Raw genomic sequence first — 57671 nt, 5'->3', positions numbered from 1 at the left:
GGTTGCCTCCGGCACGTATCGTGAGTGCTTGCGGACGGTACGCATCCAGGTGTGGGCGGAACGGCACGCGAGGCGAACGGAATTGACCGATCCGGAGGGGCCGGGGGAGGCAACGTGGACGACTATGCGGGACGGGTACTCGCCGACCGCTACCGCCTGCCGCTGCCGCCCTCCGACGAGTACGAACTCACCGAGAGCCGGGCCTTCGACACCTACAGCGGGCAGGAAGTCCTGGTCCGGCAGGTGCCGTTGCCCGAGGTCGTCGAGGCGGAGGTGCTCGACGCGGAGGGTCTGCCCGACGGTTTCACCGCAAGGGACCCGCGGGAGCGGGGAGTTCGGGGTTCGGCCTCGCGGACGAGCACGCGGCGGCCCACCGAACCGGCGGTGCGACGGGCCGTGGAGGCCGCGCAGGCCGCCGCCCGGATACCCGACCATCCCCGGCTCGACCAGGTCTTCGACGTGTTCGCCGAGGGCGGGTCGCTGTGGGTCGTCAGCGAGCTGGTGGCCGCGCGGCCGCTGGCGGCGCTGCTCGCGGAGAAGCCGCTGACGCCGTACCGGGCGGCCGAGGTCGCCGCCGACGTCCTCATGGCCCTGCGGGTGCTGCACGCCCACGGCTGGGTCCACCGCAACATCACCGCCCGCACGGTCCTGGTCTGCGACGACGGCCGCGTCATGCTGACCGGCCTCGCGGTCGGGGCGGCGGAGGAGGCGCTGTGCGGATACGACCCGGTGCCGGCCGAGGACGGTGACGAGGGGTTCGCACACCGCCGTGGGACGGGCGGCACGGGGACTCTCGACGGACCGGGAAGCAGCGACGGACCCGGAGGCATGGGCGGACCCGGCGGTGTCGGCGGGCCCGGGAGCGCGGGTGGCCCCGGGAGTGCGGGCCCTCCCGGAGGTGCCGGTGCGCAGGCCGGCGGCGTCGATCCCGAGGCCGCGCGGCGGGCCGCCATCGAGGCGCGGGAGGCCGGTGGGCTGCCGGGACTCGGACTCGGCGAGGACGCCACGAACGGCACCGGCACGTCGGCCGCGGTCGCGCGCGGGGCCGTGGAGACCGGCGGTGACGTCCGGGCCGCGCGCGCCGGGGCGATCGCCGCCTATCGCGCGGGCGCCCGGGCCGCGGCCCGGGTCCAGGAGGCCCAGCAGCACGGCCGGGCGGCCCTGCCGGGAGCCCGGCCGACCCCCGAGGCCGACCCCGCCGGCCGGACCGAGGGCAGGGCCGGGGGCCCGACCCCGCCGTACGGTTCGGGCAGCGGTGTGCGGCAGGGGCCGTACGCCCTGGGCAACGGGGGCGAGGCGCCGCCGGGTTCCGCGCCCCTGAGCGGTGCGGTGCAGCCCGGCCGTGGTGAGCGGCCCGCCTCGGTGCCGCCGGGACAGATCGCCGAGCCCTACGGCGTACGGGCCGGTGCGGGGCGCCCGCCGGGCGGGCAGGAACGCACCGCCGCGCTGCCGCCCGTACCCGGCCCCGCCCCCACGCCCGGCCGGTGGGACGAGCTTGCCGCCGCGACCCCCGCTCCCCGCGGTCCCGCCACCGCGCTCGCCGCCGAGCGGGCGCGGCAGGCCAGGATGGCCGTGGTCGGGCCGGTCACCGAGCGATGGGCACCGGAGCAGGCCGGGCCGGTGCACGAGAACTGGCAGCTGGCCGCGCCGATCGGGCCCGCCACCGACCTGTGGGGGCTCGGGGCGCTGCTCTTCAGGGCCGTGCAGGGGCACGCGCCGTACCCGGAGGAGTCGACGGCCGAGCTGGTGCAGATGGTGTGCGCCGAGCCGCCCGCCTTCGCCGAGGAGTGCGGCCCGCTGCGTCCGGTGGTGGAGTCGCTGCTGCGTCAGGACCCCACCGAGCGGCTGGACTTCGAGGAGCTGCGGGGCTGGCTGCGCTCGCTGGTGCGGTCCGCGCCGGAGCCCGAGGCCGGCGCCCACGTCATCGCCGCTCCGCCGATCGACTCCACCCGGCTGCCCGTCGTACGGCGGCGGGGCGAGCTGGTGCGCCGACGGCGTGCCGGGCTGCCCGCGACCAGTGCGCACGGACGGCACAAGCGGGCCAGGCAGGAGACGGTGGGGTCACCGCGCCGACTCGGTCGTACGTTGCTGCTGCTGGTGCTGCTCCTGATGGCCGGGGCGATCGCGTACGCGATGCTGTTCATGCCCAAGTCCGGTGATTCGACGAACGGTTCGGGCGACACCGACCGGACCGGCACCGCCGGTGAGGTCAGTGAGGCACCCGCGAGCAGCGAGCCGCGGCCCGACCAGACCTCGCCGAATTCCGAGCCGACGCCGAAGCCGAAGGACAGCCCCTCGGGTTCCACCGAGACCCAGACCTCCGGCCCCGAGGTCGCCGACGGCTTCACGTTGCGTTCGGACCCCGCCGGGTTCCGGGTGGCCGTCGCGAGCGGCTGGGAGCACACCCCGGAGAACGGCCGCGGCCAGGTCGTGTACTCGCACGGCGACTTCGACCTGATCGTCGTGGCCGGGAGGGACAGCGCGGACGAGTATGGCGAGGACCCGATGGCGTACCAGCGGGAGGACGAGCGCGAGCTCCAGCCGTACCGCGACTCCAGCTGGGCCAGCGCCTCGGGGCTGAAGACGATCCAGGTGGGCGGACGGACCATGGCCGAGGGGCAGTTCACCTGGACCGACGACGCCGGGCGGGAGCTGTTCGTGCGCAACCTGGCGATGCTCGTCGCCGGCAAGTACCACGTGGTGCAGGTCCGCGGGCCCGAGGCCGAGCGGGACGAGGTGACGCGGCTGTTCGAGCAGGCGGCGGCGACCTACGCGGTCATCGGCTGACCCACGGCATCAGTAGCACGGGTCACGGCTCGGCACGGACGGGTGAGGGGGCGGTCCGACGGGTGGCGGCTCGGTCCGGTTCCCGGAGGGGAGAACTGTCACAACAGCGAAACCTTGGCACCCCCGTGGTTCCCAGCGTCCCGGACGGTCCCTAATCTGACCTTGTCAAGACCATTGCGGGGCAACGTGAATCAGATGCAGGGCCTGCTCCTCGCGGGCCGCTACCGGCTGGCCGACACCCTCGGCAGCGGCGGCATGGGGCGGGTGTGGCGTGCGCATGATGAGGTGCTGCACCGGGCCGTCGCCATCAAAGAGCTGACCGCCGCGCTCTACGTCTCCGAGAGCGACCAGGAGCGGCTGCTCCACCGCACCCGTGCCGAGGCCCGCGCGGCGGCCCGGATCAACCACTCCGCCGTCGTCACCGTGCACGACGTCCTCGACCACGACGCCCGTCCGTGGATCGTGATGGAGCTGGTCGAGGGCCGCTCGCTGGCCGACGCCGTCAAGGTGCAGGGGCGCGTCGAGCCCACCGAGGCCGCCCGGATCGGGCTGTGGGTGCTGCGCGCCCTGCGTGCCGCGCACTCCGCCGGCGTCCTGCACCGCGACGTGAAGCCCGGCAACGTCCTGATCTCCCACGACGGCCGGGTCCTGCTCACCGACTTCGGCATCGCCCAGATCGAGGGCGACACGACCATCACCCGCACCGGGGAGGTCGTCGGCTCCGTCGACTACCTCGCCCCCGAGCGGGTGCGCGGCCACGACCCGGGCCCGGCCTCCGACCTGTGGGCGCTCGGCGCGACGCTGTACACGGCGGTGGAGGGCCGTTCGCCGTTCCGCCGCACCTCACCGATCGGCACCATGCAGGCGGTCGTCGAGGAGGACCCCGCCGAGCCCGTCCACGCCGGTGTGCTGAAGCCCGTCCTGGCCGCGCTGCTGCGCAAGGATCCGGCCGAGCGGCCGAGCGCGGCGGAGGCCGAGCGGATGCTCGCCGAGGCGGCGGAGGGGCGGCTGCCGACCCAGGCGCGGCCGTACGCGCCGACGGGGCGGCACGGGGCGACGGGACAGTCCGGGCAGCCGGGCCGACCGGGACAGCCGGGGTACGACACCGTGGGCACCGGCACAGGGACCCGCGCGCAGACGGCCCCCGCCGCGCCGTATCCGCCGGTGGCGGCCGGGCCCGCGTTCGTGTCCGCGCCCGCTGCGCCGAAGCGGCATCGCCTGCGTACGTTCGCCCTGGTCGTCGCCCTCGCGGCGATCGTCGGCGGGGGCGCGGCGGCGGTGTGGCAGCAGTTCGGCACGGGCAGCCCTGACGCCGCCGCCTCGCAGTCCCCGAGCGGTACGCCCACCGACCGGGGGAACGGCGGCCAGGCGCCCGCGAGTTGGGAGAAGCGCGTCGACCCCTTCGGCTTCACCATCTATCTGCCCAAGGGGTGGCAGCGGACCGTCTCCATCGACGCGGACGGCCTGCGGCAGGTCGACTACTCGCCCGACAACGGCAAGCACCTCGTGCGCGTCGCCGTCGACACGGCGCCGGACTTCGACAGCTCCTACCAGCACATGCGCGATCTGGAGGGGCAGATCTCCCCGTCACTGGTGGCCTACGAGCGGCTGAGCATGAAGCAGGAGCCTTACCGAGACCTGCCGAGCACCCGCTGGGAGTACACCTGGACGGCGCTGGCGAAGGACGGGCCGCACTTCACCGCGGGCCCGTACCGGGCGATCGACGTCGGCTACATCGCGCGGGACGGCGTCGAGTACGCCCTCTACTCCGCCTCGCCGGTCGAGGACTGGGCCACCACGCGTGCGCGGTTCAGCCGGATCCTGCAGAGCTGGCAGCCGAAAACCCGCTGACAACTTGGCCGGTCAGTGCCCCGGAAGGGGTCCGTCCGGCGCGGCATCATGGGGCGCATGGGGACCCCGGGGGACAACTTCCGTGTCATAGCGGGTCGTTATCGCCTGGAGGTGCGGCTCGGGCGGGGCGGTATGGGGGTCGTGTGGCAGGCGACCGACCTGTTGCTGGGGCGGCGGGTGGCGGTCAAGGAACTGCCCCTCGACGAGCCGCTGTCCGAGGCCGGGGACCGGCGGCGGCGTGACCGCGTGCTGCGTGAGGCGCGGGCGGTCTCGCAGTTGCGGCATCCGCACATCGTCGTCGTCCATGACGTCGTGGAGCACGACGAACGGCCCTATCTGGTGCTGGAGTTGATCGACGGCAGCTCCCTCGCCGACCGGATCGCCGAGCACGGGCCGGTGGTGCCCGCCGAGGCCGCGCGGATCGGTGTGGCCCTGCTCGGCGCGCTGCGGGCCGCGCACGCCGCCGGGGTCCTGCACCGCGACATCAAGCCCGCGAACGTCCTGCTGGAGACCGGTACCGGCCGGGTCGTCCTCACCGACTTCGGCGTCGCCCAGGTCGCGGGCACCCCCACGCTCACCGAGCTGGACTCCTTCGTCGGCTCGCCCGAGTACACCGCGCCGGAGCGGATGTCCGGGCTGCCGACCGGACCGGCCTCCGACCTGTGGTCGCTGGGCGTGCTGCTGTGCACGGCGGTGAGCGGCGCATCCCCGTTCCGGCGCGACTCGTTGAGCGGTGTCCTGCACGCCGTCCTCGCCGCGGAGATACGCCCGCCCGCGCAGGCCGCGCCGATCCTGCCCGTCGTACGGGGGCTGCTGGAGCGCGACCCGGAGCGGCGGCTGGACGGGGAGCGGGCGGAGTGGATGCTGCGGGCGTACCTGGAGACGGGCCGGATGCCGGACCGGGAGCCGCGGCGCTCCAGGCGAGGGGTGCTTGTCGCGGTGCTGCTGGTCGCCGCGATGGCCGGGGCGGGGGTGTCGGGGGCGGCGCTGATCATGCATCAGGAGGGGGGTGGGGGGACTCCGTCGCCGTCACCGCCGTCCGTCAGCGGGTCGGTGAGTGGGTCGGTGAGCGTCCCGACCGACGCCTCGACCCGTGCCTCCACCGGCGGGCCCACCAGTGCCTCCACCGGCGCTTCCGTGAGCTCCTCGATGAGCGCAAGCTCCCCGGCGAAGCCCGCCCCGACCCCCACGGGGCGCCCAAACGGGAGATAAGCGACCTCCTCGGTCACGGGTCTGTGACCGCGGCGCCTTCTGGGTGGATCCGGACGCGCCTGGCGCGATAGGAACGGACCCATGAGCAGCAACGGGGGAGCCCCTCATGGGTCCGACGAGCCCACCAGTTTTGGACTGCAACCGCCGAACCCGCCTGCGGCCGTGCCGCACCCCGGCAACCCGTACGCGGCGCCCACCCAGGTCGTGCCGCATCAGGCGGCGCCCGCGCAGGACCCTGGCACGGGTCGTCTGATCGCGGGTCGTTACCGACTGCTGGCCAAGCTCGGGCACGGCGGCATGGGCACGGTGTGGCGCGCCAAGGACGAGACGGTGGACCGCGAGGTCGCAGTCAAGGAGCCCCGCGTACCGGACCACCTTCCCGAACGTGAACGTGCCAACGCCTTCGAGCGCATGCGTCGCGAGGCCCGGGCCGCGGCCCGGCTGGATCACCCCTCGGTCGTCAACGTGCACGACGTCGCGGTCGTCGACGGCCAGCCCTGGATCGTCATGGAGCTGGTGCACGGCCGTTCGCTGGGCGACGCCCTTCAGGAGGGCACCCTCGGGGCGCGCGAGGCGGCCAGGATCGGCCTGGAGGTGCTCGGCGCGCTGGAGGCCGCGCACGCGGCGGGCATCCTGCACCGAGACGTCAAGCCGGACAACGTGCTGCTCGGCCGCCACGACCGGGTCGTCCTCACCGACTTCGGGATCGCCCAGATCGAGGGCGAGACCAGTCTGACCGACACCGGCGGCTTCGTCGGCTCGCCCGAGTACATCGCGCCGGAGCGGGTGCTGGGGCAGCGCCCAGGACCGGCGTCGGACCTGTGGTCGCTGGGCGTGGTGCTCTACGCGGCGACCGAGGGCGTCTCGCCGTTCCGCCGCAGCAACACCCCGGCCACGCTCCAGTCGGTCCTCAACGCCGCGCCCGCCCCACCGGCCTCCGCCTCCGGTCCGCTGGCCGAGGTCATCACCGGTCTGCTGCACAAGGACCCCGCGAGCCGCCCGAACGCGGCCCGGGTGCGTGCCCTGCTGGAGGCGGCCGCGCACCCGCCGACGCCGGTGCCGACGCAGGTCGTGCACCGCGACGAGGGCGCCCCGAAGAGCGGCGTACGGCTGGGCCGCAGGACCCTGCTCGGCGTCGGTGCCGCCGTCGTCGCGGCCGCGGTGGCGGCGTACCTGGTGATCGCGGACCCGTTCGCGGGCCCGCTCCCGGACGGCTGGACGACGAAGAAGGTGGACGACGTCGCCGCGTCCCTGGCGGTGCCCGGCCACTACAAGCAGCGGGCGCCCGACCGGGAGACGGACGAGGGGCACTGGGTCACGTACACCGACCCCAGCGGCGCGATCTGGATCGGGCTGCGGCTCGACAGGAAGGCCGAGGACCCGGGCAACACCATCGCCAGTTCGGCCGCCGCGGAGATGTACGAGGACAACAAGACGTTCGAGGAGAGCGGCAAGTACGACTACGACATGCCGGAGAACCCGAGGACGAAGACCGAGGACGAGACGACCTACCAGGGCGAGCCGGCCGCCAGGAACACGATCGTCTACAACACCGACGACACCGAGAACCCCCTCCCGCGCGAGATGCAGATCTTCTACTACAAGACCTCCAAGGGGGACATGTACAAGCTCACCGTCAGCTATCCGGGCGAGGGCGACTTCACGCACAGGGGGCGCGAGGTCGCCGAGACGGCGATCGCGAACCTCGACGTCGATGTGCTCTGACCCGCGTCGACAAGCGAGGCTCCCGCACGGTACTGATGGGACATGAGCAACGACGGGGACGGCGCCGGCCCCAAAGGACGGCTGATAGGCGGCCGTTACCGGCTGACCGAGCGCATCGGGTCGGGCGGCATGGGCACCGTCTGGCGAGCGCACGACGAACGCGTGGACCGCGAAGTCGCCGTGAAGCAGCCGCGGTTGCCCGGCGACCCGGAGGACGAGGTCCATCAGCGCGCCTCGCACCGGCTCTACCGCGAGGCGCGTGCCGCGGCCCGGGTCGACCATCCCGCCGCAGTCTCCATCCATGACGTGGTCGTCGAGGACGGACTGCCCTGGATCGTCATGGAGTTGGTGCGCGGGGAGTCCCTGCACGAGCTGCTCCGGCGCGGTCCCGTGGCCCCCGCCGAGACCGCACGGATCGGCCTCGCCGTCCTCGGCGCGCTGCGCGCCGCGCACGCCGTGGGGATCGTGCACCGCGATGTGAAGCCCGCCAACGTGCTGCTCGGCCCGCACGGCCGGGTCGTCCTCACGGACTTCGGCATCGCCCATGTCCAGGGCGAGGAATCCCTCACCGTCAGCGGCGAGTTCGTCGGCTCCATCGAGTTCGTCGCCCCCGAGCGGATGTCGGGACGCGGCGCGGGCCCGGCCTCCGACCTGTGGTCCCTGGGCGTGCTGCTGTACGCCGCCGTGGAGGGCGAACCGCCCTTTCGCCGTACGACGTTGGAGTCCACCCTCGCCGCGATCCTGTCCTTCGACCCGCCCGAGCCCCGCCGGGCCGGACCCCTCACTCCCCTGATCACCGGGCTGTTGGGGAAGGACCCCGACCTGCGTCCGGGCGCCGAGGAGGCCGCCAAGGTCCTGGAGGCGGCGGCGGAGGGGTGGCCGGTGCCCCCGCTGTCCGAGACACCGACCCCGCAGACCCCCGACCGCCTCAGCGAGTGGGAGGAGGACTCCGGCACCGTACGCCTGCGGGACAGCGGGCCCGCGCCCGTGCCGGAGGCGCACACCACCGTCGTACCGACGTCGAGGCCGAGGCCCCAGCTCCTGCGCCGGCCGCTGCCCGCCGCCGTGCTCGGGGTCGTCCTCGCCAGCGGTGCGTGGCTCGGGGCGTCGTACGCCCTCGCCGAGCCCGAGGCGACCGGGGTCGCCCCACCGCGGGTGACCTCGGTCCCCGCCGTCTCCGCCACGGACATCGCCGACGAGTCCTGGGAGACGCACGAGGAGAAGGCCCTGAAGGCCACGCTGGCCGCCCCGAGCCGGTACCGGGAGACCCACCGGCAGGGCAGCGCCACCGACCAGCCGCGGATGGTGAGCTACGGAGACGGCGGCATCGATGTGCGCCTGAGCCTGTGGGACCGGACCACCGAGACCCCCCTGGGCCGGGCGTACCAGCAGAAGAAGGCCTGGGCGACCCACGGGGAGGCCGACACCCAGCTCACGCAGACCAGCCTCGGGGGTGACTACGCCGTCCAGGCCGACACCGCCTACGACGGCAAGGGCGCCGCCCCGGCCCGGGTCGTGCAATTGTTCGTCAGGACCGACGACGGCCGTCTCTACGAACTCCGTGTCGACATGCCGAAGGGGACGGCCGCGGAGAAGGAGGGCATGGGCCTGTTCAAGGCGGCGCGTGACCGGCTCGTGATCGGAAAAGAGTGAGCGGTGGGTGATCGTCCCCGCACAACGCGCTGATCAGCGGCTTTAGCGCCAGTGATCGCTGGCAGTGTGTGAGTACTCGGTGAATCACTATTACCGACGGGTACCCAAAGTCTCCGCCCCGGCATACTCTGCGCGTCATGACGGACACGAAGGCTTCGGAGCAGGCCACCAACCCCCTCGCCCCCGCGCCGGAAGGCGCGCGTACCGCCGCCGACGTGGTCACCCCGGAGCTGGTCGCCCAGCTCACCAAGGGCGTGGTCGGTTCCGGTCGTACCGCCAACCACACGCCGTTCACCGGCGAGAAGCTGGCCGACCTGCCCGAGTCGACGCCCGAGGACGTCGAGAAGGCCTTCCAGGCGGCCCGCAAGGCGCAGACGGTGTGGGAGCGCACGCCCGTACGGCAGCGCGCCGCCGTCCTGCTCCGCTTCCACGACCTCGTCCTCGAACGCCAGGCCGAGGTCCTCGACCTCATCCAGCTGGAGACCGGCAAGGCCCGCCTGCACGCCCACGAGGAGGTGCAGGCCGTCGCGGTCGCCGCCCGCCACTACGGCCGCAAGGCCCCCTCCTATCTGCGGCCCAAGCGGCACGCGGGCGCCGTGCCGGCCCTCACCAAGGTGACCGAACTGCGCCACCCGCGCGGTGTCGTCGGCCAGATCGCCCCCTGGAACTACCCGCTCGAACTGTCCGTCGGCGACGCGCTGCCCGCCTTCGTCGCGGGCAACGCCGTGGTGATGAAGCCCGACACCGAGACCTGCCTCACCGCCCTGTGGGCGCGTGACCTGCTCGTGGAGGCCGGCCTGCCCGCCGACGTCTTCCAGGTCGTCCTCGGCGAAGGCCCCGTCGTCGGCCCCGAGGTCGTCCGGCACGCCGACTACGTCTCCTTCACCGGCTCCACCCGCACCGGCCGCGAGGTCGCCCAGGGTGCCGCCGCCCGCCTGGTCGGGGTGTCCCTCGAACTCGGCGGCAAGAACGCCATGGTGGTCCTGGAGGACGCCGACATCGAGAAGGCGGCCGCCGGCGCGGTCCGCGCCTGCTTCTCCTCCGCCGGTCAACTCTGCATCTCCATCGAGCGGTTGTACGTCCACGAGTCGATAGCCGACGCCTTCCTGGAGCGCTTCGCCACCCGCACCAAGGCCATGCGGCTCGGCACGTCCCTCGCCTACGGCGCCGACATGGGCTCCCTGGTCGGCGAACGCCAGCTGGAGACCGTCACCCGGCACGTGGAGGAGGCCGTCGCCAAGGGCGCCACGGTCGTCGCCGGCGGTGTCGCGCGCCCGGACATCGGCCCGTACTTCTTCGAGCCCACCATCCTCGACGGCGTCACCGAGCCCATGGCGATCTGCGCCGAGGAGACCTTCGGCCCGGTCGTCTCCGTCTACCGCTTCACGACCGACGACGAGGCCGTCGCGCAGGTCAACTCCACCCCGTACGGCCTCAATTCCTCGGTCTGGACGAAGGACGGCAGGCGCGGACGGGAGATCGCCGCCCGGCTGCGCACCGGCACGGTCAACATCAACGAGGGCTACGCGCCCGCCTACGGCAGCGTCCAGTCCCCGATGGGCGGCATGAAGGACTCGGGCCTCGGCCGCCGGCACGGCTCCGAGGGCATCCTCAAGTACACCGAGGCCCAGACCGTCGCCCAGCAGCGGCTGCTGCCGATGGCGCCGTCGCTGGGGATGAGCGACGAGGCGTACGCCCAGTTCATGAGCCGCAGCCTGCGGCTGATGAAGGCGTTCCGGTTCCGGTAGGGAGAGCGCACGTGCCACAGGACGACTACGACTACGACGTCATCGTCGTGGGTTCCGGATTCGGCGGCTCGGTCAGCGCCCTTCGCCTCACGGAGAAGGGCTATCGCGTGGGTGTCCTGGAGGCGGGCCGCCGCTTCACCAGGCAGACCCTCCCGAAGAACTCCTGGGACATCAAGAACTACCTCTGGGCCCCCCGGCTCGGCATGTACGGCCTCCAGCGCATCCATCTGCTGGGCAACGTCATGGTCCTGGCCGGCGCGGGCGTCGGCGGCGGTTCGCTGAACTACGCCAACACCCTCTACGTACCGCCGACCCCGTTCTTCCAGGACCCGCAGTGGCGTGACATCACGGACTGGGAGGAGGAGTTGAAGCCGTACTACGACCAGGCCCAGCGCATGCTCGGCGTCCGGCTCAACCCGACGATGACCCCGTCCGACGTCCATCTGAAGGCCGCCGCCCAGCGGATGGGCGTGGGTGACACCTTCCACATGGCCCCGGTCGGCGTGTTCTTCGGCGACGGCAAGGACGCCGACGGGACGACGAGGGCGAAGCCCGGCGAGACGGCCGACGACCCCTACTTCGGTGGCGCCGGCCCCGCCCGCACGGCGTGCAGCGAGTGCGGCGAGTGCATGACTGGCTGCCGGCACGGCGCGAAGAACACGCTCAACGAGAACTACCTCTACCTCGCCGAGAAGGCGGGCGCGGTGGTGCACCCCCTGACGACGGTGGTGTCGGTCACCGACGACTCGCAGGGCGGGTACGCGGTCACCACCCTCCCCACGGACCAGCGGCGCAGGGCCAAGGGGCGGACCTTCAAGGCCCGCCGGGTCGTCCTCGCCGCCGGCACCTACGGCACCCAGACCCTGCTGCACCGGATGAAGGCCGGCGGCCAACTGCCGTACCTGTCGGACCGGCTGGGCGAGCTGACCCGCACCAACTCCGAGGCGCTGGTCGGCGCGCAGACCGACAACCGGCGCTATCGCAAGGCGACGGGGGAGAAGCGGGTCGACTTCACGCGCGGGGTCGCCATCACGTCCTCCATCCACCCGGACCCCAACACCCATATCGAGCCGGTCCGTTACGGCAAGGGCTCCAACTCGATGGGCAGCCTGTCCATCCTCCAGGTCCCCTACGCCGAGGGCTCCTCGCGCGTCCTCGGCTGGATGGCGAACGCGGCCCGGCACCCGGTGCAGGTCCTGCGGTCCCTGTCCAACCGGCGCTGGTCGGAGCGGACCATCATCGGCCTGGTGATGCAGTCGCTGGACAACTCCCTGACGACGTACCTGAAACCGGACGGCGTCGGCAAGGGCCTGCTCACCGCCCGGCAGGGCCACGGCAGCCCCAACCCCAAGCAGATCAGGGCCGCTTCGGAGGGCGCCGCCGCGATCGCGGCCGAGATCAACGGCTTCGCGGGCTCCAACGTCGGCGAGTTGATGGGCACCCCGCTCACCGCGCACTTCCTCGGCGGCTGCCCCATCGGCGCCGACGCCGAGGAGGGCGTGATCGACCCGTACCACCGCCTCTACGGCCACCCCGGCATCTCGGTCGTCGACGGCGCCGCGGTCTCGGCGAACCTCGGAGTGAACCCGTCCCTGACCATCACCGCGCAGGCCGAGCGGGCGATGTCGTTCTGGCCCAACAAGGGCGAGGCCGACCCGCGTCCGGCGCAGGGAGCGGCGTACGAGCGCCTGAAGCCGGTCGAGCCGCAGGCGCCGGTGGTCCCGGCGGAGGCGTTCGGCGCGCTGCGGCTGCCGTTCCTCGGGATACCGGCCGTACCGCCGAAGAAGTAGCGCCCGCCCGCACGAGCGCGACATCGCGCGCACAAAGGAAAGAAGGACCTGCGTCCCCCTCCGAACGCAGGTCCTTCTCTCTGTCTTGCGGCAGGCTCCGGCGCGGGGCCTCAGCCCTGCGCACCGACCTTGCGGCGGCGCATCGCGAACACGGCACCGGCGCCGGCGACGATCGCGACACCGCCGACGAGACCGATGGTCGGCAGCGCCGAGCTGGAGCCGGTGTCGGCGAGGTTGCCCGTCGGCAGCTCGGAGACGTCACCCTGCGGCTTCTTCACCGAGTCCTTGGGGCCGTTGTCGCTCGGGTCGGCGTCGCCCGGGTTCGGGTTGGGCGTACCGGCCTTGAGGACCGTGAAGTCGTACTGGGCCCAGCCCTCGGCGATGCAGTCCTGGCCGTCGACGTTGTCCAGGTAGGCGCCGGAGCCGAAGGAGTAGGCGTCACCGGCCGGGGCCTTGGCGTCGATGCTGACGCGCAGGGCGACCGACTTGCTCTTGCCGGCCTTGAGCGCGTCGACGTAGAAGAAGTAGTCACCGGCGTAGGTCTCGTCGCCGATGCGGTCCCAGGTGCCCGTCTCGGGGTTCTTGAACTCCAGGTCGACGTAGCGGCTGAGCCACTTCGACTCGTCGATCTCGTAGTTCTCGACCTCGGCGTAGAACGCGACGCCGTCGACCGTGGTGCCGGAGTCGTTGGTGACGGTCAGGTTGAAGTTGTGGAAGCCGTCACCCGCGACGATCTTGCCCGGCAGGCCCTTGATGTCCGCGGACACCTTGGGGTCCGCGTGCTCGCCGTCGAGCTCGTCGCAGTACGGGACGTCCGGGTCGGTCGGCTCCTCGCTCGGCTCGGCGGAGTCGGTGGGCTCGGGGTTCTCCGGGTCGCTCGCCGTGGCGGTGGGCGAGCCGGTGTCGGTCGCCGTGGCGGTGGCCGTCGCCGTGTCGGTCGGGAGCGCGGTGTCCGTGGGCAGCGCGGTGTCGGTCGGCAGCGCGGTGTCCGTCGGGGTCGGCTCGGCCGTGTCGGTCGGCGTGCTGGTGACCGTGTCGGTGGGAGCCGGAGTCGTCTCGTCCGCGAACGCGACAGGCGCGGACAGCAGCGCGAGAGGGGCTATGACAGCCGACGCGGCCGCTGCGGCCATGGCACGGCGAAGCTTCATGAAAGACCTCAGGAAGTCCGGTGTGCTGCTGCGCAGCACGCGAGTGGGGCGGGTTCCGCCCCGCGTGTGGGGCGCGGGTGTGGCCCTTGGTTCGCCTGGTTTGATTCGTGAAGCCTGTGAATGGTTGCCCCTGCATTCACACAAAACTTATATGGCCTGAGTCACACCTTGATTGCGCTTGTGAAAGAGCTTTCTCTGCCCATAGAACTGCCGTCGTGTCTGACAAGCCCTCCGAGGACTCCTCCTCGTCACCCGACGCCCCCGACGACATCTGGGCCCAGTTCGCCCGCGCCAACGAGAAGGACGCCCCGAAGGAACCCTCCGCCCGCGCCCGCATGGTGACCGAACGGCTCCGGCAGCAGGAGGCCCGGGGCGACGCGCCCGAGGGCTGGCGCACGGGCCCACCGGTGCTGGAGAGGAGGCGCGGCCGGGCCGTCTGGAAGATCCTCGGCGTCCTCCTCGCCATAGCCGTGGCCGTCGTGGCGCTCAAGCCGTCCCTGATACCGGGCGACCCCTTCGGCAGTGGCGACCCCGGCTCCGGCTCGCCGCTCCCCGACGAGACCGCGGCCCCGACCGCCCCGCCCGCCACCGGGGCGCCCGCGACCCCCACCCTGGACGACCCCTTCGCCGGGTCCCCGGCCAAGCGCTGGGCCGACGGGCGGGCCGGCATCCTCGCGCCGAAGGCGGAGGCGGTCGGCGGCCGGTCGAAGGCGGAGGTCGCCGAGGCCCTGCGGATGACCCGCGAACTGCTGATCGACGCGAACCTGGACCCCGCGACCCTGCGCGGCGGGCGCCCCGAGAAGGCGCTGGCCGTCCTCGACCCGAAGCAGCCGGACGTCCTCTCCGGACTGACGGCCGGTCTGAGCGAGCCGACCGAGAAGCACGACCCGCTGGCGATGTTCACCCGCTTCGACCCGGACGAGGTCCGCACCGTGGGCGACGTCGTGAAGACCCGCGGCCGGATCACCTTCGAGGCGGGCCGGGGCCGGGCCGTCGCCGTCCACGCCGACTACACCTTCGTCTACCCGGTGGTCCGCACCGACGGCTCGACCGAGGTGACCCGCATCATCGTCCGCCGCGTCCTCGACCTCGAACTGTCCGACCCGGCCACGTACGACGTCACCCCCGGAAAGCTCACCGTCGTGCGCTACGACCGGGACGCCGGCAACTCGGCCTGCGACGTCCACGACGGCTGGTTCCACCCGCGGTTCCCCTCGGAGTCCGGCCCGAGCGCGCCGCCGTCCGGCCCGACCAGCGACCCGTACGACCGCAGCAAGGACATCCGCCGGGACCAGGACTGCGGGACGGTCACCCGCGTCTGACCGCGACCGTCCGGCACGCCGGGCGCGCGGGGGAAGGGCCCCGCGTGCCGGCACCCTGGGCGTACGGCGAAGGGCCCCGCGGGACGGATCCGCGGGGCCCTTCTGTCGTCGGCACCGGCGTCAGGGCAGCGCCGGTGCCTCGGGGGAGCGGCGCCGGGGGTCGCGCCGCCTGCCTCGCATGCCCGGGGTCGGTGGCCCGGCGCGGCCGGGGCGCACGGCTGGTACCGACCTCCGGCAGTGCGGGGGGACAAAGGCAATGAGGGCGTCCACAAGGGGACTTGGGCTGCCGGGCAGCGTGCTGTACGGGTCCGGCCACCGCAACCGTTTCGCCCGGCCTGGCAGGTGTTGCTGTACTTTGCCCGGTAGCTGTTGTGCAGGTTCCGTCGGCCGGCCCCGGGCGTCCCCGGAGCCGACCGTTCTCTTGGGTGACCGGGCTGCTGTCCCCTGCCGTCCGGTCACTTGTCTGGAGCGAGGTCCCACGACGCACGGCGATCCGTACGTCTCATCGCTCCAGCGAGCCACGCGTGGTTCTCTCGGGCCCGCCCCTGGCTGGCGCGGACACCCCACCAACGAAGCGGTTCCCGTCCCGGTCACGCGCCGTACGGGTGAGACGGGGGCCGAACTCAGATGCGACCCCGGCACAGTTCGAGCAGCGTCATCGCGAGGGACGTGCCCGGCCTGCCCAGCGCGTCGCTGTAGTGCCCGAGGACCTGCATCTCGCGGGAGAGGTTCACCCGCCGGCCGCCGGAGGTGATCCGGGCCTCCTGGACGACGGCGGACACGGCCATCCGTTCCTGGATCAGACCGATGATCCGGTCGTCGAGCGCGTCGATGCGTTCACGGGCGCCGGCGATCACCTCGGCGGCCTCGGGGGTACGGGCGCCGGTCACGTCGATGGCGGTCATGGAGGGCTCCTTCGTCGGATCTGGTGTCGGGCGCAGGAGCCCCGGAGCGGCAAGATCCGGAAGGAGACGACAGACGCCCCGGACCTTGTCGGCCCGGGGCGCCTGGGAAGTCGCTTGTCAGTAGCTCAAGCAGCACGACCATGGCAGCCGGCGGGCCGGGTGCCATAGGTAAACAGGAAGGTCGGGTGCGTGAGCATGGCAGCAGTATGCCGCGCCTCCCGGGGGCGTCCAACCCGGTTCGCATCCTGAGACGAGGGTCGCGCGGGATCGCCCCGGGTACGGCGCCGCCGGGCCCGGTAGACTCGGCCTCACACACCCCTCGCTCACCGCCGGAAGGCAACCCGTGTCATCAGCGAACCCCGCCGCCGCTCCCGACACCGTCCTGGTCGTCGACTTCGGCGCGCAGTACGCCCAGCTCATCGCCCGTCGCGTCCGCGAGGCGCGGGTCTACAGCGAGATCGTGCCGAGCACCATGCCGGTCGCGGAGATGCTCGCCAAGAACCCGGCGGCGATCATCCTCTCCGGCGGCCCCTCGTCGGTGTACGCGGAGGGCGCCCCGCGCCTGGACCGCGAGATCTTCGAGGCCGGCGTCCCCGTCTTCGGCATGTGCTACGGCTTCCAGCTCATGGCCACCACCCTCGGCGGCACCGTCGACAACACCGGCGCCCGCGAGTACGGCCGTACGCCCCTGCACGTGTCGAAGTCCGGCTCGACCCTCTTCGAGGGCACCCCGGACGAGCAGTCGGTGTGGATGTCCCACGGCGACGCCTGCTCCGCCGCCCCCGAGGGCTTCACCGTGACCGCGTCCACGGACGTCGTCCCGGTCGCCGCCTTCGAGAACGACGACAAGAAGCTCTACGGCGTCCAGTACCACCCCGAGGTCATGCACTCCACGCACGGCCAGCAGGTCCTGGAGCACTTCCTGTACCGGGGCGCCGGTCTGAAGCCGGACTGGACCACGGGCAACGTCATCGACGAGCAGGTCGCCGCGATCCGCGAGCAGGTCGGCGACAAGCGGGCCATCTGCGGTCTGTCCGGCGGCGTCGACTCGGCGGTGGCCGCGGCCCTCGTCGCGCGCGCCATCGGTGACCAGCTGACCTGCGTGTACGTCGACCACGGTCTGATGCGCAAGGGCGAGACCGAGCAGGTCGAGAAGGACTTCGTCGCCGCGACCGGCGTCAAGCTGGTCGTCGTCGATGCCGAGGAGCGCTTCCTCACCGCGCTCAAGGGTGTCTCGGACCCCGAGGAGAAGCGGAAGATCATCGGCCGGGAGTTCATCCGGGTCTTCGAGCAGGCCCAGGCCGAGATCATCGCGGACGAGGGCCCGGCGGTGGAGTTCCTCGTCCAGGGCACCCTCTACCCGGACGTGGTCGAGTCCGGTGGCGGCACCGGCACCGCCAACATCAAGTCCCACCACAACGTGGGCGGCCTGCCGGAGGACCTCGAGTTCCAGCTGATCGAGCCGCTGCGCAAGCTGTTCAAGGACGAGGTCCGGATGGTCGGTCAGGAGCTCGGCCTGCCGGAGGAGATCGTCCAGCGCCAGCCGTTCCCCGGCCCCGGCCTCGGCATCCGGATCGTCGGCGAGGTCACCAAGGAGCGGCTCGACCTCCTGCGCGACGCCGACGCCATCGCCCGCGAGGAGCTCACCGCGGCCGGCCTCGACCGGGACATCTGGCAGTGCCCGGTGGTCCTCCTCGCGGACGTCCGCAGCGTCGGCGTCCAGGGTGACGGCCGCACCTACGGCCACCCGATCGTGCTGCGCCCGGTGTCCTCCGAGGACGCCATGACCGCCGACTGGTCGCGCCTGCCGTACGAGGTGCTGGCGAAGATCTCGACGCGGATCACCAACGAGGTGGCCGACGTGAACCGGGTCGTGCTCGACGTGACGTCGAAGCCGCCGGGCACCATCGAGTGGGAGTAGGCCTCGTCCGAGGCACACCGGCTCAGGTGCGCTTGATCACGCGCACCGGCTCACCGGGCTTCCAGACCTGGACGACCAGGTACGTGTCGTCCTCGACGTAGGTCCGCACGACCTCCGTCAGCTCGGTGCGGAAGAGGTGGAACGGCTCCGGCGGTTCCACCTCTTCGCCGTACCTGGCCTTCGTCGCGGCGTCATGGACCTCGATCGCCCGCCCGCTGATCCGCACATCGCCGCCGCCCATCCCCTGCCCCTCCCCGGGGTTCGCCTGCAAGGCGAAACGCGCGTCCCGGGCCAGGTCGAGCACCTTGAGGGAGCCCGGCATCATGCCGAGCCACAGCTCGCCCTTCAGGAAGCGGACCTCCAGGCCGCTCGTGCGGGGGGAGCCGTCCTTGCGGAGCGTCGCGAGGACATGGTGCGTGAAGGCGCCGAAGCGCTCCTCGACGCGCTGGGCGAGCTCGGGCTCGGCGTCGGTGAAGGTCGACCAGTTCGCTGTCATACGACGAGTGTGGCGCCGATACCCGACAGCCGCTGTCCGCTATTGCGCGGGGTTCGGCACCGGACGCACATACCGCTCCCGGCCCAGGTCGTCCCGCACCTGCGCGCACCCGGCCGCCGTCAGCTGCGCGGCGAGCTTCGCGCGGCGGACCGTGTTCACGCGCAGCGCGCCGAGCAGGAACGCCGGCGTCAGCACCGCGAGCGGGAGCAGCACGGCGTACACGCCGGTCAGCAGCGCCAGCAGCAGGAACAGGACACCGGAACCCCAGCCGATGGTCAGCAACTGCCTGCGGTTGCCGGCCTCCACCAGGGCGTCGTACTTGATGATCGCCACGATCAGATCGACGTCCGCCTGCGCCTCGGGCACCGGGGTGAGCGAGTTCAGGTACATACCCGGCACCGGCCCGCCCGCTCCCACCTGCGGGAACGCGGCGATGTTCGCCGCGGCGCGCTGCTGGGCCCAGGGCTCGGGGGAGCGCACGAGGTGGACGTGCAGGATCTTGTGGCGGCCGACGAGGCGGACCCCGGCGTAGCGGAAGCCGAAGCACTCGGCGACGTACACGAGCGCGCCGAAGGTCTTGTGCTCCGCGAAGGGATGGACCAGCTCGACATGGTCCTGGGTCGCGAGCTGCCGCATGAGAGAGCTGAGGTGACGTTCGACGAGACTCAAGGAGAACTCCGGGATGGCTGAAAACAGGTGCTGAACTTCTCGTTCCGCACCACAGACCCCTGAGCACCGGGAACGGTTGTGCACGGCATCGTTACCTCACACGCCTGTTCTCCCGCCCTGACCGACGGTAACTTCCGCCCCGTAGAGCAACCGCAGTGCTGGAGGACAGATGCACGGGACGTACGGGCCCAAACCGCCGACACCCCTGCCCACCGACCGCCTCCAGTTCGCCATGCCGCCGATGCACGAATCGGTCGAGGACGAACGCCGGCACCGCAGGGAGCGGCTCGCCGGCGCGCTGCGGATCTTCGGGCGGATGGGCTTCGAGGACGGCGTGTCCGGGCACATCACCGCACGCGACCCGGAGTTCAGCGACTGCTTCTGGGTCAACCCGTTCGGTATCCCCTTCAAGCACGTGACGGTCAGCGACCTGGTCCTCGCCAACGCCGAGGGACAGGTGATCGAGGGCCGCTATCACGTCAACCAGGCCGCCTTCACCGTCCACGCCCAGGTCCACGCCGCCCGGCCCGACGTCGTCGCCGTCGCCCACTGTCACTCGGTGCACGGCCGCGCGCTCGCCGCGCTCGGCGACCTCCTGGACCCGATCACCCAGGAGAGCTGCGCCTTCTACGAGGACCACGCCCTCTACGACGCCTACACCGGGGTGGCCGTCGACGCCGCCGAGGGCCGCCGGATCGCCGCCGCCCTCGACTGCCGCAAGGCCCTCATCCTGCGCAACCACGGCCTGCTGACCGTCGGGGACTCGGTCGACGCCGCCGCCTGGTGGTTCCTGTCCATGGAACGCTCCTCGCAGGTCCAGCTGACCGCCCGGGCGGCGGGACGGCCGGTGCTGATCGAGCACAAGGCCGCCGTGGCCACCCGGGAACAGGCGGGCGGGGACCTGGTGGCGTGGATCAACTACCAGCCGCTGTGGCAGGACATCAGCCGGAGCGAACCGGACCTGCTGAGCTAGCGAGCCGCGTCAGCCCTCAGAAGCCGCGCAGCACCGCCGCCTTGGTCCTCGCGAACTCCTCGTCCGTGAGCACGCCGTCGCGATGCAGCTCGCCCAACTCGCGCAATCTGCGCAGGAGTACGTCGTGATGGTCGGGCCGGTCGGACCGGTCGGTCTGCGAGGCCCGCGCGGCCTGGGGCGGGACGGCCGCCGGGAGGTGGCGGGGGGACTCCTCCCCGGCGTTCCCGGTACGGGTCGAGGGGTGGGGGAGACGGGCGGTGACCGCGGTGGCGACCAGCGCCGTGAGCAGGTCGCGGCGGGCGCTGCCCCACAGGTCGAGGGCGTAGGGGTCCTTCTCCGGCGGCAGCTTGGAGAACACCGTCTCGCGGGTCACGAACCGCAGGAAGCCGTCCTCGTAACCGGAGTTGGGCAGCCACTCGACACCCACGAGGTCGTCCACCGCGATGATCCGCGGCCCCGTCGCCCGCTTGACCCGCTCCGAGGTGTCCGACCAGTCGATACGGACCGTCAGACCGTCGAAGGAGACCGTCCCGTCGGAGGACCGCACCGAGACCGGGACGGGTGGACCGGCCAGCAGGTACGCCCGCGTCGGCTCCTTGGGGACCCCGTCCAGCAGCAGCGCCCGGCGGATCTCCTCCGCCATGTACTCGGCCACCCCGGACCGGTCGATGTCCACCAGCAGCCGATACGGATCCGCCGCGTCCGGCAACCGCCCGCCCGTCGCCTGGAGCAACGGGTCCGCGCCCTCGCGCAGCCGCATCCGCAGCCGCCCCCGCTTGCGCTCGGGTTCGTAGACGACGCTCGAGACGGCCTCCAGAGGCACCGTGATCTCGCCGTACGTCTGCCGGAACAGCGGCACGGAACGATGGAGTCCCGGCGTGATCCTGACCGTCGTGCCGTCGAAGGCCCAGGTCCCGTCGCGCTGGATGATCTCGGCCATAGGGAAATTCTCGCAGCCGGGTCAACACGGCGGCCCGGGCTTCACCCGCCCTGACCAGACCTGCCGGACCGGCGCCCAGTGGCGTAGGGCACAATTCGCTGTCATCGCACGGGAGTTGCCGGGCGGCCGCCGAGGGCTCGGCAGAGGCCGCGACACATGGAGATCGCGGGGAAGGCGGGCGTCGGAGGTGGCGGTGCAGGAGGCGAGACAGAGCGCGGAGACAGGCGCGCACGGAGGCGGCTGCACCTGCGGGGACTGCCCGCACGGAGCGCGGGAGGGCCATCGGCGGGCCGTCGCCGCATTCCTCCTGAAGCGGGACGAGTTCGCCGCCGGACAGGGCCTCCCCGCCGCCGTGGCCCACTCCGCCTCCGCCTCGCGGCAGTGGGTCTCGGAGGAGCTGACCCAGTCCGCGGAGGCCGTCGCCGCACGCGGCCGCGCCGAGGGCGAGGCCTGGCTGGCCCGCCTGTGGCGCCGCACCGCGTACACCGTGTGGGCCGGCGTGGTCCTCCTGCTGCTCGTCCAGGCGCTGACGGCCATCGGCACGGGCTGGAGCACCGCCCGCACGGCCGGACTGCTGGCCGGGCTGGTGACGGCCGGCGCGCTGACGGCCGCCTCCTGGTTCCACCGGGCCCGCGGCGGCGCGCTCGCGCCCGTGATCGGCGAGGACAACCGCCTCTCCACCTCGCGCGCGGTCGCCGTGTCCTGGGTGCTGTTCGTCGCCTACGCCGTGCTGGTCCTGGCCGGCCGCCTCGCCGCCGCCTCCTCGCCGAAGGAACGCGACGCGCTGATCTCCGGGCTCGACCTCACGCGCGGCGCCGGCGTGGTGACCGTCCTCGCCGTGGTGTGCGCGATCGCGGTCCTGGTACGGCGCGTGATCGGCCTGCGCGTCCTGGGCCAACGGCTCCAGAAGGTGCGCGCCGACCGGCCGCGCGCCGCGGACCTGCTGACGGACGACGCCGGCCGCGGCACCTTCGCCGACATCCAGTACGTCGTCATCAGCGCCGTCGCCCTGCTGTTCGCCGCGGTCCGGCTGGCCCGCCGCCCCGACCAGCTCCCCGATCTGCCCTGGGGCCTGGCCGTCGTCGTCCTGGTCTCCGCGGCGACCTACGTCGCCGGGAAGTACGCCGAGGGCGGCCGACCGGTCATCCTCTCCGTCGTCCGCGCCCGTGAGGCCGGCGACCTCGACGGCCCCATCCGCACCGGCGACGACATCGAGATCCGCGGCGCCGGTTTCGTACCCCCGGGCGCCCAGAGCGCCGACCGCCTCTCCCGCATGACGGTCCGCGTCGGCACCGTCCACGTCCACGTCCCGCTCGTCCCGGTCCCCGGCGGCTTCAGCAACCCGACGGACGCCGTCCTGACCGTGCCGGTCCCGGCCGACGTGGAACCGGGGCGCGTGGAGGTGCAGGTGATCACGGCCGCCGGGGTGGAGACGAACCGGTACGCGATCGATGTGACGGACTGAGGGGCGCGGGCACCGAGCACGCCAGATCCGGGCCCCCGCCCGACCCCGCGCCCGGCCCGGGTAAAACGGTCGCGCCGGCATTGAGCGGCCCTCCCCACTCGTGCGTATCGTCTGTCGAGGGGCCACGGCACGCTGGGTTGAGAGGCGGCTCGGAGCGATGACGCACAGCTTCCGTACGGACACGCACACCCCCGACCACGACGGCGACCGCAGCCGACGGGACACCGCCGGCCGGTACGCCCTGCTCCCCCTGCGACTCTTCCTCGGCGTCACCTTCATCTACGCCGGCCTGGACAAGATCACCGACAGCGCCTTCATGAAGTCCTCCGGCGCGGGCTCCATCGGCGAACAGATGCGCAACGTCCGGGACTCCGCGGCGATCCCCGAGATGATCGACATGGCCCTGAAGAGCCCGGTCGGCTTCGGTTACGCCATCGCCCTCGGTGAACTCGCCGTCGGCATCGGCACCCTCCTCGGCCTCCTCACCCGCCTGGCCGCCCTCGGCGGAGCCCTGATCTCCCTGAGCCTGTGGCTGACGATGAGCTGGGCGGCGGACCCGTACTACTACGGGAACGACCTCATCTACCTCATGGCCTGGCTCCCCCTGGTCCTGGCGGGCGCGCCCTACCTCTCCGTGGACGCGGCGCTGAGAGCCCGGCGGCGAGAACGGGCAGTGGGGTACTAGAGACCCGGCGCGTCCGACCGCCGGGTGCCTGGTCCGGGTGGGCGTCTGGTCCGCTCGATACGACTGGTCCGCTCGATGCGACAAGACCGGCGCCGTCTGCCTTGCCGGACTCCACATCACCGCCCCTCGACTGGTCGGCGAGGCGATCCGAAACGGACGTTCCCGTGCTGTCAGTGGCCGTTGATAACGTGCTCCGTCCAGTCGTGGAGTTCATGAAGGGGCGGGGTACGTGCGCAATGTGACATGCCATCAGGTCGGCGAGAAGCGGTTGGCCGAGGCGCTCGACGACATCCGCGGGCGGGCCTTCGCGCGATGGCACTGGCTGCGGTACGGCAGCATCTCGCCGGCGCTGATCCGGGACATGGCGGACGAACTGCTCGACCATGTCGCCGCGCGCACGGTGACGGAGCCGGGGCTCGACGCCGCGGCCGGCACGGTAGCCGTCACCGCCGCGGAGTGTGTGCACGGCGTGCTCAGCATCATGTGCTACCCGGGCGGGGACCAGGAACTCCGGTTCCCCCTCCTCGGCAAGCGGATCAGCACGGACCCGGACGACGACGAGTTCGGGGACGGGGGCATCACCTTCCAGGACGTCGTCAAGGAGGCGCCCACCGCGCGGACCTGGCTCGACACGTTCGAGATGTGCGTCGTCAGCGGGCACGTGTGGGACTGGGAGCGGGTCACCGGGCTGCTGCTGCGCGGTGACTACGCGTCCGCCATCCGGGACGGCGTGCCCTACAACAAGTACACCTCCGTCTCCGACCCCGCCGACCTCGCCGCCATGGACGCCCTGTGCCTCTACCTCACCGAGGCGGCCGGGCATCTTCCCCGCGACTGGCCCAAGGTTCCGCTGCGCAAGCCGGACGCCGGGGAGCTCACGGAGGCCGCCCGGCGGCTCGACGAGGTCGGCGACGCGTTGAGCGCGGACCAGCGGCTGCTCCGCGTACTCCTGGACGACGACCAACAGGCCTTCGAGGACGCCCTCGTCGCCCGGCTGGTCGCGTACCGGGAGAGTGTCGAGGCCGAGGCCGGTGATCCCGCGCCCCGGTCCCTGCTCCCCCTCGGCGCCCTCTCCCTGGCCTGTCTCGCCGTCCAGGTCCACGGGTGGGAACTCGGTGTCCGGTCCGGGTATCTGCCGCACGGCCTGCTGGGATCACCGCACGCCCTGCGCCGGGCGGCGGAGGGGCACCGGAACGGCTTGGGCTGCTGGGGCGCCGAGTAGGTCGGGTCGCCTGGGGTGCGGGCGGGGGTTTGGCCCGACAGTCAGGACATCGGCGCGGGATGGACCCGTCCCCGGGGTCGGGCCTGGCGGGTCCCGGGCCGGGTGTGGCCTTGCGGGGTGGCGGGGTGGCGTGGTGGCGGGGTCGCGGGAGGTTCGTCGGGTGAGGTTGGCCGGGTGAGCAGGGTGTGTGGGCCGCTCCCTGGCGGTGGCTCGCTGGAGACGGTCGGTCGCGAGCCCCCTGCCGGCCTGGCCCAGGAGGGCTGAACAACCGGGCGGCGGCGGTGCTCGCGATCGCCCGGCTCCGCTTGCCCCACCAGGGCCGAACTGCTCCCTCGAACAGCGCCGACCGTCTGGCTCAGCTCGGTATCTCCGTCTCGCCCCCCGCTGCCGTGCCCGGAGTCGGCGGAGTGCGTCGGCGGATGGCGCGGGTCAGGAGGCCTGCGGTGGCCGCCAGGAAGAGGCCGCCCGTGACCAGGGGGATGACCGCGAACCACGGTGTCTCCCAGGCGCCACCCGCGTCACCGGCGTAGAGGATGCCGGCCAGGGTGAGGGAGAGGCCGGCGAGCAGTGTGCCGGGGCGGAACTCATGACGTAGCACGGCTCACCTCCGCCTGGCCGACGCCGACCTGGAGGTCGAGGTCGAAGGTGCCGGAGGACTTGGTGCCCTTGGGCGGTGTCAGGGTGACCTCCTTGTACTTGCCCGGTGCCACGTCCACGTCCTCCTGGTTGTCGCCCGGGAGCTGGATGTCGCCCACCCCGACGTCGATGGTGACCTTCACCGTCGCGTCGCGCGGCACGACCACCTTGAGCTTGCCCACACCCACCTCGGCCCTCGCGCTCAGGGTCTGTCCCCGGGTGACGTCCAGCTTGGTCAGGTCCAGGGTCCCGACGCCGGTGCCGAGGTCGTACTTCTGCCGCACGTCAGCCACCGCGACCGGCCGCCAGGTCTCCTCGACCCAGTGCGTGCCGATGTCCTTGGGCAGCGCGGCCGAGCCGGCGAGCAGCCCTGCCGTGAGCACCGCCAGGAAGATCGACCCCGCTCCCGTGCGCCCGAGGAACGAGCTGAGCGCTATGCCGAGGCCGATGACCATGAGGGCACAGGCCAGGCCGGTCTGGAGGCTGGTGCCGAGCGGGTGCCCGTCCCACGTCAGGCCGGTGCCGAGACCGCCCGCGAGGAGGGCGAACAGGAACACCCAGCCGCCGATCCAGCGAGGGCCGCGGTTCCTGGGCGGCTGGGGGTGCGTGACGCGGGTGGGGACGCGGCCCTCGGTGTACGTGCCGCGCGCGATGTTGACCGCTGCCATGACGTCCCGGTCGCGGGAGTCGCGGGGCCCCCACAGATAGCCGGTGCCGCCCTCGTGTGTGCCGTCCTTGACGATGGGGTCGCGCCACCAGGAGGGGTATCCGGCGGGGACGGGCGGCGCCTTGGCCTCCGGCGGGGCGTCCGCGGCGGCCTGCGCGGCCAGCGGGTCGGTGTCGGGGGCGCCGCGGCGGCGCGACCAGTACCCGGCGCCGGCCAGCAGGAGGGAGAGGACGACGGCGAAGGTGAGGACCCCGCCGTTGTTCAGCAGGGTCAGGAACACCCCGCAGCCGACCAGCGCGAACAGCACGGCGGTCAGGGCCTGGCCGTCGACGCGGCCGGTCAGCAGCTTGCGGACCTCGTTCTCCTCCTCGTCGTCGTAGGGCACGAACAGCCAGGCGAAGCCGTAGAAGATGAGGCCGATGCCGCCGGTCGCGGAGAGCACGGCGAGCGTGATGCGGAAGATCACCGGGTCCATGTCGTACTGCCGCCCGAGCCCCGCGCACACCCCGGCGAGCACCTTGAACCGCCGGTCACGCCGGAACCTCTCGGGAGGCGCGGGGGCTCCGGCCGGAACGGGTCCCTCGGCACCCGCGTCGGACGGGGTGCCGGGGCCAGCGCCGGCCAGGGTGCCAGAGGTGGCAGAGGGGTCTGGGGTGCCGGACGCCGTGGCGGTCCAGCCGCCCCTCCCCGTCCCCGTTTCCGCCCCCGTGCCCGCCCGCGCACCCGCCCGCTCGTGCGCGCGCGGTTCCTCACCTGCGCCGGTCGCGGTGGGCACGGCGGACGAGGCACCCTCGTCGGGTGCCGGGTCCGCGGCGTGCTGGTGATCTGTCATGTGTCCATGGTGACGGGCGAGCCGCTCCGATGGGAGTCGGAGCGACCCTGGCCGGACCCTGATATCGCCCCTGAGCCGGCGCCGGGGAAGCGTTCGACGGCCCGACGTTTCTGCACGTGTCGAAGATCAGGGGCGTCTAGGGGACGGACCCTGATGCCCCGGCATCCGCGCCGTGTGACCATCGATGGCATGCCGGAAGCCGCAGCAGCGCCACTCGTCGAACCGCGGCCGCCGCGCAAGCTCTACCGCAGCAGTGACGGACGCTGGCTCGGTGGTGTGGCGCGGGGGCTCGCCGGGCATCTCGGGCTGCCGGTGATCTGGGTGCGGCTCGTCTTCGTGGGCCTGTTCATGGCGGACGGGCTCGGGGCCCTGCTGTACGCCGCGTTCTGGTTCTTCGTGCCGCTCGGGATCGGCGGGGTCGGGGTCGGTGGGGAGAAGCCGCCCTCCCTCGTCACCGCGGAGACCTCGCCGGACGGCCGCCGCAGACTCGTCGCGCGCCGGCCCGACAAGGGCCAGATGGTCGCCCTGCTGCTGATGGTCGTCGTGGCCATGGTCTTCGTGGGCAACGTCAATCTGGACGCCGGTGCCAAGGCCTACCTCTGGCCCGCAGTGCTCGTCGGCGCCGGTGTGGCCCTGGTCTGGCGGCAGGCCGACAACGCCCGCCGGGCCCGTTGGGTCGAGGTCGGCCGCCGCAGGCGCACCCTCAGCCTGTTGCGCGCCGCGGGTGGTGTCCTGCTGGTCACGGCCGGGGTCTCCGGCATCTTCGTCCTTCAGGGCTCCGCAGCCCACCTCGGCTCGGTCCTCCAGGCGGCCCTCGCGGTCCTGGTCGGCATAACGCTCCTCGCCGGCCCCTACCTCGTGCGCATGACCCAGGACCTCTCCGAGGAGCGCCTGATGCGTATCCGCGCCCAGGAGCGCGCCGAGGTCGCCGCCCATGTGCACGACTCCGTGCTGCACACCCTGACCCTGATACAGCGCAACGCGGAGAACGCGAGCGAGGTGCGCCGCCTGGCCCGGGCCCAGGAGCGCGACCTGCGGACCTGGCTCTACAAACCGGAGGGCACCGGCAAGGACGAGGCCGACGAACCCACCACCCTCGCCGAGGCGGTGCGGCGCAACGCCGCGGAGGTGGAGGACAAGCACGGCGTGCCCATAGAGGTCGTCATCGTCGGTGACTGCCCGCTCGACGAGAAGATCGGTCCGCAGATGCAGGCCGCGCGCGAGGCGATGGTGAACGCCGCCAAGTACGGTGGCGAGGGCGGCGCGGTTCAGGTCTTCGCCGAAGTCGAGGGGCGGACGGTCTTCGTGTCGGTCCGGGACCGCGGGCCCGGCTTCGACCTCGACTCGATACCCGGCGACCGCATGGGTGTCAGAGAATCGATCATCGGCCGCATGGAGCGCAACGGCGGTACGGCCCGGTTGCGGGCGGTGCCGGACGGCGGCACGGAGGTCGAGCTGGAGATGGAGAGGGCGGAGAAGACGTCATGAGCGACGAGGCGAACGACACGGCGGAGGCCACCGACAGCGCGGGCGGGCGCAGGGTGCGCGTGGTCCTCGTCGACGACCACCGGATGTTCCGTACGGGCGTGCAGGCCGAGATCGGCCGGACGGAGGAGACCGGTGTCGAAGTCGTCGGCGAGGCGGCGGACGTCGACCAGGCGGTCACGGTCATCACCGCGACCCGGCCCGAGGTGGTCCTTCTCGACGTCCATCTCCCGGGCGGCGGTGGCGTCGAAGTCCTGCGCCGCTGCGCTCCGTTGATGGCCGACGCCGAGCAGCCGGTCCGCTTCCTCGCCCTGTCCGTCTCGGACGCGGCGGAGGACGTGATCGGCGTGATCCGCGGCGGTGCGCGGGGATACGTCACCAAGACGATCACCGGCAAGGACCTGGTCGACTCCGTCTTCCGGGTCCAGGACGGGGACGCGGTGTTCTCGCCGAGGCTGGCCGGCTTCGTGCTGGACGCGTTCGCCTCGACGGACGCCCCGCCGGTGGACGAGGACCTCGACCGGCTCACCCAGCGCGAGCGGGAGGTGCTGCGGCTGATCGCCCGTGGCTATGCCTACAAGGAGATCGCCAAGCAGCTGTTCATCTCGGTGAAGACGGTCGAGTCCCATGTCTCGGCGGTGCTGCGGAAGTTGCAGCTGTCGAACCGTCATGAGCTGACCCGGTGGGCCACGGCACGACGGCTGGTGTGAGGCGCGCGGGTCCGGTCACGGAGGCGGCCGTTCCCGCTCGCTGAGGACACAGAGTGATCTCGTGGCAGTGGAAAGGACCGTTCCGTCCCTGTCGGGGTTCTCGAGTGAGCGGCCTCACCGCTGCGGCGCATCGGGTCACACCACCCGGGTCGCCCCCGCGAACGGCATCTCGTCGAGCGGTGCGACGCGTACCGGTGCCGAGGGGTTCGGGGCGTGGACCATCTGGCCGTTGCCGACGTAGATGCCGACGTGGCTGATGGCGGAGTAGAAGAACACCAGGTCGCCCGGCTGGAGTTCGGATCGGGAGACGCGGCGGCCGGCGCCGATCTGGGCGTAGGTGGTGCGGGGCAGGGAGATACCGGCGGAGCGGTAGGCGGCCTGGACGAGGCCGGAGCAGTCGAAGGCGTCGGGGCCGGTGGCACCCCAGACATAGGGGCTGCCGAGCTTGGAGTAGGCGTAGGAAACGGCGGCCGCGGCGCGGGAGTTGGGGGCCTGGACGCCACTGGCGGCGCCTCCGGCCACGGCTCCGGCCGCGGTGAGTCCGTCCCGCGTTCCGGTCCCCGCGCGGGACGCGTGCCGTACGTCGGTCGTCCGGTCCTCCTCCGGCAGCCGGGAGAGCAGTTGCCGTGCCGCGTCCAGCTTTCCGGTGATCGTCTTCTTGTGCCGCTTCAGCTCCGCCTGCCGTGACTTGAGCGAAGACAGTTCGACATGGGCGGCGCCGCGCAGTTGCTCGATCTCCCGCAGCTGCCTGCGCACGCTGGTGACGGAGGCCGCCTGCCGGGTGCCCGCCCGCTCGACGAACTCGGCGCCGTCGAGGTAGCGGTCGGGGTCGGCGGAGAGCGCCAGTTGCAGCGCGGGGTCGAGACCGCCGTCGCGGTACTGTGCCGCCGCCATCGAACCCAGCGCGTCCCGCTCCGAGTTGAGCCTGTCCGTCTTGCGTGCCGCCTCGTCCCGCAGCGACTTCAGCCGCGTCTCGGCCGCGTCCGCCTTCTCCTTCGCGCCGTTGTACTTCTCGGTGGCGACCTCCGCCTCCTGGTACAGCTTGTCCACCTTCGCCTTGACCTGCGCCGGGGTCAGGTTCGGCTCGGCGTGTCCGGTCCCGTCGAAACCGGTCGCGGTCGCCGCGCCCGCGAGGGCGATCGTCGCCGCGGTACGGGCCGTGGTGCCGCCGGCCGAGCGCTGCCTGGGCTTGCGGTGCGCTGCCACGTGGACTTGCACGTCCTTTCGTACGACCGCCTGGTTCGGGTGGGACCGCCCCGGACGTGCTGTGGGCCGTACGGGCGCCAGGGGAGCGGACGCACGGCCCGCCCGGGGCGGTTCACGCGTCCGGCGGCGGCCCGCACAGGGGGAGCGGGCCGCCGCCGGATTTTCTCGGCGGTGGTGTCCGACTGCCGCCCCTGGCCCGGGCGGCGGTGGGGAGCCGGTCACCTGGGGAAGGACGCTAAACCTGACGGTGTCGCCGCGGTAACGGGATGCGCGGAAGTGGTCCGAGGGGACCGCCGGGTGACCGCATGCGACCGTGATTCCGTTCTCGTGCCGTCGACTTCACGCAGGGTGATGACCGAAGTGCGGATTCCGGGACGGGTGGGGGTGCCGGAGTGCTATGGGGCGCATATATGCAAGAGCGTGACGGCAGCGACAGCGACAGGTAGCAGCGGCAGCGGCAGGGCGGTGTAGGGCGGCTCAAGCGTCTCTGGCTAGGCTCCGGCCCCATGGACGTACTCATCCATCTCTTCGTGGGCCTGCACATCATCGGCATCGCCTCGCTGCTCGGCGGCTTCCTCACCCAGATGAAGGCCATGGGTCAGGGCACCGCCCGCTTCGTTCCGGCGATGCTGCACGGCGCGCTCACCATGCTGGTCACCGGTGTGATCCTGGTCGGCCTGAACCAGGCGGACGACCAGTCCGTCAACAACGTGAAGATCGGCATCAAGCTGGCCCTGCTGGTGGTGATCCTCGGCCTCGTCTATGTGAAGCGGGACGACGAGAAGGTGGAGAAGGGGCTGTTCGGGCTGGTGGGCGCGCTGACCATCGCGGACATCTTCATCGCGGTGCTCTGGACGTGAGTCCTCGCGGGACTCTGGACCTGGTCGGAGCAGCGGCGCGGATCTGAGTAGTTGCGCTCATGACACCCGGCCCCCCGTCCCGCGAGACTCTGCCCATGCCCTTCGGAAGACCAGCCACAGCTGCCCCAGCCGTCACGGCCGCCGTAGTCGCCGCCCTCCTCGCGCTCACGGTGACCGCGTGCGGAAGCCAGAAGGGTGGTGTGGGGGCGCAGTCGAGCCCCGGCGCGCGCTCGGGCAGCGCCTCGCCCTCCTATCCGCCCCCGCCCCGGTGCGCCCAGGCCGCGAAGACGCCAGTGGCGGTGCCCTCTTCGCCGAGCCCCCGTGCCGACACCGCCACGCCGGAGGAGAACATCGATCAGCCCCCGAACTACGCCGACAACCACGCGTACCGCATGCGGGCCTCACTCAGCGCGGAGCAGCAGGCCAGCGGTCAGGCGTCGGCGGAACTCATCCTCGCGGAGCTGGCGAAGGTCAGGAAGGAGGGCGGTTCGGGGGAGTACGGGAGCTTCGGCGACGAGCGCGTCGAGGCGGCGCTGGCGCGCCTCGGCTGCGGCGAGGAGCACGGGGTCTCCGTCGGGAACGGCTACTACGCCGTCTACACGGGCGTCGTGTGCGTGTCGGGACGGGTGACGAAGGACGAGCTGACCGGCGAGGTGCACGGCGTCTACGCCGAGCCGCAGCCCGGCGAGGGGCCCTGTGTCGAGAACCGGGGAGGTCACTGACCCAGGGCCGTGTACCGCGTCAAGCCGGCCGCACCACGCTGTGGATCGCCGACTCACCGTCGTAGAAGAGGGACTCCTCGCGCACGTACGCCCCCGGCTTCGGCGCGTGGATCATCTTGCCGTTGCCGATGTAGATGCCGACGTGGGTGACGTCGTCGTAGAAGAAGACGAGGTCGCCGGGCCGGGCGTTGGCGAGGGAGACCGTGGTGCCGGCGTTCACCTGGTCGTAGGTGGTGCGCGGCAGGGAGATGCCGGCGGCGTTCCAGGCGGCCTGGGTGAGGCCGGAGCAGTCGTAGGAGTCGGGGCCGGTGGCGCCCCAGACGTACGGCTTGCCGATCTGTGAGCGGGCGTACGCGAGCGCCTTCTCGGCCTTGGTGGCGTACGAGGGGTCCGTGGTCTGCGAGGAGTCCGGGCTCTGCGAGGGGGAGGAGGACGACGAACCGCCCGTCGACTCCTTCTCCGCCGCCTCCTTCTCCGCCGCCTTCTGCTCGGCCGCCTGCTGCTTCGCCAGCTCCGCGGCCTTGCGGGCGGCCTCCTGCTGCTTCTCCTTCTCGATCGCCGCGAGCCGCGCCTTCTCCTCGGCGGTCAGCCGCGACAGCAGCTCGCGCGCGTCGGAGAGCTTCTTCTGGACGGTCGCCTTGGCGGTCTTGAGGTCGCTCTGTGTGTCGGTGAGCGTCTTGAGGCTCTGGGTGGCCTCCTGACGCTTCTTCATCGTCGCGGCCTGCTCGGTGACGTAGTCGTCGACCGCGCCCTTCTGGCGGGACGTCATACGGCCCATCAGCTGCGTCTGGTCGAAGTAGTCCTGCGGGGAGTCCGCGAGCAGGAAGGTCGCCGTGTCCGGCGCGGAGGCGCCGGTGCGGTACTGGGCCGCGGCGAAGGTGCCGAGCTCCTCGCGGGCCTCGTTGAGCTTCTGGGTGCGCTCGGCGACGTCGTCGAGGAGGGTGTCGACCTCCTTGCGCTGCTTGGCGGTCTTCTCCTTGGTCGCGTTGTACTTCTCGGTCGCCGACTCCGCCTGGCGGTAGAGGTCGTCGACCTTCTTCTCGACCTCCTCGATGCTCGGCTTGTCGTCGGTCGAGGGGGCGGCGGTGGCCGTCTGGGAGAGCAGCGCCACGGAGGTGAGGGCGGCGGTGGCGAGAGCGGGGGTGCGTATGCCTGCCACGCGCGTACCCGCGGCGGACGGCTTGCGGTGCGACGCCAAGGTCGGCGACTCCTTCCATGCTCCGCCTACCGAGTTAGCTGTCGGGTTCGGGCGGGTGCTTCGGAAGGTGTGCCCTACGGCCGTCCCCGGAGGGGAGTGGGGCCGATTCACCCCGGATCGGTGTGGGTCCCCGGCTCCGGCTGCCTGGACAGGCGCACCGGACTCGGCGGAGGCCGCGCGGCCCGGCGACGTTCGCCGGTGGGGGTCGTACGGCCTGCCCGGCACGGTAGCCAACTCGCGTGGCCCCTGTGAAGGTTGATGGTCGATATGCCCGATACATTTTCGTGACCTTGGGGCGGGACGCGGCAGGGTCCGGTCAGTGCGGGCCGATCTGGCAGAGCTTGGTCGTCTTTCTGGCGAAGTGGCCGCGTCGCGTCCGCCTGCCGGGGCGGGGCTTCCTGTCGAGCCGCGGTCGCCCGGACAGCGCGAGCGGTGGCTGTGGCCGCTTGCAGCGAGCTGTGGTGCGTACGCCGTTCCTGTCTTCCGGTCCGACGGCGGCAAGGTCTACGTGGCGGCCTGACTCTTTGCTGCTGAATGGTCGCGGAGAGTGAGCAGGCCTTGGGTGGTTCCGGGCGGGCCCGCAGGCCCTCTTTCCCCCGACTTCTCGGGGTGGCGGCGGGGTGTCAGTGGGGAGCCCTAGACTCGGAGAGCGATGAGCAGCCTCTTTGATGACAGCTTCCTGGCGGACCTCCAGGCCCCTAAGGGCCGCGAGGAGGAGCCCCCGCCGCCGCCCGAGGACGAGCACGGACCGGAACCCGTTCCGGACGATCTGTTCGGCGGGAAGTTCGACGTGCCGCCGGACCGGGACGGCTACTACCGCGACGGCGCCGCCCGCCCGGTCCTGGACGCGGCCGCGCTGATCGAAGGGCTCAACGAGAACCAGCGTGCCGCCGTCGTGCACTCCGGCACCCCGCTGCTCATCGTGGCCGGCGCCGGTTCCGGCAAGACCCGTGTGCTCACGCACCGCATCGCGTACCTGCTGGCCGAGCGGGGCGTCCACCCGGGCCAGATCCTCGCGATCACCTTCACCAACAAGGCCGCGGGCGAGATGAAGGAGCGCGTGGAGCAGCTCGTCGGCCCGCGCGCGAACGCGATGTGGGTGATGACCTTCCACAGCGCGTGCGTGCGCATCCTGCGCCGGGAGAGCAAGAAGCTCGGCTTCACGTCGTCGTTCTCGATCTACGACGCCGCCGACAGCAAGCGGCTGATGGCCCTGGTCTGCCGTGACCTGGATCTCGACCCCAAGCGGTACCCGCCCAAGTCCTTCAGCGCCAAGATCAGCAACCTCAAGAACGAGCTGATCGACGAGGAGGACTTCGCCGCCCAGGCCACCGACGGCTTCGAGAAGACCCTCGCCCAGGCCTACGCCCTGTACCAGTCGCGGCTGCGCGAGGCCAACGCCCTCGACTTCGACGACCTGATCATGACGACGGTCAACCTGCTGCGTGCCTTCCCGGACGTCGCCGAGCACTACCGCCGCCGCTTCCGGCACGTCCTGGTCGACGAGTACCAGGACACCAACCACGCTCAGTACGCGCTGGTCAGGGAGCTGGTCGGCACCTCCGAGCACCCCGTCGACGTACCGCCCGCCGAGTTCGACCTGCCGCCCGCCGAGCTGTGTGTCGTCGGTGACGCCGACCAGTCGATCTACGCCTTCCGCGGCGCGACCATCCGCAACATCCTCCAGTTCGAGGAGGACTACCCGCAGGCGACCACGATCCTGCTGGAGCAGAACTACCGCTCCACCCAGACGATCCTGTCCGCCGCCAACGCGGTCATCGAGCGCAACGAGTCCCGCCGCCCCAAGAACCTGTGGACCAACGCGGGCTCGGGCGCCCGCATCACCGGCTATGTCGCCGACACCGAGCACGACGAGGCGCAGTTCGTCGCCGACGAGATAGACCGACTGACGGACGCGGGCGAGGCGAAGGCCGGCGACGTCGCCGTCTTCTACCGGACCAACGCGCAGTCCCGGGTCTTCGAAGAGATCTTCATCCGCGTCGGCCTGCCCTACAAGGTCGTCGGCGGCGTCCGCTTCTACGAGCGCAAGGAGGTCCGGGACGTCCTTGCCTACCTGCGCGTGCTGGCCAACCCCGAGGACTCGGTGCCGCTGCGCCGGATCCTCAACGTCCCCAAGCGCGGCATCGGCGAGCGCGCCGAGGCGATGATCGACGCCCTGTCCCAGCGCGAGAAGATCAGCTTCCCGCAGGCGCTGAAGCGGGTCGACGAGGCGTACGGCATGGCCGCGCGGTCGACGAACGCCGTGAAGCGGTTCAACGTGCTGATGGAGGAGCTCCGTACCATCGTCGAGTCCGGCGCGGGCCCCGCGACCGTCCTGGAGGCGGTGCTCGAACGCACCGGCTACCTCGCCGAGTTGCAGGCCTCCACCGACCCGCAGGACGAGACCCGGATCGAGAACCTCCAGGAACTCGCCGCGGTGGCCCTGGAGTTCGAGCAGGAGACGGGCGAGGGTGAGGAGTCCGCCTCGCTCTCCGAGTTCCTGGAGCGGGTCGCGCTCGTCGCCGACTCCGACCAGATCCCCGACGAGGACGAGGACGGCTCCGGCGTCATCACCCTCATGACCCTGCACACCGCCAAGGGTCTGGAGTTCCCGGTCGTCTTCCTGACCGGCATGGAGGACGGCGTCTTCCCGCACATGCGCGCCCTCGGCCAGACCAAGGAGCTGGAGGAGGAGCGGCGCCTGGCGTACGTCGGCATCACGCGCGCGCGGGAGCGGCTGTACCTCACGCGCTCCTCGCTGCGCAGTGCCTGGGGGCAGCCGTCGTACAACCCGCCCTCGCGCTTCCTGTCGGAGATCCCGGAGCAGCACGTGGAGTGGAAGCGCACCGGCGCCGTCTCCGCCCCGGCGGGCCCGACCTCCGGGATCGCCGCCTCGCTGTCGTCCTCCCGGTCCCGCTCCTCGGCGTCCGGCGCCTCCGGCTTCGCCACCCGCCGTGCCTCGGAGAAGCCGGTGGTCTCGCTGGCGGTCGGCGACCGGGTCACGCACGACCAGTTCGGGCTCGGCACCGTGACGGCGGTGAAGGGCACGGGCGCGAACGCGGAGGCGACGATCGACTTCGGCGAGGCCAAGCCGAAGCGGCTGCTGCTGCGCTACGCGCCGGTGGAGAAGCTGTAGCGGGACTGGCCCGGGGCCGTCGCACGACCGAGCCCCCGTCGCTGTGAAGCGCGGGGGCTCGCAAGGCGGTTGAGGCCTACGTCGGGTCGAGTCCGTGGCTGCGCAGCCACGGCAGCGGGTCGATCGCCGAGCCACCCGCCGGACGCACCTCGAAGTGCAGGTGCGGGCCGGTGGAGTTGCCGGAGTTCCCGGAGTACGCGATCGGGTCGCCGGCCTTCACGGTCGTACCGGAGGCGACGCGGTACGTGGAGAGGTGGCAGTACCACGTCTCCGTGCCGTCCTTCGCCGTCACGATCATCATGTTGCCGTAGGCGCTGTTCCACTGCGTGCGCACCGTGCCGTCGGTCGCGGCCATCACGGTGGTGCCGTACGACACGGGGAAGTCGATGCCGGTGTGCACGGACATCCAGTTCACGCCGGCCTGGCCGTAGTAGGCGCTGAGTCCGTGCTGCGCGACCGGGAGGGCGAACTTGGGGCGCAGCCGCTCCTTGCGGGCCGCCTCCTCCGCCGCCTTCTTCTGCTCCGCCACCTGCTGGGCCTTGAGGTCGATGCGCTCCTGCGTACGGCTGGCCCGGTCGGCGAAGTCATCGGCGCCCGCGGAGAGGCTCTCGAGCTGGGTGTCCAGCGTGTTGTTCGCGGCGGACGGCTGGACGGACTTGGTCGCCACGTCGGCCGCCGCCGCTGAGGTGGTCTGGTCGTCGCTCAGGCCCCCGACGGAGGCGGCGGCGATCCCGGTCACGCCCATGACACACGCGGACGGCACGGCGATCTTCATCAGCGCGGAGCGCTTGGGGGGCGTACGACGGCGGGAACGGCCGGCGTTGCGGGCGGCCATGCGCGAGCCAGGCGCCGGGGCGAAGTCCTCCTGGCCGTCGAGGAGCGGGGCGTCGTCCCCGGCGAAGGTGTCGTCGGCGAAGGCGTCATCGGAGAGGGCCGGCAGCTCGCCGGTGGCGCTCAACTCAGTGTCGTGCGAGGCGGGTTCGTCGTAGTCGACCTGCTCGAAGACCGCTGTCGACCGGTGGTCGACGGCCTCCTGGTGGACCGGCACGGCACCGTCGGAGTTCCACTGCGTGGCGTCGTAGGTGCCGGTGTCGAAGGTCTGCGTGCCCCATTCCCAGTGCTGGGTCTGGTCGGCGGCGTTGCCGCGCTGGTCGGGCTGGAGCCAGGCGTTCGCGTCCCAGTGACCGCTGACGTCGGCCGCGCCGGCCTGCGGTGGGATCGCGGAGAGCTGATGGTGCTCGCCGGTCCAGTTCGTCGTGTCGTACGCGCCGGTGTCATGGGCGGCGTGGTGCTGGGCCGCGTAGGCGTCGTAGTTCAGGGTCTGGTGGTTGCCCGTGGACCACTGACCGGCGTCGTACGACCCGGTGTTCTCGCCGGGGAGACTGCCGAAGAGGGGGTCCGTCTCGAAGTGCGTGGTGGTGTGGGCGCCCGTGTCGTAGCCGTAGTCGGCGGAGTCTCCGTACTGAGCTTCCAGGGAGCCGTAGGACGGGTGGTGCGTCGAGGCATCGGAAGCAGGGGTCGGGGTGGTCATGGTCCCCGACGGGTACGGGTCGTTCACCAACTTCTCTTTCGCCTCGACAACAGGGGCTGCCAGAGCAGTGCGGTGACTGTACCCGGCGGTACGCGGGCGCGACAATCTTCGGCAGGTTTCAGCACTTCAGGAAACGGGCATCCGGGCGTGTTTCGGGGGACTGCGGGCGCGACCTTGGCTTTGTGTTCGAAGATTGTTCGATGCCCAACGGCTGTGGATCGCCTGTGAAGCGGGGATCGCCTGTCAAGCCAATTCCTGTCGCGTCACGCCACGGTCAGGCCCCCGGCGCTCGCGCCGGCCGCGGTCCCGGTGTCGGTTCCGATCTCGGTTCCGGTCCGATCCGTGTCGAGGGCCTGCCGTATCCCGGTCGCGACCGCCGGGTGCACGGGGAGGGCCAGATGCCCGATCCCGCTCACCTGGACGTTCTGCGCCATCAGGTCGGGGTGGTCGATACAGGCGGTCTCCAACGGGTCCATCAGATGGTCCAGGTCGCTCCAGAAGCTCACGAAGTGCGTACGGCAGCCCGGCGCGGGGAGCGTCAGCTCCGTCAGGACGTCCGAGTCGGGGCGCATCTGCCGCACGATCGGGTGCGCGTCCGCCAGCGGCACCACCCGGGTGCCGGAGTGCGGGGTGCCGAGCGTGACCAGCGTGCGCACCCGGAGGTCGCCGCCGAGACGCTGCACGTAGTACCGCGCGATCAGCCCGCCCAGGCTGTGCCCGACGACGTCGACCCGGCTGCTTCCGGTGCGCTCGCAGATCTCCTCGATGTGCCGGCCCAACAGCTCGGCGGCGGTGCGGATGTCGCACGTCAGCGGTGAGTAGTTGAGCGACTCGACCCACTGGTGGCCGTTCTGGAGGAGGCTGCGGCGCAACATGACGAAGACCGAGCGGTTGTCGATGAAGCCGTGCAGCAGGACGACCGGGGGCCTGGTCCCTGTCGGCAGCCGCGCGGGGCCGTCCTGGGAGGGGACCGGGACGGCCGGCGCACGGCGTTCTTGCAGGATGCCGGAGGGATAGAGGACGAGGTGGCCTGCCAGGATCGCGATCTCCAGGGCGGTCGCCTTCAGCAGCGCCACGGGCAGCCCCGCCAGCCTGCTCGGGAGCAGGCGCTCGCACAGGGGAAGCAACGGCGCCACTGCCCTGGTGACCTTCATGGCCGACCTCCTGTCGGCACACATGAGGAGGACGCCTCTGTCCCCCGTGTGCCCTCGTGGGAGGTCGCGGCGAAATCCTTCGGCGCGGCATGAGCAGGGCGCGTGGGGCGAGCACGGCACGTGGCGCGAGTGGAGCGTGGTGCGCCGCTGACCTGACGAGGCTCCCTGCCGGTGTGGCGACGAGGCTCCCCGCTGTCGTGCCTTACCTGCCCTACGTGCCCTTCGTGCCACCGTCGACACGCCGCACCGTCACGGCGCGCGGCCCGCGGCGCGGTGGTGCGGCGACCTCGTTGCGGCTCCCGTTGCGCTTGCTCCCGCTGCGGTACCGGGGCCGCAGGGTCCTGCGGTCCGTGTGCCGCAAAGACTCGGAACGGTGCGCGGCGAACGTGTCCCATCATGTGATTTCCCCCTCGGTCCGCACCGCGAAACTGCCGGTTACGGGATGCTGGAGATAACGTTCGTTCACTTCCTCGCACAACGTGGTGTGAGGACGTCCGTGTCGTATCGACGCCGTCCAGGTGGCATACATGGCCTGTGTGGTACCTGTCGGTACGGATGGATGCAGTCGCTTCATGGAGGCAGTGATGGGTGTGGCAGCCGGTCCGATCCGCGTCGTGGTGGCCAAGCCGGGGCTCGACGGCCACGATCGCGGGGCCAAGGTGATCGCGCGGGCGCTGCGCGACGCCGGCATGGAGGTCATCTACACCGGGCTCCACCAGACCCCCGAGCAGATCGTCGCCACCGCGATCCAGGAGGACGCCGACGCGATCGGCCTCTCCATCCTCTCCGGCGCCCACAACACCCTCTTCGCCGCCGTGATCGACCTGCTCCGTGAGCGGGACGCGGCGGACATCCTGGTCTTCGGCGGCGGCATCATCCCCGAGGCGGACATCGCCCCGCTCAAGGAGAAGGGCGTCGCGGAGATCTTCACACCCGGGGCCACGACGCAGGAGATCGTGGACTGGGTGCGTGCGAACGTACGGACGCCGGCGGGAGCGTAGCCCGCCGCTGTGCGGGGGTGGGGTGTGGATCGCGGGGCGATCGGGGCGATCGGGGCGGCCTGAGGGGGGACCGAGGTGGCTTGCGGGCGGGCCGGGGCGGCTCGTGGGTGGGCCGAGGTGGCTTGCGGGCGGGCCGGGGCGGCTTGTGGGTGGATCGAGGTGGCTTGCGGGCAGGCCGGGGCGGCTCGCGGGCGGGCCGAGGTGGCTCGCGGTTGGGCGGGAACCGGGTGAGGGTGAGCTGAGGTCGCCCGCGGGTGGGCTGAGTGGGCCGGGGCGGACTGCGGGGCCGGGGTGGCCCACGGGTGGATCGGAGCGGCTCGCGGGTGGGGCGAGGCGCACTACGGGCCCAGGGCGGCCCGCGGGTTGGCCGTGGCGCACTACAAACCCCGCGCGACCCACGGGTGGGCCGAGGCGCACCACAGGCCCCGCGCGACCCGCGGGTGGGCCGGACCGGCTGTTCGCGCGGGCCGTGGTGACAGTGGGTGGTGTGGTCAGGCGGCTCCCAGTTCCTCGATCATGGCCGCTCGCAACCGCAGGGTCGTGACCAGCCGCTGGAACGCCTCCGCCCAGTACCCCCCGGCCCCCGGACTCGCGTCCTCCGGCTCGTCCGGAACCGCCAGCAGCCCATCGAGCCGTCCCGCCTCCGACGGGTCGAGGCACCGCTCGGCCAGCCCCATCACACCACTGAAACTCCAGGGGTAACTCCCCGCGTCCCGCGCAATGTTGAGCGCGTCGACCACGGCCCGCCCCAGCGGCGCGGCCCACGGCACCGCACACCCTCCGAGCAGCTGAAACGCCTCCGACAGACCGTGCGTCGAGATGAAGCCGGCCACCCAGTCGGCCCGCTCGGCGGAGTCCAGCGTGCCCAGCAGCTTGGCGCGTTCGGCCAGCGACACCGCGCCGGGCCCGCCCGCCTCGGGTGCCCCGGGCGCTCCCAGCAGCGCCCGCGCCCAGGCCGCGTCCCGCTGCCGTACCGCCGCCCGGCACCACGCGGCGTGCAGTTCGGACCGCCAGTCGTCCGTCACCGGCAGCGCCACGATCTCCTCGGGCGTGCGCCCGCCGAGCCGCGCCGACCAGGTCCCGAGCGGCGCCGCCTCCACCAACTGGCCGAACCACCATGACCGTTCACCCCGTCCCGCCGGAGCCTTGGCCACCACACCGTCCCGCTCCATGCTCGCGTCGCACTCGAACGGCGCCTCCACGGTGATCGTCGGTGTCTGCCGCGTCCGGTCCAGGGCCACGCACGCCGTCGCCCTGACCGCCATCCTCGCGGCGAGCGCGGAGCCCGGCAGCGCCGAGAGCAACTCGGCCGCCGTCGCCCGGACGTTACGGCTGCGGTCGGTCAGGGCCTGCTCCAGGAACGGCTCGTCGTCCGCGCCGAGTCCCGTCCGCAGCGAGTCGAGGAACATCAGCCGGTCCTCGGCCCGCTCCGTCGCCCACGTCGTCGCCAGCAGCTCCCGCGCGGCGCCGGGCTCACGGGCACGTATCGCGGCGAGCAGGGCGACCCGCTCCGCGAAGAGACCCTCCTGCCACAACCGCCGGACCCGGTCCGCGTCCTCCGGGTGCGGCAGGGAGGGGTCCCCGCCGGGCGCCGCGCGCAGGGCGAACCGCCAGTCCGGGTTCAACCGCGCCAGCCACACGGCACGCGGTCCCGCGAACGTCAGTGCCGCCGGACGCAGGTCCGTACGCCCCCGGGCCGCGTCCAGCAGCGCCGGCAGCATCTCCGGGGGTGCCGCGAAACCCCGGGCGTTCGCCGCCGCGAGCCACTGCGGCAACAGCTCCATCAGATCCGGTGCGGTGCCGCGGCGACCGCCGCCGCCCGTGCCCGGACGGTCGGCCAGCAGCATCGAGAGCCTGCGGCCCGCCGCGGCGGGCAGGGCGGGGCGGGAGTCCTCCGGAGCCGGTTCCGGCCGCGCCGCCGCGGGGGCGGGCCGCAGCCCGGCCCGCCGTCTCACCGTCTCCGTCGCCGCCGCGTCCAGCAGGACGACGGGCGCGGGCCTCTCCCGGCCGGGCGCCGCGCCCGGCGGGGTACGCCGGTCCGTTCCGAGCAGGGCGGTGGTGACGAGCTCCTCCCAGGCGTCCGGCGCGGGCGAATCCACAGGTGTGGACGTGCTGTTCATGCGGGTCCCTTCCGTGGGGTGCGTCGGTGTGCGGGGCGGACGGGCCGGCGGCCGCTTGTGCCGGCGTGAGTGCGGGGGCGGGTGTCGGTGTGTCGGGTGCCGGTGTGGGTTTCGGTCGGGAGTAGGAGGTCGAGGCGGGTGACGTGGATGTCGTCGCCCGTGCGGGCCGTGCGGGCCGTGTGTGCCCTGTGTCCTGCGATGGCTGTGCGTGCTGTGGGCGCCGTATGTGTCGTGTGTGCCGTCGTGCGGGTTCGTGTGGCGTGGACGTTGGTGTCCGTGTCTGCTCCCAGGTCGATGAGAGGGGACTCGGCACGGGGCGCGGGTCGCCGCGAGGCCGTGCCGGTGGTGCGGGCACGCTGTGCGGGGCCGGGCCGGTCAGTACAGCGGTACCGGCTCTCCCGGTCCCTCCGGCCAGGCCGTCAGCGGGGTGAAGCCACGGTGGCCGCACTCGCCGAAAACCTTGACCGGGGCGCCGCCCGAGAGGGCGACCAGGCGCCACAGGCCCGGTCGGGAACGGGCGGTGGGGGTGAGTGGCAGGGCCGTGTCCCCGTCGGCGTCCGCGAGCTGCCAGGTGTCGCCGTGCGGCGTCGGGACGACCCGGTCGAGGGTGACCGGGACGGACTCCAGCCACGGATCATCGAGCAGCGCCTCGCCGTAACGCACCGCCGCCTGGGCCGTCGTGATGCCCGGCGGGCGTATCGGAGCGGGCGCGGGCGGTGCGAACTGTTCGCCCAGTGCGGCCCGCACCTGTCCGGCGCCCGGGTAGGCGGACACCTCCGCGTCCAGGACCAGCCCCACCGGCAGGGCCAGTTCGGGGGCGCGGCCAGCGGCGCCGTAGGAGAGGAGGAGGGCCGCGCGGCCGAAGTCGGCGCCGTGCAGCCAGATCCGACGGGTCGTCAGGCGGGCGTCCGCCGTGTCGTACTGGGCGAGCACCAGCCAGCGGTCGCGCACCGCGGGCTCGTCCGGCGAGGCGGGCAGACCGATGCGGGAACGGACGGTCGCCGCCAGCCTGTCGGGCAGCGTCTCGCGACGCAGCCACCCCTGGTCGAGAAGGTGGAGCAGGGCGCACTCCTCCAGCATCCGTACCGGCCAGCCCGGGCCGGACGCCGGTATGGACCCCAACTCCCGCACCCGCGCCGCCAGTCCGGGGGCCTGGGCGTCGACCATGCGGGCCGCCGTCTCCTCCCACAGCGCGTACCCGGCCTGTTCCGCGCCGGCCAGGCCGCCCCGCAGCAGGTCCGCGAGGCGCTGCTCCAACTCCGTCACCCCCGCCGTGACCAGCGCGGCCCGGCGCTCCGACCTGCGTCGCGCCGCTTCCGGGTCACCGGTGCCGGTGCCGGACGGTGCCGTGGCCTTCTCCTGCGCGCGCTTTCTTCTCCCCTCCATCCACTGCTCCGCCCAGTCCGGCGCCTGTCCCCGCGGCACCGCGCCGTCCTCCCCCGCCCAGAGCAACAGCAGCCCGAGGGCGTGCTTGCACGGGAACTTGCGGCTCGGGCAACTGCACTTGTACGCCGGCCCGGACACGTCCGCGATGTCCACGACCGTCTGATACGGCTTGCTGCCACTGCCCTTGCACAGTCCCCACACCGCCCCCTCGTCGGAACTCCCCACCTCGGACCACGGCCCCGCCGCCCCGAGTTTGCTTCCCGCTTTGCGTGACGCGGCGTCAGGCGCCAGCGCCAGCACCTGGTCCGCGCTCCAGCGCACCCCCTGCTGAGTCATGTCATCGACGGTAGATCCCCCCACTGACAATCGGGTCGGCAGCGGCCTCAGCGAGTGCGTTTGCGCAGGTCAGATCAGATTGTCAGTGGCATGGTGCAACGTGGTCCCCAGATCCGAACCGGCCGAGCTGGAGGGGGACTCAGCCATGCCTGTGTCCGTAGAACCGACGACCGTCGACCCGAGCCAGAACGGGTCCGCGCCCGCGAACACACCCGCGTCAGAAACCGAGGCGCTGCGACCGCATGCCGAGGACGCCTTCGCCGCCGAACTCGCCGCGCTGGCCGCGCAGGACGACCGTCCGCGTCCGGCCCGCTGGAAGCTGTCGCCGTGGGCGGTGGCCACCTATCTGCTTGGCGGCACGCTGCCCGACGGCACGGTGATCACACCGAAGTACGTGGGACCGCGCCGCATCGTCGAGGTCGCCGTCACCACGCTCGCCACCGACCGCGCCCTGCTCCTGCTCGGCGTGCCCGGCACCGCGAAGACCTGGGTGTCGGAGCATCTGGCGGCGGCCGTCAGCGGCGACTCGACGCTGCTGGTGCAGGGCACGGCCGGCACGCCGGAGGAGGCGATCCGGTACGGCTGGAACTACGCGCAACTGCTGGCGAACGGGCCGAGCCGGGACGCCCTCGTCCCCAGCCCCGTCATGCGGGCCATGGCGGAGGGGATGACGGCACGGGTGGAGGAGCTGACCCGCATCCCCGCCGACGTCCAGGACACCCTCATCACGATCCTGTCCGAGAAGACGCTGCCGATACCAGAGTTGGCCCAAGAGGTGCAGGCCGTCCGCGGCTTCAACCTCATCGCCACCGCCAATGACCGCGACCGCGGGGTCAACGACCTCTCCAGCGCTCTGCGCCGCCGGTTCAACACCGTCGTGCTGCCGCTGCCTGCGAGCGTCGAGGCCGAGGTCGACATTGTCTCGCGGCGCGTCGACCAGCTCGGCCGCTCCCTCGACCTGCCCGCGGTGCCGGAGGGGATCGACGAGATCCGCCGGGTCGTGACCGTCTTCCGCGAGCTGCGTGACGGCGTCACCGCGGACGGCCGGACGAAGATCAAGTCGCCCAGCGGCACGCTGTCGACGGCGGAGGCCATCTCCGTCGTCACCAACGGCCTCGCCCTGGCCGCCCACTTCGGCGACGGAGTGCTGCGGGCCGGCGATGTCGCCGCGGGCATCCTCGGCGCGGTGGTCCGTGATCCGGCGGCCGACCGCGTGATCTGGCAGGAGTACCTGGAGGCGGTCGTCCGTGAACGCGACGAGTGGAAGGACTTCTACCGCGCCTGCCGGGAGGTGAGCGTGTGAGCGGGGACGACCTGGGGTGGGGGCGGCCCGGCGGGGACCAGGGCGCGAGCGGCTCCGGGGGATCGGAGGGCTCGGGCAACTCCGGTGAGGGCCGGGGGACGGGCGGCTCGTCGTTCGTACGGGGCGGGGGCGGGGCTGCCGTCAGCCGGTGGTCGGCAGTCGGTGGTCGGTGGTTCCGGAGGGGAGGGGGACGGTGTGACGGGACATGAGGGGGACGAGGGGAGCGTGACCGTGGGGGACGGGAGCGGGGTCACCGGGCGGGGCGTCAGCGGGTCGGCCGGGTCGGCCATCGGCAGGGAACCTCTGCTGCTCGGGGTGCGGCACCACGGCCCCGGTTCGGCGCGGGCCATGCGGGCGGCGCTGGAGGCGGCCCGGCCCCGGGTCGTCCTGATCGAGGGCCCGCCCGAGGCGGACGCACTGATCCCGCTGGCCGCCGACGAGGACATGCGGCCCCCGGTCGCGCTCCTCGCCCACGCCGTCGACGAGCCGGGCCGCTCGGCGTTCTGGCCGTTCGCCGAGTTCTCCCCGGAGTGGGTGGCCATCCGCTGGGCGCTGGCGAACGACGTCCCCGCGAGGTTCATCGACCTGCCGGCCACGCACTCGCTGGCGTGGGGGAGGGAGGCGACGGCAGACGGGATCACCGGGACTGACGGGGCCGACGGGACTGAAAGTTCGGGTGAGGCCGACGGGATCGACGGGGCTGACGGGACTGAGGAGTCCGGCAAGCCCGATGTCCGAGTCGACCCCCTCGCCGTACTCGCCGAGGCCGCCGGTTACGACGACCCCGAGCGCTGGTGGGAGGACGTCGTAGAGCACCGGGGCGCCGGGGCCGGGGACGTGTTCGCGCCGTTCGCCGCGCTGGAGGAGGCGATGGGGGCGCTGCGGGAGGAGTTCGGCAGCGGCGGGCACGAGCGGGATCTCGTGCGGGAGGCGTACATGCGGCTCCAGGTGCGGTCGGCTCAGCGGGAGTTTGAATCCGGTGTGGCCGTGGTGTGCGGGGCCTGGCATGTACCCGCGCTGCGGGAGAAGACCGCGGTCACCGCCGACCGGGCCCTGGTGAAGGGGCTGCCGAAGGTCAAGGCGGACATGACGTGGGTGCCGTGGACGTATCGGCGGCTGGCGCGGACCAGTGGGTACGGGGCCGGGATCGACTCGCCGGGTTGGTACGGGCATCTGTTCGGCGCACCGGACCGGCCCGTCGAACGGTGGATGACCAAGGTGGCGGGGCTGCTGCGGGACGAGGACCGGCTGGTCTCCTCGGCCCATGTCATCGAGGCGGTACGGCTGGCCGAGACGCTGGCGGCGATGCGGGGGCGCCCGCTGGCGGGGCTCGGCGAGACGACCGACGCGGTGCGCGCGGTGATGTGCGAGGGCTCGGACGTACCGCTGTCGCTGGTGCACGACCGGCTCGTCGTCGGGGACGTGCTGGGGGAGGTGCCGCAGGGGGCGCCCGCGGTGCCGTTGCAGCGGGACCTCGACCGGACGCAGCGGCGGTTGCGGCTCAAACCGGAGGCGCTGGAGCGGGAGTTGGAGCTCGACCTGCGCAAGGAGACCGACGCGGGCCGCAGCAGGCTGCTGCACAGGCTGCGGTTGCTGGGCGTCGGATGGGGCGAGCCGGCGGTGTCGCGGGGGAGCACCGGGACGTTCCGGGAGACGTGGCGGCTGCGGTGGGAGCCCGAGTTGTCCGTGCGGGTCGCGGAGGCCGGGGTGTGGGGTACGACGGTGCTCGCCGCGGCGACCGCCAAGGTGGCGGCGGACGCCGTCAGCGCGCCCGGCCTCGCCGACGTCACCGCGCTGGCCGAGCGCTGTCTCCTGGCCGAACTGCCCGAGGCGCTGCCGGTGGTGATGCGGGTCCTCGCCGACCGCGCCGCCCTCGACGCCGACGTCGGCCACCTCGCCCAGGCCCTGCCCGCCCTGGTCCGTGCCCTGCGCTACGGCGACGTGCGCGGCACGGACACCCACGCCCTGACCGAGGTCGCCGCGGGCCTCGCCGAGCGGGTCTTCGTCGGCCTGCCCCCGGCCTGCGCCGCGCTCGACACGGACGCGGCGGAGGAGATGCGACGCCATGTGGACGCGGTCCACGGGGCGGTGGGGCTGCTCGGGGACGCGGTGGCGGCGGGACCGTCGGCCGGAGTTCCCGCCTCTCCCCACGGTGACCTCCGGCCGCGCTGGCGGTCGGTGCTCCGGGTGCTGTCGGGGCGGGACAGCGTGCCCGGGGTCATCCGGGGGCGGGCCGTGCGCTTGCTGCTGGATGAGGGGGAGCTGGGGCAGGACGAGGCGGCTCGGCTCATGGGGCTCGTGCTGTCACCGGGGACGCCACCGGCGGACGCGGCCGCGTGGATCGAGGGGTTCGTCGGCGGCGGCGCCGGGGGCGGGATGCTGCTCGTGCACGACGAGCGGTTGCTCGGGCTGGTCGACGCCTGGCTGACCGGGGTGCCGGCGGAGGCGTTCACGGACGTGCTGCCGTTGCTGCGACGGACCTTCTCGGCGTACGAGCCGGGGGTGCGGCGGACGCTCGGCGAGCTGGTCCGGCGGGGGCCGGGCAAGCAGGGTGGCGTGGTGGGCGGGGGGTCCGGCATACCCGGCTTCGGGGCGGACCTCGACCTGGAACGTGCGGATGCGGTGCTGCCGGTGGTCCGGCTGCTGCTGGGACTGGACGGCGACCCTGCGGGCGCCGGGAACAACGACCTTGTGGGGGTGGGGCAATGACGACCGATCGGCCGGGTGCACCGAGGGAACGGGCGGGAGCGAAGGGGACGGGGGAAGACGCGCGGACGGCGGGCGAAGGGCCGACCAGGGCTGTCCGAGTGGTTCCGCTCTGGGCGCGGCCGCGGACGGGGGTGGCCGGATGACGACCGAGGCCATGGACCCGGCACAGGAACGGCTGCGGCGCTGGCGGCTCGTGCTCGGGGGCGAGACCGCCGACGGCACCGGATGCGCGCTCGGCGGACGGGACGCCGCGATGGACGGGGCGCTGACCGCGCTCTACGGAAAGGGGGACAGGCAGGGCAAGCAGTCGGGGCGGGAGCGTTCCGCGGGGCTGGGGGCGTCCGCGCCGTCCGTGGCCCGGTGGCTCGGGGACATCCGGACCTACTTCCCGTCCTCCGTCGTCCAGGTCATGCAGCGCGACGCCATCGACCGGCTCGGCCTCGCCACGCTGTTGCTCGAACCGGAGATGCTGGAGGCGGTCGAGGCCGACGTGCATCTCGTCGGCACGCTGCTCTCCCTCAACAAGGCGATGCCGGAGACGACGAAGGAGACGGCACGTGCCGTCGTCCGCAAGGTCGTCGATGACCTCGAGAAGCGGCTCGCCACCCGCACCCGGGCCACCCTCACCGGCGCCCTCGACCGCAGCGCCCGCGTCAGCCGGCCGCGGCACCACGACATCGACTGGAACCGCACGATCGCGGCCAACCTCAAGCACTACCTGCCGGAGTACCGGACGATCGTGCCGGAGCGGCTCATCGGGTACGGGCGGGCGTCGCAGTCGGTGAAGAAGGAGGTCGTGCTCTGCATCGACCAGTCGGGATCGATGGCGGCGTCGGTGGTGTACGCGTCCGTGTTCGGGGCGGTGCTCGCCTCCATGCGGTCCATCGACACCCGGCTCGTCGTCTTCGACACCGCGGTCGTCGACCTCACCGACCAGCTCGACGACCCCGTCGACGTCCTGTTCGGTACCCAGCTGGGCGGCGGTACCGACATCAACCGGGCGCTGGCGTACTGCCAGTCGCAGATCACCCGGCCCGCGGAGACGGTCGTCGTGCTGATCAGCGACCTCTACGAGGGCGGCATACGCGACGAGATGCTGAAGCGGGTGGCGGCGATGAAGGCGTCGGGGGTGCAGTTCGTGGCGCTGCTCGCACTCTCCGACGAGGGGGCGCCCGCGTACGACAGGGAGCACGCGGCCGCGCTCGCCGCCCTCGGCGCACCGGCCTTCGCCTGTACGCCGGATCTGTTCCCGGAGGTGATGGCCGCGGCGATCGAGAAGCGGCCGATACCGATCCCGGACACGGTGTGAGCGGACGGGGGGTGTGTGGGTGTGCGGGGCCCGATCCGGTAACGAGCCCGGTCAGGCGGTGATTTGTCGATCCGGCGACATCCGGATTCGGTCGGCAAAAGGGACATGAGCCGCATCGGTAACGGAGGGCTTGCGTAACCTCCGCACTCCCGTGCGAGTATCGGTGCCGCGTCGGCGGTGCCCCATGCCCCGCCCGCCCCCACCGCTCGTCCGAACCGCTCGCTCGCACTGCTCGTACCGCGTCGCACCGACTGGTTGCTCGACACGCGTGATGCGTCGCGCCCCACGGGAGGACCCGTCCCCTTGACCTGGCCGGCCACACTGCCTGGTGCCGCTCTGCGCAGTCTGCGCACGGCGGCCGGGCGGCGTGCGCTGCACCTGGTGCTGCTGGTGGGCGGGTTGTGCGCACTCGGGTTCCTCTGCGGAGGACAGGCGAGCGCGGCGGACGGGCTGCCGACGACGACGGTGAAGTCGGGGACGGTTGCCGCCGCCCCGACGAAGACGAAGGCCACCTCGATCAAGTCCGCTCCCGCACTCCCTGCTGTTCCGGCCAACTCGACCGTTCCGACGGGCCGGAGGGACACGTCGCTCTCGGCGGGCCCGGAGAACGACGTCGTCGAGGACGTGGTCGGCGCCGTGGACGGAGCGGTGCTGCGACCGGTCGGCGATCTCGTGGAGACGGTGACCGGAGAACTCGCGCAGCCGCACGCCGAGATGCCGCCGCTGCCGAGCCTGCCCTCCCTGCCCGCGCCCGAACTGCCCGACGCCCCCGACCTGCCCCACGCCCCCGAACTCCCCGACGCCCCCGGCCTGCCCGAGCTTCCGGGGCTGCCGAGCCTGCCGTCCGGGTCCGAACTTCCCGGACAGACACCGCCGGTCACGGCGGCCCCCGCGTCGAAGTCACCGGTGGTCGGCACGCGCGCGGGCGACGACTCCGGGAAGGCCGCCGCGACCGCCACGGCGAGGTTCGCCGGTCCGCGCTCCGTCACCGCTTCACCCGCGGCGGGTACGGCGACGCGGTCCGGCGGCCACCCTGCCGTGCGGGGCGCGCACGTACCCGTGCCGCAGGCGCCCGGCGATGACACGGATGGGCAGTTGGGCCACCGGTCGGTGGCGGACGGCGGTTCGTCGCGGCACGGGGACGCGCAGGCGGTGTCCCTGAACCACCGGGCGGCGGTGCGGCTCGTGGCCGGTGCCGCCGATCGGGCCGAGGCCTTCGAGACCCGGGACCGGTACCGGGACGTTCCGGTTTCCCCGGCGTAGGGCAGGACCTCCCCCCGCGCTGGATCTCCCGCGCGGGCGCGGAACCGGTCTCCCCCTCGCCCGGAACACGGCGGACTCAGCGGACTCCTGCGGAACCCCGCGGATCCCCGTCGCGCCCTGGGCAGCGCGGATTGACCGGCACCGGAAGTGTCCCCAGCCCTCCGAAAGCACCCGAGTTCCGTCGCGGACGCGTCCCAGAGGCTCAGCTCAGAGGCTCAGCCCAGGGGCCCGCCGCAGAGGCCAGAGCCCCTGGCGGATCTCCCGGGAGCCTCGGACCCCAGGATTCAAGGATCTGACGTACGCATGAACAAGAACATCCACCGCTCCATCGTCATAGCCGCCGGCGTCACCGGCGCGTGGGCGCTCGGCTCCAGTGTGGCGAGCGCCGACGAGCTCCCCGCCTCCTCGCTGTCCATGTCGGACACGACGACCGACGTCTCGGACGCCGTGACGGGCGCGGTCGACGGCGTCGTCCCCGACGCGCGGGACGCCGTCTCCGGGGTGACCTCGACCGTGGAGGACACCACCGCGACCGCCACACCCGCCGCCACCGGGACCGCGGACACCGCAGGCCGCCACATCGCGGCGAAGATCACCACCCCGCCAACCACAACCACGGTCCCCAAGACCGTCACGCCCGCCCCCACCACCAACGCCGCAAAGCTCAAGGGCGCCGCCGCCATCCAGGGCGCGAAGGCGGCCCGTGCCGCGCAGGCACAGGCCGCGGCCGCCCACGGGACCGCCGAGACCGCCCGGGCCACCGCCTCCGACGCGAGCACCGACCCGGCCACCCCGCAGGACGAGGTCGACCACCTCTTCGGCCCCCTCGCCGCCTTCGCCCCGGAGCTCGAGCGGGCCCTCGCCGGCGCCCGGACCAGGCTCCCGGCCGCGCGCTCGGCGGCCCGCACCGCCACCGGAGCAACCGGCGCCGCGCGCATCACCGGCACCGTCACCCCGATCGTCGACGAGACGACCGCCGCCGCCGTGCCCCCGGTGGCCGTCGCCGCCGTGGACGGGGTGCGGCCCGTCGCGGACCAGGTGGTGGCCGGGGTCGCGCCGGTCGTGGGGCGCACGGTAGGGGGAGTCGTCCCGGTCGCCACGCGCACCGTGGAGGGCGTGGGCCCCGTGGCCACCGGTGCGGTGAGCGGGGTCGTCCCGATCGTCGGCGGTACCGCCGAGGCCGCGACCGCGCTCGCGTACGGCGTCGTGGCCGAGGTCCGGCCCGTCGTCACCGCCACCGTCGATGACGCCCACGACCTCGCCGGTGCGGCGGCGCACGGCGTGACCCCCGTCGCCACCGGTGCCGTGGCCGGGCTGCACCCGGTCGTGGACGGGGTCGCCGCCGACGTGCCCGCGTACGGCGCCGGTCTGGCCGGACGGGTCACCGCCGATGCCCCGGGTGCCGTGCTGCCGCCGGTCGCGAACGCGGCGGTGCACGGCGTGGTCCCGGTCGCGGGGCGGGCCGTAGCGGACGCGGGTGGTCTGGCGTACGGCGTGACCGCGGACGTCCGGTCCGTCACAGGTGCCGTGCCGCCGCTCGCGTCCGGCGTGGGAGGGCGCACCGCGGACCTGGCGTACGGCGTGACGGACGAGGTCCGGCCCTTCGCGGACGGTGTCACCGGCGCCGTCCGGCCGGTCGTCGGCGCCGTGGCCCGGACGGTCCAGCCGGTCGCCGAGGGCGCCGGGGACCTCGCGTACGGCGTGACGGGCGAGGTCGCCCCCTTCGCGTACGGCGTGGTCGGCGATGCGCGGCCCGTCGTCGGCGGGGTCGTGCCGGTCGCCGGTCACACGGTCGACGGCGTGACCCCGCTGGCCCACGACACCGTCACCGGTGCGCGGGACGTCACCGAGGCGGTCACGCCCGGCTACGCCCAGCCGTACGGCGTCTCGTACGACGCCTGACCCCACCGTCGCGGCGGCGGACAACAGACTCCGTGAGGACGTAGGACCCGGACGGCCGAAAGCCGTCGGTCTGTCCGGTCGAAGCCTCACGGTCGGGGAGGCGCGGTCCCCATTGGGGTGGGGACCGGCCGCCCCGCGCCCCCCAGAGGGGCTGTTCATGGGGCCTCACCGGGTCAACCCCAGCCCGGTGAGGCCCTTCCCTCCGGGACCCCCGGCCCCTCACACCTGGCACACCGTGCCAGTGAGGGCGGCATCATGTGACAGGTATCACCGCTCAGGTGTGACCCTCGATTTAGGGGCCCCCGGGAAGCAGCGATAACCTGCGAGACGGACATGCCGCGCGCTCGGACACCGTGTGCGCCTCCCTTGTGACAGACACCGGTCGGACGTCACGTTGCCCTCGCGGCACGCCCACGCAGACAACGAACCGCGAGATCACTGATAGGGACGGAAGCGCGTGGACCTGTTCGAGTACCAGGCGAGGGACCTCTTCGCCAAGCACGATGTACCGGTGCTGGCCGGTGAAGTCATCGACACGCCTGAGGCGGCCCGCGCAGCCACCGAGCGCCTCGGTGGCAAGTCCGTCGTCAAGGCCCAGGTGAAGGTCGGCGGCCGCGGCAAGGCCGGTGGCGTGAAGCTCGCCGCCACCCCGGACGAGGCGGTCGAGCACGCGACCAACATCCTCGGCATGGACATCAAGGGCCACACGGTCCACAAGGTGATGATCGCCGAGACGGCGCCCGAGATCGTGGAGGAGTACTACGTCTCCTTCCTCCTCGACCGCGCCAACCGCACCTTCCTCTCCATCGCGTCCGTCGAGGGCGGCATGGAGATCGAGGAGGTGGCGGAGACCCGCCCCGAGGCCGTCGCCAAGACGCCGATCGACGCCAACGAGGGCGTGACCGAGGCCAAGGCCCGCGAGATCGTCGAGGCCGCGAAGTTCCCGGCCGAGGTCGCGGACAAGGTCGTCAACGTCCTCGTCAAGCTGTGGGACACCTTCATCAAGGAGGACGCCCTCCTGGTCGAGGTCAACCCGCTGGCGAAGGTCGCCTCCGGTGACGTCATCGCCCTGGACGGCAAGGTCTCCCTCGACGAGAACGCCGAGTTCCGTCAGCCGGAGCACGAGGCCCTCCAGGACAAGGACGCGGCCAACCCGCTCGAGGCCGCCGCCAAGGCCAAGAACCTCAACTACGTCAAGCTCGACGGTGAGGTCGGCATCATCGGCAACGGCGCGGGTCTCGTCATGAGCACCCTGGACGTCGTCGCGTACGCCGGTGAGAACCACGGTGGCGTCAAGCCGGCCAACTTCCTCGACATCGGCGGTGGCGCCTCCGCCGCCGTCATGGCGAACGGCCTGGAGATCATCCTCGGCGACCCCGACGTCAAGTCGGTCTTCGTCAACGTCTTCGGTGGCATCACCGCCTGTGACGAGGTCGCCAACGGCATCGTGCAGGCGCTTCAGCTGCTCGCGGACAAGGGCGAGGAAGTCACCAAGCCGCTGGTCGTCCGTCTGGACGGCAACAACGCCGAGCTGGGTCGCAAGATCCTCTCCGACGCCAACCACCCGCTGGTCCAGCGCGTGGACACCATGGACGGCGCGGCCGACAAGGCCGCCGAGCTCGCGGCTGCGAAGTAAGGGAAGAGGGACAGACAAGCCATGGCTATCTTCCTCGACAAGGACTCCAAGGTCATCGTCCAGGGCATGACCGGTGCCACGGGCATGAAGCACACCAAGCTCATGCTGGCGGACGGCACCAACATCGTCGGTGGCGTGAACCCCCGCAAGGCGGGCACGTCGGTCGACATCGACGGCAACGAGATCCCGGTCTTCGGCACGGTCGCCGAGGCGATCGAGAAGACGGGCGCCAACGTGTCCGTCCTCTTCGTCCCGCCGGCCTTCGCCAAGGCGGCCGTCGTCGAGGCCATCGACGCCGAGATCCCGCTCGCGGTCGTCATCACCGAGGGCATCGCGGTCCACGACTCGGCGGCGTTCTACGCCTACGCCGTCTCGAAGGGCAACAAGACCCGGATCATCGGCCCGAACTGCCCCGGTCTCATCACCCCGGGCCAGTCGAACGCCGGCATCATCCCGGGCGACATCACCAAGCCGGGCCGCATCGGCCTGGTCTCGAAGTCCGGCACGCTGACCTACCAGATGATGTACGAGCTGCGGGACATCGGCTTCTCGTCCGCCGTCGGCATCGGTGGCGACCCGGTCATCGGTACGACGCACATCGACGCGCTCGCCGCGTTCGAGGCCGACCCCGACACCGACCTGATCGTCATGATCGGTGAGATCGGCGGCGACGCCGAGGAGCGGGCCGCGGCCTTCATCAAGGAGAACGTGACCAAGCCGGTCGTCGGCTACGTCGCGGGCTTCACCGCGCCCGAGGGCAAGACCATGGGCCACGCCGGCGCCATCGTCTCCGGCTCCTCCGGCACGGCCGCCGCGAAGAAGGAGGCCCTCGAGGCCGCCGGCGTCAAGGTCGGCAAGACGCCGACCGAGACGGCCAAGCTGGCGCGCGAGATTCTGGCCGGCTGAGCAGGTACCTGACTGAACGTCCGATGGGCTCGCTCCGAGGGTTGGGGCGGGCCCATCGACGCGTTACGGGGTGCCGAATCGGGTTGTGCGGCGGGTGCGGGTGCGTTGTGGCTGGTCGCGCAGTTCCTCGCGCCCCTGAGTCGCTCTCCGGCCCCCTTTCCTCAGAGGGCGCGAGGAACCGCGCGACCAAGCCCTCACCGGTCCGTGGGCTAACGGCTCAGCGGTAGCAGCCTCTCCGGGCCGTTCGTCATGGCGTCCCGCAGCTTCTCCCGCAGCTCCGCCTCCGCCTGCGACAACGCGCCCTGCGCGACGCGCGGCGGCACGCCCTCGATCTCCGCGCCCGGGGCGATCGGCGGCTCGTAGTGCGTCGGAGCGGTGCGTACCGTCAACGCCGTCGTCCCGATCAACGCCACCGTGAACGCGATCGCCGCCCGCGTCCAGAAGCGTGCCCGGCGTTCACCGCCCGTGCGCACCGTCGGCGGCTTCGCGGCGCGCAGTCGCTCCGTGGAGGCGAGTTCGGCCAGCCGTCGGTGCAGAGCGGCGGGGTCGGCCAGTTCGGGGACGCGCGTGGCGACGACCTCGCGCGCGTGGAGCAGCCGGCCGGCCGCCGCGGGCGTGCTCGCCTCCGTCTCCGCCGCGGTCTCCGGCAGGTCGAGGCCGACACCGTCGTAGAGCAGAAGCGTGCGGCGGTAGGGCGGGGGGAGCTTGAGGAGTACGTCCAGCAGGGCGCGGTCGGACGCGTCGGCGGGGGGTGGTTCGGGGTGCCGGTAGCGGGGGCGGAAGCGGTGCCAGGGGGAGAGGGCGTACTCGTACGCCGTGGCCCGGACCCAGCCCGCCGGGTCCCGGTCGACGGCGACCTCGGGCCAGCGCTGCCAGGCGAGTTGGAAGGCCCGCTCGACGGACTCGCGGGCGAGTTCGCGCCGGCCGGTGAGCAGATAGGCCTGCCGTACGAGGGCGGGCGCGCAGAACGCGTAGAGCGCGTCAAACGCCTGAGCGGGCGTCAGGGGCTTGGCGGGGGGCGACTCGGGCTCGGCGGCCAGCGACCCGCCCCCGCCCGTGGGCCCCTCGGGCACGGGTTCCCCTGCCTCCCGCGCGACCGTCACCACCGTCTCCGCGGCGGCCGGCTCCCGCGCGCCCACCGCCTCCTGTGTGACCGTCACCGTCCGCACGTCCGCCACCTCCTGAGGTGCCGTCACCTCGGTCTGCTGCCGCCGCTCCTCCGCCAGGCCGCTCAGCAGGTTCGCGTACGTCTCCCGCTTCCGGCCCCGCGGGGTCGTGCGGCCGGACTCCCACGCTCGGACCGTTTCGGGGGTGACGCCCGTCCGCTCCGCGACCTGAGCCCGCGTCAACGACGCGGCCTCGCGCAGGCGTCGGCGTTCCTTGGGCGGGGGGAGCGGGGTGGCAGGGCCCTGAGTCACAGCACGCCCCTTCGTACGAAAAAGTACATAGTCGTATATTGAGCGACACATCGGGGGTTCGCCTGTTACGACGAGAAAGCGCGTGTCGTTGGGAGCATGACGGTCGTGAACCAGATGACCGTTCGCCGATTCCCCCTGTCGTCCGTGCTCACCCGGGTGCGTGACCGCTCGCCCGGACTGGCCGCGGGCCTGCTGGGCGGTGTGTTCGCGGCCGGGCTCGGGCTCGGCTCGCTCGCCGTGCTGGTGATCGTGCTGTGGATCAGTTCGCCGTATCCCGACAGCGGTCCGGACGGGGCGCTGCATGCCGCGGCGGCGCTGTGGCTGCTGGCGCACGGGGCGGAACTGGTACGCACCGACACCCTGTCCGGGGTCCCCGCACCGATGGGGGTGACGCCGCTGCTGCTGCTCGCGCTGCCGGTGTGGCTGGTGCACCGGGCCGCGCGGGACGCGGTCGACGACTCCCCCGAGGCCACGGGAGGGGCGGCGTTCACGGGCGTGGTCCTCGGCTATCTCACCGTCGGGGCAGGGGCCGCGCTGTACGCGGCCGGCGGCGAGCTGCGACCGGCGTGGATGTGGACGGTGGTGTGCGTGCCCCTGGTCGTGGTCTCGGCGGCGGGCGCGGGGGTCTGGACGGCATACGGCCGCCCACGCGAACCCGTGGACGACGTGCTGCTGTCGCTGCCCGCGGGCATGCGGCGGCTGCTGCTCGACCCGGACGCCCGAGACCGACTCGCCGCGGCGGCGCGCGCGGCCGGCGCGGGTGTGGCGGTGCTGGTGGGCGGTGGCGCGCTGCTGCTGGGAACGTCCCTGGTGTGGCACGGCGGCGCCACCCGGCTCTCCTTCCTCCAGCTGACGGAGGGCTGGTCGGGCCGGTTCGCGGTGCTGCTGCTGTGCGTCGCGCTGCTCCCCAACGCGGCCGTCTGGTCGGCCTCGTACGCGCTGGGGCCGGGCTTCGTGCTCGGGGCGGGGCATGTGGTGGGCCCCCTGTCGTCGGCGCCCGCGCCGCTCCTGCCGCCGTTCCCGCTGCTGGCGGCGGTCCCGGAGGCGGGAGCGGGGACGTGGCCGAACTGGGCCGCCGCCGGGGTGCCCCTGGTGGCCGGGGTGACGGTGGGCTGCTTCGTCGGCCGGGCCGGGAGCCGCCGCGAGGCCGGCAGGGGGTCCGGGGTGCCGACGACGAGAGGCGAGGAGAAGACGGTGAGGGGCCAGGAGAAAGGAGGTACCGCACCCTCGGTCGCCGCCTGGTCCCGAGGCCGCACCGCCGGTACCGCCTGGCTGGCCGGGGTCCTGTGCGCGGCGGCGGTCGCGTTGCTCGCCGCGCTCGCGGGCGGTCCGCTCGGGGTCGCCGCGCTCGCCCGGTTCGGGCCGGTGTGGTGGCTCACGGGTGCGGCGGCGCTGGCCTGGGTCTCGCTGGCGGCCGTCCCGACGGCCGTGGGGGCACGGGCGTGGCGGTGCCGGGAACGACGGGAGCGCCGGGCTGGGGCGGAGGCGGCGGCATCGGGGCTGACGGCGGTTCCGGGGGCGTCCGCAGGTCGGGGGAGCGCCGAGGAGCGGTTCGCGCCGGAGCCCGGCCTCCAGGCGTCGCGGACGCCATCCCCCGCACCCGGTGGCTGGTTCTCGCGCACGAAGGGCGCCCGTCCGCCCGTACCGCAGCCCGCGACAGGCGGCGGCCTCCCCGCGGCACCGTCGGACGAGGACGCCACCCCGGCCGCCGGAGGAGCCGCCTCTTCGCGCCG

The 57671-nt window shown here is 72.6% G+C and carries 40 protein-coding genes, 1 pseudogene and 1 riboswitch (1 of these 42 cut by a window edge); of the genes and pseudogenes, 27 read left to right on the top strand and 14 right to left on the bottom strand.

Annotation, left to right across the window (positions count from 1 at the left end):
• The first annotated feature begins 114 nt into the window (after positions 1-114).
• The 7 genes and pseudogenes from ACH41F_RS32380 (at position 115) to ACH41F_RS32350 (ending at position 12766) form a co-directional block, all read left to right on the top strand.
• Positions 115-2787 (top strand): protein kinase, encoded by a 2673-nt coding sequence (locus ACH41F_RS32380; protein WP_398838693.1) that lies wholly within the window; start codon positions 115-117, stop codon positions 2785-2787.
• Between the two features lie 195 nt (positions 2788-2982).
• Positions 2983-4638 (top strand): serine/threonine-protein kinase, encoded by a 1656-nt coding sequence (locus tag ACH41F_RS32375; protein ID WP_398838756.1) that lies wholly within the window; start codon positions 2983-2985, stop codon positions 4636-4638.
• Positions 4639-4695: 57 nt separating this feature from the next.
• Positions 4696-5838, top strand: a pseudogene (locus tag ACH41F_RS32370) (serine/threonine-protein kinase); the annotation flags it as partial.
• A gap of 93 nt (positions 5839-5931) precedes the next feature.
• The gene (locus ACH41F_RS32365; protein WP_398838691.1) at positions 5932-7575 is read left to right on the top strand and encodes a serine/threonine-protein kinase; all 1644 of its coding nucleotides are present in this window, start codon (positions 5932-5934) and stop codon (positions 7573-7575) included.
• Positions 7576-7617: 42 nt separating this feature from the next.
• On the top strand, positions 7618-9228 hold the full coding sequence (locus ACH41F_RS32360) for a serine/threonine-protein kinase (RefSeq protein ID WP_398838690.1): 1611 nt from the start codon (positions 7618-7620) through the stop codon (positions 9226-9228).
• A 137-nt stretch (positions 9229-9365) separates the two neighbouring features.
• Positions 9366-10976 (top strand): succinic semialdehyde dehydrogenase, encoded by a 1611-nt coding sequence (locus ACH41F_RS32355; protein ID WP_398838688.1) that lies wholly within the window; start codon positions 9366-9368, stop codon positions 10974-10976.
• A gap of 11 nt (positions 10977-10987) precedes the next feature.
• On the top strand, positions 10988-12766 hold the full coding sequence (locus tag ACH41F_RS32350; protein ID WP_398838687.1) for a GMC oxidoreductase: 1779 nt from the start codon (positions 10988-10990) through the stop codon (positions 12764-12766).
• 110 nt (positions 12767-12876) lie between these two features.
• On the opposite strand, the gene ACH41F_RS32345 is transcribed toward ACH41F_RS32350, so the two are convergent.
• Complete coding sequence (locus ACH41F_RS32345) at positions 12877-13914, bottom strand: LPXTG cell wall anchor domain-containing protein (protein ID WP_398838685.1); 1038 nt, start codon at positions 13912-13914, stop codon at positions 12877-12879.
• A gap of 215 nt (positions 13915-14129) precedes the next feature.
• On the opposite strand from ACH41F_RS32345, the gene ACH41F_RS32340 reads away from it, so the two are divergent.
• Positions 14130-15236: a hypothetical protein gene (locus ACH41F_RS32340; RefSeq protein WP_398838683.1), complete on the top strand. Its 1107-nt coding sequence runs from the start codon at positions 14130-14132 to the stop codon at positions 15234-15236.
• A gap of 623 nt (positions 15237-15859) precedes the next feature.
• Here the strand turns inward: ACH41F_RS32340 and ACH41F_RS32335 are convergent.
• Positions 15860-16141: a chorismate mutase gene (locus tag ACH41F_RS32335; RefSeq protein WP_391234541.1), complete on the bottom strand. Its 282-nt coding sequence runs from the start codon at positions 16139-16141 to the stop codon at positions 15860-15862.
• A gap of 343 nt (positions 16142-16484) precedes the next feature.
• Here ACH41F_RS32335 and guaA point away from each other — a divergent pair, with 343 nt between their 5' ends.
• Entirely contained in the window at positions 16485-18062 is a 1578-nt protein-coding gene (gene guaA / locus ACH41F_RS32330) for a glutamine-hydrolyzing GMP synthase (protein WP_391234543.1), read from the top strand.
• Positions 18063-18084: 22 nt separating this feature from the next.
• On the opposite strand, the gene ACH41F_RS32325 is transcribed toward guaA, so the two are convergent.
• Positions 18085-18558 carry a pyridoxamine 5'-phosphate oxidase family protein gene (locus ACH41F_RS32325; protein ID WP_391234545.1) on the bottom strand — a complete coding sequence of 158 codons (474 nt, stop codon included), beginning with the start codon at positions 18556-18558 and terminating at the stop codon, positions 18085-18087.
• Between the two features lie 39 nt (positions 18559-18597).
• Positions 18598-19227 carry a hypothetical protein gene (locus tag ACH41F_RS32320; protein ID WP_398838681.1) on the bottom strand — a complete coding sequence of 210 codons (630 nt, stop codon included), beginning with the start codon at positions 19225-19227 and terminating at the stop codon, positions 18598-18600.
• A gap of 169 nt (positions 19228-19396) precedes the next feature.
• On the opposite strand from ACH41F_RS32320, the gene ACH41F_RS32315 reads away from it, so the two are divergent.
• Positions 19397-20200, top strand: coding sequence for a class II aldolase/adducin family protein (locus ACH41F_RS32315; RefSeq protein WP_391234548.1), 804 nt, complete (start codon positions 19397-19399; stop codon positions 20198-20200).
• 16 nt (positions 20201-20216) lie between these two features.
• Here ACH41F_RS32315 and ACH41F_RS32310 read toward each other — a convergent pair whose 3' ends face one another.
• Positions 20217-21140 (bottom strand): DUF4429 domain-containing protein, encoded by a 924-nt coding sequence (locus ACH41F_RS32310; RefSeq protein ID WP_391234550.1) that lies wholly within the window; start codon positions 21138-21140, stop codon positions 20217-20219.
• 187 nt (positions 21141-21327) lie between these two features.
• Here ACH41F_RS32310 and ACH41F_RS32305 point away from each other — a divergent pair, with 187 nt between their 5' ends.
• The 3 genes from ACH41F_RS32305 (at position 21328) to ACH41F_RS32295 (ending at position 24512) form a co-directional block, all read left to right on the top strand.
• Entirely contained in the window at positions 21328-22605 is a 1278-nt protein-coding gene (locus ACH41F_RS32305; RefSeq protein WP_391234552.1) for a hypothetical protein, read from the top strand.
• Between the two features lie 157 nt (positions 22606-22762).
• Positions 22763-23290, top strand: coding sequence for a DoxX family membrane protein (locus ACH41F_RS32300; protein ID WP_398838678.1), 528 nt, complete (start codon positions 22763-22765; stop codon positions 23288-23290).
• Between the two features lie 229 nt (positions 23291-23519).
• Complete coding sequence (locus ACH41F_RS32295) at positions 23520-24512, top strand: immunity 49 family protein (RefSeq protein ID WP_398838677.1); 993 nt, start codon at positions 23520-23522, stop codon at positions 24510-24512.
• A gap of 355 nt (positions 24513-24867) precedes the next feature.
• Here the strand turns inward: ACH41F_RS32295 and ACH41F_RS32290 are convergent, their stop codons facing one another.
• Together ACH41F_RS32290 and ACH41F_RS32285 are read right to left on the bottom strand one after the other, a co-directional pair.
• The gene (locus ACH41F_RS32290) at positions 24868-25110 is read right to left on the bottom strand and encodes a hypothetical protein (protein ID WP_398838675.1); all 243 of its coding nucleotides are present in this window, start codon (positions 25108-25110) and stop codon (positions 24868-24870) included.
• On the bottom strand, positions 25097-26647 hold the full coding sequence (locus ACH41F_RS32285) for a PspC domain-containing protein (protein WP_398838673.1): 1551 nt from the start codon (positions 26645-26647) through the stop codon (positions 25097-25099). Before ACH41F_RS32285 ends, ACH41F_RS32290 begins: the two co-directional genes overlap by 14 nt.
• Positions 26648-26836: 189 nt before the next feature.
• Between ACH41F_RS32285 and ACH41F_RS32280 the strand changes: the two genes are divergently transcribed.
• Both ACH41F_RS32280 and ACH41F_RS32275 read left to right on the top strand, forming a co-directional pair.
• Positions 26837-28135: a PspC domain-containing protein gene (locus tag ACH41F_RS32280; RefSeq protein ID WP_391234563.1), complete on the top strand. Its 1299-nt coding sequence runs from the start codon at positions 26837-26839 to the stop codon at positions 28133-28135.
• A complete protein-coding gene (locus ACH41F_RS32275; protein WP_391234565.1) occupies positions 28132-28842 on the top strand; it encodes a LuxR C-terminal-related transcriptional regulator in 711 nt (236 codons plus the stop codon). The genes ACH41F_RS32280 and ACH41F_RS32275 overlap by 4 nt, the downstream gene beginning before the upstream one ends.
• A gap of 135 nt (positions 28843-28977) precedes the next feature.
• On the opposite strand, the gene ACH41F_RS32270 is transcribed toward ACH41F_RS32275, so the two are convergent.
• Positions 28978-30048 (bottom strand): NlpC/P60 family protein, encoded by a 1071-nt coding sequence (locus ACH41F_RS32270; protein WP_398838670.1) that lies wholly within the window; start codon positions 30046-30048, stop codon positions 28978-28980.
• Positions 30049-30554: 506 nt separating this feature from the next.
• Between ACH41F_RS32270 and ACH41F_RS32265 the strand changes: the two genes are divergently transcribed.
• Together ACH41F_RS32265 and ACH41F_RS32260 are read left to right on the top strand one after the other, a co-directional pair.
• Positions 30555-30908, top strand: a complete 354-nt coding sequence (locus ACH41F_RS32265) for a hypothetical protein (protein ID WP_391234569.1) — start codon at positions 30555-30557, stop codon at positions 30906-30908.
• A gap of 95 nt (positions 30909-31003) precedes the next feature.
• A complete protein-coding gene (locus tag ACH41F_RS32260) occupies positions 31004-31630 on the top strand; it encodes a hypothetical protein (protein ID WP_398838669.1) in 627 nt (208 codons plus the stop codon).
• Positions 31631-31649: 19 nt separating this feature from the next.
• On the opposite strand, the gene ACH41F_RS32255 is transcribed toward ACH41F_RS32260, so the two are convergent.
• Positions 31650-32828 carry an NlpC/P60 family protein gene (locus ACH41F_RS32255; protein WP_398838668.1) on the bottom strand — a complete coding sequence of 393 codons (1179 nt, stop codon included), beginning with the start codon at positions 32826-32828 and terminating at the stop codon, positions 31650-31652.
• 8 nt (positions 32829-32836) lie between these two features.
• A riboswitch (cyclic di-AMP (ydaO/yuaA leader) is annotated at positions 32837-32993 on the bottom strand.
• Positions 32994-33480: 487 nt separating this feature from the next.
• Here ACH41F_RS32255 and pcrA point away from each other — a divergent pair.
• Positions 33481-35964 (top strand): DNA helicase PcrA, encoded by a 2484-nt coding sequence (pcrA, locus tag ACH41F_RS32250; RefSeq protein WP_391234575.1) that lies wholly within the window; start codon positions 33481-33483, stop codon positions 35962-35964.
• Between the two features lie 76 nt (positions 35965-36040).
• On the opposite strand, the gene ACH41F_RS32245 is transcribed toward pcrA, so the two are convergent.
• On the bottom strand, positions 36041-37522 hold the full coding sequence (locus ACH41F_RS32245; RefSeq protein WP_391234577.1) for a peptidoglycan DD-metalloendopeptidase family protein: 1482 nt from the start codon (positions 37520-37522) through the stop codon (positions 36041-36043).
• A gap of 236 nt (positions 37523-37758) precedes the next feature.
• Positions 37759-38649 (bottom strand): lipase family alpha/beta hydrolase, encoded by an 891-nt coding sequence (locus ACH41F_RS32240; RefSeq protein WP_398838666.1) that lies wholly within the window; start codon positions 38647-38649, stop codon positions 37759-37761.
• A 584-nt stretch (positions 38650-39233) separates the two neighbouring features.
• Here ACH41F_RS32240 and ACH41F_RS32235 point away from each other — a divergent pair.
• Positions 39234-39650, top strand: coding sequence for a cobalamin-dependent protein (locus ACH41F_RS32235; protein WP_391234581.1), 417 nt, complete (start codon positions 39234-39236; stop codon positions 39648-39650).
• Between the two features lie 491 nt (positions 39651-40141).
• Here the strand turns inward: ACH41F_RS32235 and ACH41F_RS32230 are convergent, their stop codons facing one another.
• Both ACH41F_RS32230 and ACH41F_RS32225 read right to left on the bottom strand, forming a co-directional pair.
• Positions 40142-41770 carry a DUF5691 domain-containing protein gene (locus ACH41F_RS32230; protein WP_398838664.1) on the bottom strand — a complete coding sequence of 543 codons (1629 nt, stop codon included), beginning with the start codon at positions 41768-41770 and terminating at the stop codon, positions 40142-40144.
• A gap of 375 nt (positions 41771-42145) precedes the next feature.
• Positions 42146-43492 carry an SWIM zinc finger family protein gene (locus ACH41F_RS32225; protein WP_398838662.1) on the bottom strand — a complete coding sequence of 449 codons (1347 nt, stop codon included), beginning with the start codon at positions 43490-43492 and terminating at the stop codon, positions 42146-42148.
• 145 nt (positions 43493-43637) lie between these two features.
• On the opposite strand from ACH41F_RS32225, the gene ACH41F_RS32220 reads away from it, so the two are divergent.
• The 7 genes from ACH41F_RS32220 (at position 43638) to sucD (ending at position 54520) form a co-directional block, all read left to right on the top strand.
• Complete coding sequence (locus tag ACH41F_RS32220) at positions 43638-44795, top strand: AAA family ATPase (RefSeq protein WP_398838660.1); 1158 nt, start codon at positions 43638-43640, stop codon at positions 44793-44795.
• Between the two features lie 348 nt (positions 44796-45143).
• The gene (locus ACH41F_RS32215) at positions 45144-47504 is read left to right on the top strand and encodes a DUF5682 family protein (RefSeq protein ID WP_398838754.1); all 2361 of its coding nucleotides are present in this window, start codon (positions 45144-45146) and stop codon (positions 47502-47504) included.
• 139 nt (positions 47505-47643) lie between these two features.
• The gene (locus tag ACH41F_RS32210) at positions 47644-48813 is read left to right on the top strand and encodes a VWA domain-containing protein (RefSeq protein WP_398838658.1); all 1170 of its coding nucleotides are present in this window, start codon (positions 47644-47646) and stop codon (positions 48811-48813) included.
• 303 nt (positions 48814-49116) lie between these two features.
• A complete protein-coding gene (locus ACH41F_RS32205; RefSeq protein WP_398838657.1) occupies positions 49117-50076 on the top strand; it encodes a hypothetical protein in 960 nt (319 codons plus the stop codon).
• Between the two features lie 303 nt (positions 50077-50379).
• Positions 50380-51978 carry a hypothetical protein gene (locus ACH41F_RS32200; RefSeq protein WP_398838656.1) on the top strand — a complete coding sequence of 533 codons (1599 nt, stop codon included), beginning with the start codon at positions 50380-50382 and terminating at the stop codon, positions 51976-51978.
• Positions 51979-52435: 457 nt separating this feature from the next.
• Complete coding sequence (gene sucC / locus ACH41F_RS32195) at positions 52436-53614, top strand: ADP-forming succinate--CoA ligase subunit beta (RefSeq protein ID WP_391234595.1); 1179 nt, start codon at positions 52436-52438, stop codon at positions 53612-53614.
• Positions 53615-53635: 21 nt separating this feature from the next.
• Entirely contained in the window at positions 53636-54520 is an 885-nt protein-coding gene (gene sucD, locus ACH41F_RS32190; RefSeq protein WP_030317110.1) for a succinate--CoA ligase subunit alpha, read from the top strand.
• 209 nt (positions 54521-54729) lie between these two features.
• Here sucD and ACH41F_RS32185 read toward each other — a convergent pair whose 3' ends face one another.
• On the bottom strand, positions 54730-55938 hold the full coding sequence (locus ACH41F_RS32185) for a helix-turn-helix domain-containing protein (protein ID WP_398838654.1): 1209 nt from the start codon (positions 55936-55938) through the stop codon (positions 54730-54732).
• Positions 55939-56034: 96 nt separating this feature from the next.
• Between ACH41F_RS32185 and ACH41F_RS32180 the strand changes: the two genes are divergently transcribed.
• Positions 56035-57671, top strand: partial view of a DUF6350 family protein gene (locus tag ACH41F_RS32180; RefSeq protein WP_398838653.1) — the 5' portion only. The gene runs 214 nt beyond the window's last position; 1637 of the gene's 1851 nt are visible here — the first part of the coding sequence; its start codon is at positions 56035-56037; its stop codon lies beyond the right edge, outside the window.

The organism is Streptomyces sp. NPDC020489, assembly GCF_044386545.1.
Lineage (GTDB): Bacteria > Actinomycetota > Actinomycetes > Streptomycetales > Streptomycetaceae > Streptomyces.
Note: the sequence above shows the minus strand (reverse complement) of the source record. Positions and strands in the feature narration are given on the sequence as shown.

Bases quoted from the DNA above. Each gene is read 5' to 3' on its own strand.
- ACH41F_RS32375 (WP_398838756.1), top strand. From the start codon at position 2,983: ATGCAGGGCCTGCTCCTCGCGGGCCGCTACCGGCTGGCCGACACCCTC.
- ACH41F_RS32365 (WP_398838691.1), top strand. From the start codon at position 5,932: ATGAGCAGCAACGGGGGAGCCCCTCATGGGTCCGACGAGCCCACCAGT.
- ACH41F_RS32360 (WP_398838690.1), top strand. From the start codon at position 7,618: ATGAGCAACGACGGGGACGGCGCCGGCCCCAAAGGACGGCTGATAGGC.
- ACH41F_RS32355 (WP_398838688.1), top strand. From the start codon at position 9,366: ATGACGGACACGAAGGCTTCGGAGCAGGCCACCAACCCCCTCGCCCCC.
- ACH41F_RS32345 (WP_398838685.1), bottom strand. From the start codon at position 13,914: ATGAAGCTTCGCCGTGCCATGGCCGCAGCGGCCGCGTCGGCTGTCATA.
- ACH41F_RS32335 (WP_391234541.1), bottom strand. From the start codon at position 16,141: ATGACCGCCATCGACGTGACCGGCGCCCGTACCCCCGAGGCCGCCGAG.
- ACH41F_RS32325 (WP_391234545.1), bottom strand. From the start codon at position 18,558: ATGACAGCGAACTGGTCGACCTTCACCGACGCCGAGCCCGAGCTCGCC.
- ACH41F_RS32315 (WP_391234548.1), top strand. From the start codon at position 19,397: ATGCACGGGACGTACGGGCCCAAACCGCCGACACCCCTGCCCACCGAC.
- ACH41F_RS32310 (WP_391234550.1), bottom strand. From the start codon at position 21,140: ATGGCCGAGATCATCCAGCGCGACGGGACCTGGGCCTTCGACGGCACG.
- ACH41F_RS32300 (WP_398838678.1), top strand. From the start codon at position 22,763: ATGACGCACAGCTTCCGTACGGACACGCACACCCCCGACCACGACGGC.
- ACH41F_RS32285 (WP_398838673.1), bottom strand. From the start codon at position 26,647: ATGACAGATCACCAGCACGCCGCGGACCCGGCACCCGACGAGGGTGCC.
- ACH41F_RS32280 (WP_391234563.1), top strand. From the start codon at position 26,837: ATGCCGGAAGCCGCAGCAGCGCCACTCGTCGAACCGCGGCCGCCGCGC.
- ACH41F_RS32275 (WP_391234565.1), top strand. From the start codon at position 28,132: ATGAGCGACGAGGCGAACGACACGGCGGAGGCCACCGACAGCGCGGGC.
- ACH41F_RS32265 (WP_391234569.1), top strand. From the start codon at position 30,555: ATGGACGTACTCATCCATCTCTTCGTGGGCCTGCACATCATCGGCATC.
- ACH41F_RS32260 (WP_398838669.1), top strand. From the start codon at position 31,004: ATGCCCTTCGGAAGACCAGCCACAGCTGCCCCAGCCGTCACGGCCGCC.
- pcrA (WP_391234575.1), top strand. From the start codon at position 33,481: ATGAGCAGCCTCTTTGATGACAGCTTCCTGGCGGACCTCCAGGCCCCT.
- ACH41F_RS32240 (WP_398838666.1), bottom strand. From the start codon at position 38,649: ATGAAGGTCACCAGGGCAGTGGCGCCGTTGCTTCCCCTGTGCGAGCGC.
- ACH41F_RS32235 (WP_391234581.1), top strand. From the start codon at position 39,234: ATGGGTGTGGCAGCCGGTCCGATCCGCGTCGTGGTGGCCAAGCCGGGG.
- ACH41F_RS32230 (WP_398838664.1), bottom strand. From the start codon at position 41,770: ATGAACAGCACGTCCACACCTGTGGATTCGCCCGCGCCGGACGCCTGG.
- ACH41F_RS32225 (WP_398838662.1), bottom strand. From the start codon at position 43,492: ATGACTCAGCAGGGGGTGCGCTGGAGCGCGGACCAGGTGCTGGCGCTG.
- ACH41F_RS32220 (WP_398838660.1), top strand. From the start codon at position 43,638: ATGCCTGTGTCCGTAGAACCGACGACCGTCGACCCGAGCCAGAACGGG.
- ACH41F_RS32215 (WP_398838754.1), top strand. From the start codon at position 45,144: ATGCGGGCGGCGCTGGAGGCGGCCCGGCCCCGGGTCGTCCTGATCGAG.
- ACH41F_RS32210 (WP_398838658.1), top strand. From the start codon at position 47,644: ATGACGACCGAGGCCATGGACCCGGCACAGGAACGGCTGCGGCGCTGG.
- ACH41F_RS32200 (WP_398838656.1), top strand. From the start codon at position 50,380: ATGAACAAGAACATCCACCGCTCCATCGTCATAGCCGCCGGCGTCACC.
- sucD (WP_030317110.1), top strand. From the start codon at position 53,636: ATGGCTATCTTCCTCGACAAGGACTCCAAGGTCATCGTCCAGGGCATG.